Source organism: Pseudomonas sp. PS01297 (genome assembly GCF_029959305.1).
Taxonomy (GTDB): domain Bacteria; phylum Pseudomonadota; class Gammaproteobacteria; order Pseudomonadales; family Pseudomonadaceae; genus Aquipseudomonas; species Aquipseudomonas helleri.
Map to the genome: position 1 here is coordinate 1 of NZ_JASCPQ010000044.1, position 41,465 is coordinate 41,465.

The following is a 41,465-nucleotide window of genomic DNA, read 5'->3' on the forward strand; positions in this document are numbered from 1 at the left end:
CGCGCTGCCCGCGGTATTTTTTTTTTTTTTCAAACAGCGCGTGCAAAGCTCGCTCCTACAACGATCAGCCCCTGCGCTCGCGGGCCTGCTCGCAAATGACCCGGCGGCGTGCATCACTTGCCGAGCGCCATTCGCGAATGTCTTCGACGTGGCGAAAACACCCCAGGCAGACCTTGTGTTCATCCAGCCGGCACGTGCTGATGCATGGGGACGGCACGGCCGGGCTGACGTTGCTGTAGAGCGGTTTTGCGGGTTTAGCAGGCGCAGTCACAATCAGATCTCGTCAAAATCCAGGTCAGCACCCGTGTGCTCCAGGGTCAGGCGCTGAACCATTTCGCTGAGCAGTTCCTCAGACGTATCGCAGACCCAGCGCGAGGATTCTTCATCGTAGTCAAAGTGGAAACCTCCGCTTTTAGCGGCCAGCCAAAGCTGACGCAACGGTTCCTGGCGGCTGAAGATCAATTGGGCTCCACCTTCAAACTTAACCGTCAGAACACCGGCTGAGTTCTCCAGATCTACGTCCAGGTCACTCTCGTCAAAAACGTCTTCCAGCTGTTGCTGGGTTGCATCGACCAGATCGTGAAAACGGGCTTCATTCAAACTCATGGTGGAACCTCGTAGTGTCTAGTCATGCTCGGAGTTCGCAAGATACGGGCGCTCCAGACCGATTGCAAACCCTAAGACAACCCGCCGCAATAGCACACCTGATTATCCGGACAGGTGCCCCCCGCGCGAGCCGTCTGCTGCATAGGCAAGCTGGTGGGTGGTCGGTATACTCGGTCGCAATTAATGCTTTTCAAAGGATTTCGCCATGAAGCGCCTGATCTCTTCGTTTGCTGCGCTTGTCGCGGTTGCTTGCCTTGTTTCTGCCTGTGGTCAAAAAGGACCGCTGTATCTGCCCGATGACAGCAAAAACCCGGATGACCAAGCCAAATCGTCGCAATCTCAAGCGCACAAGCATCAATAAGGGAACACCATGGACGCTTTTAATTACCGGGACGGCGAGCTGTTCGCCGAAGGTGTTGCGCTGACGGCCATCGCCGAACGCTTCGGCACCCCGACCTACGTCTATTCCCGGGCGCACATCGAGGCGCAATACAACGCCTATGCCCATGCCCTGGCCGGCATGCCGCATCTGGTGTGCTTTGCAGTCAAGGCCAACTCCAACCTGGGTGTACTCAATGTCCTGGCGCGTTTGGGCGCTGGTTTTGACATTGTGTCGCGCGGTGAACTGGAGCGTGTGCTGGCTGCTGGCGGCTCGGCAGACAAAATCGTGTTTTCGGGCGTCGGCAAGACCCGCGACGACATGCGCCGTGCGCTGGAAGTCGGCGTGCACTGCTTTAACGTCGAGTCCACTGACGAGCTGGAGCGCCTGCAAGTGGTGGCTGCCGAGCTGGGCGTTCGTGCGCCGATCTCGCTGCGGGTCAACCCGGACGTAGACGCAGGCACGCACCCGTACATCTCCACCGGCCTTAAAGAAAACAAGTTTGGCATCGCCATCGCAGACGCCGAAGACGTGTACATCCGCGCCGCGCAACTGCCTAACCTCGAAGTGGTGGGCGTCGATTGCCATATCGGCTCGCAACTGACCACCCTCGAACCGTTTATCGATGCGCTTGATCGCCTGCTGGGGCTGATCGACCGTCTGGGCGATTGCGGCATTTACCTGCGCCACATCGACCTCGGTGGCGGCTTGGGCGTGCGCTATCGCGATGAAGAGCCGCCCTTGGCTGCTGACTACATCAAAGCTGTGCGTTCGCGCATTGAGGGCCGTGATCTGGCGCTGGTGTTCGAGCCGGGCCGTTTCATCGTGGCCAATGCGGGCGTGCTGCTGACTCAGGTCGAGTACCTCAAGCACACCGAGCACAAAGACTTCGCCATTGTCGACGCGGCCATGAACGACCTGATTCGTCCGGCGTTGTACCAGGCCTGGATGGACGTGACCGCGGTACGCCCGCGTGACACAGAAGCCCGCCCTTACGACATCGTCGGCCCGATCTGCGAAACTGGTGACTTCCTGGCCAAAGACCGCCAGTTGGCGCTGGCCGAAGGTGATTTGCTGGCCGTGCATTCGGCAGGTGCCTACGGGTTTGTCATGAGCTCGAACTACAACACCCGAGGCCGCGCCGCCGAAATTCTGGTGGATGGCGATCAAGCGTTTGAAGTGCGCCGTCGCGAGACCGTTGCTGAGCTGTATGCCGGCGAAAGCCTTCTGCCGGAGTGAGCCCATGTTGCTGCGTTTTACCAAAATGCACGGCCTGGGCAATGACTTCATGGTCCTTGACCTGGTCAGCCAGCACGCGCACATTTTGCCCAAGCACGCCAAACAATGGGGTGATCGGCACACGGGTGTCGGCTTTGATCAATTATTGATCGTTGAGGCACCGAGCAACCCGGAGGTGGATTTCCGTTACCGGATCTTCAACTCCGACGGTTCTGAAGTTGAACAGTGCGGCAACGGTGCCCGCTGTTTCGCCCGGTTTGTGCTCGACAAGCGGTTGACCACCAAGCGTCAGATCAAGGTCGAAACCAAAAGCGGCATCATCGAACTGAACGTGCGCAGCGATGGGCAGATCAGCGTCGACATGGGCCCGCCGCGCCTGGTTCCGCACGAGATCCCGTTTGTGGCCGATGCCCAGGCGTTGAGCTATGAGGTGGATGTCGACGGGCAGCCGGTGCAGTTGGCTGCCGTGTCGATGGGCAACCCCCATGCGGTGTTGCGCGTTGACGACATCAACGCCGCGCCGGTGCATGAGCTGGGGCCAAAAATTGAACACCATCCGCGCTTTCCGGCGCGGGTTAACGTGGGCTTTTTGCACGTGATAGATCGTCAACGCGGGCAACTGCGGGTGTGGGAGCGTGGTGCCGGGGAAACCCAGGCCTGCGGTACCGGCGCCTGTGCGGCTGCGGTGGCGGCAATCAGCCAGGGCTGGATGGACTCACCGGTGACCCTCGATTTGCCCGGAGGTCGCTTGTCCATTGAATGGGGTGGCCCAGGCCAGTCCGTGATCATGACCGGCCCGGCGATGCGTGTGTACGAAGGACAAGTCCGTTTATGAGCGAGCGCATCTGATGACCGACCAGCCACAGCCTTCCGACCTTGAACTGCCTGCTGACGCTCTGGAGGCTGCGACGGTTGCGGCCTACCTGGAGGCTCATCCGGACTTCTTCAATCAGCGCGACGAGTTGCTGCTGGCGTTGCGGATCCCGCACCAGCGCGGCGACACCATTTCGCTGGTTGAGCGCCAGTTGGAGCTGTTGCGCGGTCGCAACATCGAGATGCGCCATCGTTTATCGCAACTGATGGACGTGGCCCGCGACAACGATCGTTTGTTCGAAAAAACCCGTCGCCTCAACCTCGCTCTGATGGACGCCACCAGCCTTGAAGAACTGGTAATGGCCGTCGAAGACAGCTTGCGCCAGGATTTCCAGGTGCCGTTTGTCAGCCTGGTGCTGTTTGGCGACAACCCGATGCCGGTTGGGCGCTGGGTCAACAGCGCCGATGCACAACGGGCCTTGGGCGGTTTGCTGGCCGAGGGTAAAGCGGTCAGCGGTAGCCTGCGTGAGCATGAGCTGGACTTCTTGTTCGGCGAAGAACAGCGCAAGCAAATCGGTTCGACGGCGGTGGTTGCGCTCAATCATCTGGGCTTACATGGCGTATTGGCCGTGGGCAGCCGCGACCCGCAGCACTATAAAAGCTCGGTGGGCATGCTGTTTCTGGGGCATATCGCCGAAGTGCTGGGGCGAGTCTTGCCGCGCTTCACCAGCGCCCTGCGCTCGGTCCGCTAGCGGTGGAACGGCAACTGGACGCTTACTGCACCCACCTGCGCAGTGAGCGCCAAGTGTCTCCCCACACGCTGGAAGCCTATCGCCGCGACCTGAACAAGGTGCTGGCCTTTTGCGTTAAAGAATCCATCCCCGATTGGCCTGCCCTGGATATCCAGCGCTTGCGCCAACTGGTGGCGCGCCTGCATCAGCAAGGCCAGTCTTCGCGCAGCATCTCGCGGCTGCTGTCGGCGGTGCGCGGGCTGTATCACTACCTCAACCGCGAAGGGCTGTGTGATCACGACCCGGCCAGCGGCCTGTCGCCGCCCAAGGGCGAGCGCCGCCTGCCGAAAACCCTCGACACTGACCGGGCCCTGCAACTGCTCGAAGGCGCTGTCGAGGACGACTTTTTGGCGGTGCGTGACCAAGCCATTCTTGAGCTGTTCTATTCGTCCGGGTTGCGCTTGTCGGAGCTGACCGGGCTTAACCTGGACCAACTCGACCTGGCAGACGGCCTGGTAGAAGTGCTCGGTAAAGGCAGCAAGACACGCGTGCTGCCGGTCGGCAAAAAGGCCCGGGAAGCGCTGCTGGCGTGGCTGCCTTTGCGCAGCCTGGCCAACCCGCAAGACGACGCTGTGTTCGTCAGCCAGCGCGGCACCCGGCTTGGCCCGCGGGCCATCCAGCTACGGGTTAAAGCCGCAGGCGAGCGCGAGCTGGGGCAGAACCTGCACCCGCACATGCTGCGCCATTCATTTGCCAGCCATTTGCTGGAATCGTCTCAGGATTTACGTGCGGTGCAGGAATTGCTCGGGCATGCGGACATTAAAACCACGCAGATCTACACCCATCTGGATTTCCAGCACCTGGCATCGGTTTACGACAGCGCCCACCCACGGGCCAAACGCAGTAAGGGCAGTGAATGACCATTGAGCTGATTACCTTCGACCTCGACGACACCCTGTGGGACACCGCGCCGGTGATTGCCAGTGCCGAGACCGTACTGCAGACCTGGCTGGCCGAAAACGCACCAAAATTGGGCGCGCTGGATGTTGCGGGGTATCAGGCGTTGCGCCAGCGTGTTTTGGTCGACGAGCCGCAGCTCAAGCATCGCATCAGCGCGTTGCGGCGGCGGGTGTTGTTCCACGCCTTGCAGGGTGCGGGTTATGCGGATGCTGTGGCGATGGCAGAGCAAGCGTTTGAGGTGTTCATTGACGCGCGCCATGCGCTAGAGGTTTTTCCTGAGGCTGAGCCTACGCTGATAGCGCTGGCCTCTGACTATGCCTTGGGTGTCGTGACCAATGGCAATGCCGACGTGCGCCGCATTGGGCTGGGGCATCACTTCAAGTTTGTGTTGTGCGCCGAAGACATTGGCATTGCCAAGCCGGATGCGCGGTTGTTTCACGAGGCGCTGCGTCGCGGCGGGGATATTTCGCCTGCGGCGACCGTGCACGTGGGGGATCACCCCGGTGATGACATTGCCGGTGCCCAGCAGGCGGGCTTGCGCGCCATCTGGTTCAACCCTGGCGGCAAACACTGGGAAGGCGACAAAGCCCCGGATGCCGAAGTGGGCTGCTTGAGCGAACTGCCAGCGGTGCTTAAAACGATGCGTACCCAAGCTCTGTAGCCGCTGGCGAAGCATGAGGCTGCGATGGGTTGCGCAGCGACCCTAGACGGCGGTCCTGCGGCCCGCATCGCAGCCTTCGTTCCTCGTCAGCGGCTACGGATCAAACAATCGCAGCCTGTGGCGCTCAGCCGTCACCCACAAAAAAACCCGCAGCGACGGCGGGTTTTTTCTTCAAGCAATGGAGCTGCCCTTAGATAGGGCGGCTGCCGTACTTGTTGTCAGGCTTCTTGGGTGGGTCTGCCACCACGTTCGCCTCGACTTCCTGCACTTTGCCGCCCCGGGAGAGAAACTCTTCCATGGCGCGAGCCAGAGCGTCACGCTCTTTGTTTTTGGCTTCAATGCTGGGCAGGTCGTCAACCGACACCGCAGCCTTGGATTTGCCTTTGGCCGCAGGGGCCGGCGCATCATCGCCAGCGTCGTCGTCAGCAACGTCTTCGGCTGCCGCGTCGAGGCCTTCCTCGGTCTCGTCTTCGTCACCTACTTCGAGGTCATCATTTTCCAGATCATCGTCGCTCATGTTCTACCCCATGACTTGCGTAAAGCAGATTAGTTATAGACCAGCTGCACCCGGTGTCGACTGCCGCTGGTGAAAAAGTAGCCTTGGGCAAACCGAGGCTCAAGCCTCTTCATCCGTAAAGGTGACGAGAACTTATCGAGTTTCGCAATATCGCGCTGCTCGTTCAGGTAAACACGTTGCCCGTAGCCCGAGCTGCGGGCCTTGAAAGCGTCGGGTGCTTATCCTCGCCTTCGTCCTGCCAGGGGCTGTTTATCGCCCCTTGGCGCGCATTCTAGCGTGCTGAATAAAAAAGCAAAGCGGCTAATAGTCGAGTTGTCGCGTAAGCCTTCTTCCTACAAACAAGCGTAGAACTGATCTGAGCCTAAAGTGATCAGAAAAATCATTTCATCGCAGCGAATAGCGCCAGATTTCAGGTAAAAAAATACCCGGCAAGCCGGGTATTTTTTTAAAGGGCGGATTACAGGTTGTAACCACGCTCGTTGTGCTGTGCCAGGTCGAGGCCAACAGCCTCTTCTTCTTCGTTAACCCGCAGGCCCATCACGGCATCCAGCACTTTGAGGATGACGTACGTCACCACCGCGGTGTAGATCACAGTGAAGGCAACACCTTTGAACTGGATCCACACTTGTGTGCCGATGTCCGTCACGGTGCCGAAGCCACCCAGTGCTGGCGCTGCAAACACGCCGGTGAGGATGGCGCCGACGATACCGCCGATACCGTGTACGCCGAATGCGTCCAGCGAGTCGTCATAGCCCAGCTTGCGCTTGAGGCTGGTGGCGCAGAAGAAGCAGATCACGCCTGCCGCCAGACCGATCACGATCGAGCCCATTGGGCCGACGGTGCCTGCAGCCGGGGTGATTGCAACCAGACCGGCCACCACGCCCGAGGCGATGCCCAGTGCGCTTGGCTTGCCGTGGGTAATCCACTCGGCAAACATCCAGCCCAGTGCGGCAGTGGCGGTGGCGATTTGCGTGACCAGCATCGCCATACCAGCGGTGCCGTTGGCGGCAGCTGCCGAGCCTGCGTTGAAGCCGAACCAGCCGATCCACAGCATGGCCGCGCCGATCAGGGTGTAACCCAGGTTGTGCGGGGCCATTGGCGTGGTTGGGTAGCCTTTACGCTTGCCGAGCACGATGCACGCAACCAGGCCAGCAATACCGGCGTTGATGTGCACCACGGTGCCGCCCGCGAAATCGAGCACGCCCCAGTCACCCAGCAAGCTGCCCGGGCCGCCCCAGACCATGTGCGCGATTGGCGCGTACACCAGGGTGAACCACACGCCCATGAAGATCAGCATGGCCGAGAACTTCATGCGCTCTGCGAACGCACCGACGATCAGGGCCGGGGTGATGATGGCGAAGGTCATCTGGAAGGTGACGAACACCGCTTCCGGGAACAACGCCGCCGGGCCTGTGATGCTGGCCGGGGTGATGCCGGCCAGGAACACTTTGCCGAAGCCGCCGATGAACGAGTTGAAGTTGGTGACGCCTGCTTCCATGCCCGTGGTGTCAAACGCGATGCTGTAGCCATAAATGACCCACAGGATGCTGATAAGACCGGTAATGGCGAAGCACTGCATCATCACAGAAAGAAGGTTTTTGGAGCGCACCATGCCGCCGTAAAACAGCGCCAGGCCGGGAATGGTCATAAACAGCACCAAAGCCGTTGCAGTCAGCATCCAGGCGGTATCGCCGGAGTTGAGGACTGGAGCAGCCACTTCATCCGCCGCCATGGCCAGGCCAGGCAATACAGCGGACAACAGGGCTCCGAGCCCTGCGATTTTACGCAGAGTCATAGTGTTTTCTCCTGGGGCGTTGGGGTTTGGCGGCTTAGATTGCGTCGGTATCGGTTTCGCCGGTACGGATGCGAATAGCCTGTTCCAGATTGACTACAAAAATCTTGCCATCACCAATCTTGCCGGTGTTGGCAGCCTTGGTTATCGCCTCGATAACCCGGTCAAGATCTTTGTCGTCGATAGCGACATCAATCTTCACCTTTGGCAGAAAGTCGACCACGTACTCCGCACCGCGATACAGCTCGGTGTGGCCTTTCTGCCGGCCGAAGCCTTTGACCTCAGTAACGGTAATGCCCTGCACGCCGATTTCAGACAGCGACTCGCGCACGTCGTCTAATTTGAACGGCTTGATAATGGCGGTGACTAGCTTCATGAAACTTCTCCCGAATTGGTGGACTTGCCCCAGGAAAACAAACCCGGCTCAAGTCTATGCGCAGTGTCTGGCTTTGTAACGCTTCGTTGACCTTCTTCAGGCCGCGCAACGTGCATCAGTCGCTGGTGACGCAAGCACTCCCTGAACCACCTGCCGCACTACCATCGTCACAGCAACTGCATCAGTACATGAGTCATGAGCAACTAAGCAGAAACCTTGCCATGTCTGGAAAAGCCAATAATTTCAGGTGCTTATTGCCAGTTGGTGGCGTTGTGCCTGATTTCGCAGAGGTTTTGTGCACGCAAACGGTGCGCAGGTAGGCGGGGGGATGCCCAATAAATGTGCGAGGCCGGGCAGGCAATGCCCTTCTGATACTGCGTGATACACTCACCGCCATCTGTTTTAAGGACCTACCCCATGCTCGCGCCCAAAGATTTTCTCGACGCCCTGAGTGGCCAAGCCTCGCGTCTGTTCAGTGGCGACACCGCGCTGCCGCGCAACGAAATCGAAAGCCAGTTCAAAGCCTTGCTGCAAAGTGGCTTTAGCAAACTGGACCTGGTCAGCCGCGAAGAATTCGACAGCCAGATGGTCGTCCTCGCCCGCACTCGCGCGCGCCTTGAGAGCCTTGAGGCCAAAGTGGCCGAGCTGGAAGCCAGGTTGCTGCCGCCGACCGAGTAATGCCCGCATGCGGTGCAACCGTAGGAGCGAGCTTGCCTCGCGATCTTTTGACGGTTTAAAAGATCGCGAGACAAGCTCGCTCCCACAGATCTATCAGTGCTGCAAGATCTTGGACAGAAAACTGCGAGCGCGGTCTGAACGTGGCGCGCTGAAAAACGCTTCAGCCTTCACGTCTTCAATAATCTCGCCACCGTCCATGAACACCACGCGATCCGCCACTTTGCGGGCGAAGCCCATTTCGTGGGTGACGCACATCATGGTCATGCCCTCGCCCGCCAGTTCCACCATGACGTCCAGAACTTCATTGACCATCTCCGGGTCCAGCGCTGACGTTGGTTCATCGAAGAGCATGGCAATGGGGTCCATGGCCAGCGCCCGGGCAATGGCGACGCGCTGCTGCTGCCCGCCCGACAATTGAATGGGGTACTTGTGGGCGTGGCTCTTGAGCCCTACCCGTTCGAGCAGCGCCATGCCTTTTTTGGTCGCCGCGTGGCGGTCACGGCCCAACACCTTGATTTGCGCCAGGTTGAGGTTGTCGATAATGCTCAGGTGCGGGAACAGTTCGAAATGCTGGAAGACCATCCCGACCTTGGCGCGCAATGTGGGCAAATCGACGCCCTTGCCGGTCACCGGCTGGTTCTCGATGAAGATATCGCCCTCTTGCACGGGCTCCAGGCCGTTGACGCATTTGATCAGGGTGCTCTTGCCTGAGCCGGAGGGGCCGCACACCACCACCACTTCACCGCGGGCAAGCTCAGTGGTGCAGTTCTTCAAGACCTGGAAGTTGCCGTACCATTTGCTCAGGTTGTTCATCTGGATCATGCGGTTTTCCCTACGTTTGTTTTCAGGCGTTTGCTCAGGCTGGACAGCAGGTAACAGATCACCAGATAGACCAAGGCAACGAACAGATACAGCTCGACCAGACGCCCGTCACGCTGCGCGAACTTGCTCGCGGCGCCGGTGAAGTCTGCGATGGACAGCACGTACACCAGTGAGGTGTCTTGAAACAGAATGATGGTCTGGGTCAGCAACAGCGGCGCCATGCGCCGCAAGGCTTGCGGCAGGATCACGTAGAACATCGCTTGCGCCGGACGCAGGCCAAGGGCCGCCGCCGCTTGCTTCTGGCCGGGGCTGATGCTCTGGATGCCGCCGCGAATGATTTCGCTGTAATACGCCGCCTCGAACATGCAGAACGTCACAAAGGCCGTGACCACCGGGCCGATCTGCACGGGGCGTTCAGTGCCGAAGGTCATTTGCAGCAACAGCGGCATCAAAAAGTAGAACCAGAAAATCACCAGCACCAGCGGGATGCTGCGCATGACCGTGACGTAACCCAGGGCAAAGCCACGCAGCACGCGGTTGTGCGACAGGCGCATGATGGCCAGCAAGGTGCCCGTGATGATGCCCACCGACATGGCGACAAAGGTCAGCAGCAAGGTGAATTTAAGGCCGTTCCACAGGGCGGGCATGGCCCGGACAATAACGCTCGGATCTAAATCAAACATGACTACCTCGTCGCGCCGCGAATGGTCAGGGAACGTTCGATATGGCCCATGACGAAGGTCACCAGCAGCGAAATGACCACGTACATGAGGGTCGCCGCGCTGAATGCCTCGAAGGTGTTGAACGAGTATTCGCTGATGTTGCGCGCTTGCGCGGTCAGCTCCATCAGGCCGATGGTCAGCGCCACCGATGAGTTCTTGAGGGTGTTCAGCGCCTCGGAAGTCAGTGGCGGGAAGACCACGCGGATCGCTTGTGGCAACAGCACTTGAAGGTACATCTGGTAGGGCCGCAGGCCTAAAGCCAGCGCCGCACCGCGCTGCCCGTGCGCCACCGATTCAATGCCGGCCTTGAACAGCTCCGAGAGCTTGGCCGAGGTAAACAGGGTCAATGCCACTACCGCACTGAAAAACGACGGGTAGGGCAAATCCTGTTTGAGGTAATCACCGGCCGAAACGGGTAATAACTCGGGCAGGACGAAGAAGCAGATGAACATCTGCACCAACAGGGGAATGTTGCGAAACACTTCGGTGTACAGGTTGCACAGCCACACCACGGGGCGCAGCGTGGTGGTGCGCAGGGTGCCGACCAAACCACCGATCAAAAACGCCAGGATGAACGCGGCCAGTGTGGTGGCCAACGTCCAGCTGGTGCCGGTGATCAGCCAATGCAGATACGACGAAGACTCTCCGGGAGCGTGCTCCCAAAAAATACTCCAGTTCCAGTTGTAATCCATGAAGCACCAACCTTTGAAAGGAGATAGAGGTCGTTGCACACTCTGCCCCCGGCCAACCAAGCGCCTCCTTGTCTTTGGCTGGCTGGAATCAGAACGCTTGAGACGGGAGTATCAGACGCCGATGTCGTTCGGGTTGGCGATGGCTTTTATCAAGGCGTCACTCATCGGCAGGTTGATTACGATGTCTTTGGGCGGGATGGGTTTGAGGAACCATTTCGGATAAATCGTATCGATCTCGCCAGAGCTGTACAGCTGGCTCAAGACGCCGTCGGCGAAGGTTTTGAACTGCGGGTCGTTCTTGCGAATGCCGATGGCATACGGCTCGGCAGACATAGGTTCGGGCAGTAGTGTGTAGGCATTCGGGTTGCGGCTTTGCGCGATGGTGGCCATCAATTGCACATCGTCGTTGATGTAAGCGACGGCGCGGCCGGTCTCCAGCATCAAGAAGGCTTCGCCGCTGTCCTTGGCGTTGAGGATCTTCAGGCCCAGGTCTTTTTCGCGGTTGAGGTTTTTGGTGATCCACTCGCCGCTGCCGCCGGTAATCACCACCACGGCCTTGCCTTTGAGGTCAGCAACACTGGTGAGCCCGGAGGCCTTCTTCACCGCATATTTGGCGCTGGCGACATAGCTGGTGAACAGAAAGCCGATTTGTTTTTGGCGCTCAACAGTGTTGGTGGTGACGCCGCATTCCAGGTCAATGGTGCCGTTGATCAGCAAAGGCGTGCGGGTGGCTGCAACCACTGAGACGTACTGGGTCTTGAGGTTGGGTTCGCCGACTTTGACCTTGATCTGGTCCACGATTTTCTGGCACAGCTCGATGCTGTAGCCGATCGGTTGCTGGTCATCGTTCAGATAAGAAAAAGGCAAAGAGGCGTCACGGTACCCGAGGGTAACGGTGCCCGATTCCTTGATTTTTTTTAAGGTTCCGGTGAGGTCTTCAGCCTGAACAGCGGTGCACAGACAAGCACCGACAATAAGGGCAAGCAGCTTTTTCTTGTGATCGAACATGGGGATCTCCGACTATTTTTATGGCAGCTTTTGCACAGCAAAGGACGAAGGTTTTAGCGCAAGGCTGAAAGGGCTTCGTTGATACGGATAACAGCTTTTTTTATGTGGTCGCGTGAGGTCGCAAACGACAGCCGAAAGTACCCTGGCAGGCCAAAGGCCAAACCCGGTACCACAGCGACCCCAGCGTGATCGAGCAGATACGCAGACAGTTCAACATCATCGCCAATGACTTGCCCTTGAGGGCTGATGCGGCCCAGCAACTGGCTGCATTCGGGGAAGGCATAAAACGCACCGGCGGGCGCGTCGATACGCAACCCGGCGCATTCACGCAGACCTTCGACCAACAAGCGGCCACGCTCGGCGTACTCGCGGGCGCTGCTGGCGACGAAGTCTTGCGGGCCGTCCAGCGCAGCGCGGGATGCTTCCTGGGAAATGGCGCTCGCGCCTGAGGTGCTTTGCGACTGGATCTTGCTGACCGCCGCGATCAGCGCTTTGGGGCCAGCGGCGTAACCGATGCGCCAGCCTGTCATGGCATACGCCTTGGCCACGCCGTTGATCAGCAGCGTGCGTTCGCGCAGTTGCGGGCACGCGGTGGCGAATGAGACGAAGGGTTGGTCAGCCAGCAACACGTGTTCGTAAATCTCGTCGGACATCACCAATACATTGGGGAAGTCCTCCAGCACTTTGCCCAGGGCTTGCAGCTCGGCTTCGGTGTAAATGGCGCCGCTCGGATTGGACGGTGTGTTGAGGATCAGCCAGCGCGATTTGTCATTGAGTTGGGCGCGCAATGCCTGCGGGCTGAGCTTGAAGCCGACGTCGATGCCGCAGTGCACCACGCGTGGGGTGCCAGCGTTGAGCGTGACAATATCGGAATAGGACACCCAATACGGCGCCGGGATGATGACTTCGTCACCGGCTTCGAGGGTGGCCATGAACGTATTGAAAATCACCTGTTTGGCGCCGTTGCCAACACTGATCTCATCGACGCTGTAGGTCAGGCCGTTTTCGCGCAGCAATTTGCGCGAGATCGCCTGGCGCAGGGCGAGCGTGCCTTGGGGGGCGGTGTAGCGGGTATGGCCGTCACGCATGGCCTGGCAGGCCGCGTCGATGATATGCGCAGGGGTGTCGAAGTCAGGTTCGCCCAAGCTCATGTCGACAATGTCGCGGCCTTGGCTGGCTAATTCTTTAGCGCGCATGGAAATAACCATGCTGGGGGACGAAGAGATCTGTTTGACGCGCTGGCTTTCGAAACTCATGAAAATACCCGCCTGTTGTGGAGGTTCGCAGAGAGTCACTCTACGCCTACTATTGTTGTACGACATGGTATGACAACGAGATTGGTTTTCGCAATCGGCAATCTGCACTGAAATCAGGAAAAATACGAGCGCCTTCTGATTTAGTTGAGGCGCAGTCTGAATGCCTTAAAAACGAAGGGGGTCCTCAAAGACGGGCGGTTAGCAGGACCTGTATAGGTGAGTGCCAAAGATTGAACGGGTGATAAAAGCGAGGCGGTATTCGTGTTCTTGAGCGTTTCAATTTCATGTTGTACGATGACATACGACATCAGCACTGGCTGACGTCTTTCTGAAGCGTATTACTCAGGGTGTTCGAATAATGAATCCACAAGAACTGAAGTCCATCCTCTCGTCTGGCCTGCTGTCTTTTCCGCTCACCGATTTCAATGCTCAGGGTGATTTTCACCGTGAGGGCTACATCAAGCGTCTGGAATGGCTGGCCCCGTATGGCGCGTCGGCCTTGTTCGCGGCAGGCGGCACCGGTGAGTTTTTCTCCCTGGCGGCCAGCGAATACTCGCAAGTGATCAAAACCGCGGTAGACACCTGCGCCACCAGCGTACCGATTCTGGCCGGTGTCGGCGGCTCTACCCGTCAAGCCATCGAATACGCGCAAGAAGCTGAACGCCTGGGCGCCAAAGGGCTGTTGCTGCTGCCGCACTACTTGACCGAAGCCAGCCAGGACGGTGTTGCCGCCCACGTTGAGGCGGTGTGCAAGTCGGTAAACATCGGGGTGGTGGTGTACAACCGTAACGTCTGCCGTTTGACCGCGCCGCTGCTGGAGCGCCTGGCAGAACGTTGCCCGAATCTGATCGGCTACAAGGACGGCCTGGGCGACATTGAACTGATGGTCTCGATCCGCCGTCGCCTCGGCGACCGTTTCAGCTACCTCGGCGGTTTGCCGACGGCAGAAGTCTATGCTGCAGCGTACAGAGCGCTGGGCGTGCCGGTGTATTCCTCGGCGGTGTTTAACTTCATCCCGAAAACCGCGATGGAGTTCTACCACGCCATTGCCCGCGAAGATCACGACACCGTGGGCAAACTCATCGACGACTTCTTCCTGCCGTATCTGGACATCCGCAACCGCAAAGCGGGCTACGCCGTGAGCATCGTCAAGGCCGGGGCGACCATTTCTGGGCATAGCGCAGGCCCGGTGCGCGCCCCTCTGACCGATTTGTTGCCAGAAGAATACGAAGCGCTGGCGGCTTTGATTCACAAACAAGGCCCGCAGTAAGCGTTCAGTGCGCCTGTCGGAGCGAGCTTGTCTCGCGATCTTTTAAATAATCAAAAGATCGCGAGGCGAGCTCGCTCCTACAGGGGTAACCGTCACATCCGGTATCCATTCCCCGGCACCCTTGGCCGCTGATTCGCGCAGGATGCGTGCTTTGCGAACTCAAGGAATGAGTCATGTCTCTGGCGATTGTGTATAGCCGCGCCCAAGTGGGCGTCGAGGCCCCCGTGGTGACGGTCGAAGCGCATCTGGCCAATGGGTTGCCCGCCCTGACCTTGGTCGGGCTGCCGGAAACCGCAGTCAAAGAAAGCAAAGACCGGGTCCGCAGTGCGATTATCAATTCCAGCCTGGAGTTTCCCGCGCGCCGTATCACCCTCAATCTGGCGCCCGCCGACCTGCCCAAGGACGGCGGGCGTTTTGATTTGGCCATCGCGCTGGGCATTCTGGCCGCCAGCGGGCAATTGCCCATCAAGGCGCTGGAGCAAGTGGAGTGTTTGGGTGAGTTGGCGCTGTCGGGGGCCATTCGGCCCGTGCAGGGCGTATTGCCTGCCGCATTGGCGGCGCGGGCGGCGGGCCGGGTTTTGGTGGTGCCGCTGGCGAACGCCGAAGAGGCATGTCTGGCCTCGGGGCTGACAGTGATCGCCGTCGAGCATTTGCTGCAAGCCGTGGCGCATTTTGCCGGCCGCGTGGTGATTGAACCCTATGTGGCCAGCGGCCTGCTGCACGTGAGCAAGCCGTATCCCGATTTGAGTGATGTACAGGGCCAACTGTCGGCCAAGCGGGCGCTGTTGATCGCCGCCGCAGGCAGCCACAATCTGCTTTTTACCGGGCCGCCGGGCACCGGCAAAACCTTGCTGGCCAGCCGCCTGCCCGGCTTGCTGCCACCGCTCAACGAGCAAGAGGCGCTGGAAGTGGCGGCCATCCAGTCGGTGGCCAGCCATGTGCCGTTGAGTTGCTGGCCGCAGCGCCCGTTTCGACAGCCGCATCATTCAGCTTCCGGTCCGGCGCTGGTGGGCGGCGGCTCGAAACCGCAGCCGGGCGAAATCACCCTGGCGCACCACGGGGTGTTGTTTTTGGATGAGCTGCCCGAGTTCGACCGTAAAGTCCTCGAAGTGCTCAGAGAGCCCATGGAGAGCGGATAGACGTATCATACACTTTTGAACATCAGGACTAGGACACATGGAAACCCTGAAAATCGACCGATCTAAGCCTCTGGCAATCGCTTATGTGCGTTGGTCTAGCACCGTGCAGGGTGGTGACGACAAAGACAGCTATGACCGGCAGACAAGCCCGTTAGAGTTCTTCACATCGTCGACAGGTGTCCCGGTCGTTGAAACCATCATCGATCCCGGTCAGTCAGCGTTCACCGGGGAAAACTCAAAAAAAGGGAAACTCAAAGGCATTCTTGACCGTATCGAGTCCGGGGAAATCAGGAAGGGTGATTTTTTGGTCGTTGAAAGCATCGACCGAATTACCCGAATGCGTGTGCTTGATGGCGTCGCACTGATACAAGACGGAATCTTGAAAAAGGGGGTGAAGCTCTACACCACCACCGACAACAAAATTTATTCGTATGAAGACCCTGATAAAGATTTTGAAAATCTTTTGATGATCAGTCTGATTGCTAAACGTGCAAACGAAGAAAGCGAAATCAAGTCGAAGCGTCGGCGTTCTGCTTGGAATAAAGCAAAAACCAAAGCAACAGACGGCGTGCCTTTCAATGCTCATAATGTTCCTTATGGCCTACGGCATAACACCGAAACAAATAGCTTTGAAATCGTAGAAGACGAAGCCCAAGAAATTAAAAAAATCTTTGAAGGCTTGAAATATGAAGGCGTGTCTAACACGCTTAAAAAAGTAAATCTAACATCGAAACGGAAATGGTCACGTAAAACCGTTCATTTAATGCTTACTAGCCGCTATCCCATTGGTTCTCTTATGTCACAAAAAAGAGACGGGAAAAAGAAGGTTTTTGAGCGTTATATTGAAAACTATTACCCAGCAATCCTCACGCATAAAGAATTTCAAGATGCGTTGCAAGCAATGAAGCTACGCGGAAAAGTAAAGGACTATGGACGTAACACCGAAGGATATTTGAACATTTTCAAGCATTGCGTGAAATGTGCTGCGTGTGGTCAGAGCCTCATGTTTGAAAAATCAATAAATCAAAAAGGCGTTAAATATGGTTACTTTCATTGTTACACAAGAAAAGAAACGTTAAGCCATTGCGATGTACCAAGGTTCCGCTTTGATTTTGCATTCGGTACTTTGTTGCAAATGGTCAAACAACTAACCGGAGATGAATTAGAATTTGATGATATTCATTCGTGGGCAAGAGAAATGCCTGCAGGCATAGAACAAAATCTAAAAAATGACGAACTTGAAATGGAAGATTTCGAGAACCAGTTCTTGTCTTTGTTTAGCAAATCGACTGCAACAGAAGCAATAAAAACAGAATTTTATGAAGCTGAAAATGAGCTTGCGAAAGCAAAATCACTTTATGAAAACATGACTGCTTCTTTCTCACAGTATAAAGATGGCCGTATTCCTTCATTTTTCATTCAACAAATGGCAGATGCAGAGCTAGCATATGAGAATGCAAAGGCTGATATAGATGCTTTAAGTGCTCAGATAGACAACGCTGAAAGCAGCCTTGAAATCTATTCTTATAAGGACATTATCGAGCTTTATAGTTCAGATGAAGGCCGTTTGAAGCTCAATCACTTCTTTAAATCGAACGGCCTCAAATTCGTTTTTAACTATGAAGCCAAAACCCGCACAGTATTCATGGTCGTTCGGGATAAAAAAGACGATGAAATTTATCGGGTTGGCAAAAAATTCACTCTACACAATCCATTAAAAGAATTCGGCATTGATAATTTGAACGCACACATGAACGCAGTTATATAAGTCTACCATCAAACGTTTAATAAAATGGCTGTCCAAATTTGGATGGCCTTTTTTTTGGCAGTCCTAAAATTGGCAGTCCATTTTTTTATAAAGTTGGCAGTCCACTAATTTGACAGCACATTATAATATGGTAATTGTATTAGTAAGCTTTCAAGACTTTGCAAGCAAGGCCCTTGGACTGCCACTGACTTCGTCGTGTCTGTCCACCCTTCGGGACGGGCCGCTTGAAATTGTCGCACTTCGTTTGAAATTTAAGATCAAGAGCAAAGTCAAAAGCCCCACCTGTAATACCTTCGGATATTACAGAAAGTCAAAAGTTGGTTGCTGTAATGCCTTCGGACATTACAGAAAAAACAAACTTAACCATGAGGATTAAATGAGTGATAAAGACAAATTAAGAACCTGCATCAAATGTTGCCAACTCAAAGCAGTAAAAAATAGCCGTTGGTATATAGAAGCTTGGCTTTGCATGGACTGCTATGCAGCCTTGGCAAAGAAAAAGAACAACGGACATTCGTCCGGCGTTAAAAATAAACCGTAAACATGAGGAAAATTATGACAGACAAGAAAAATATTAAAGGTGCCAAGAATATAGGTGAAACCGTTATCAAGAAGCAAAACACCATCAATGAAAAGGAAGTTGAAAGGCGTGTGATGGCAGCAGCGGAAGCTGTTAAAAAAAACACCATCACCGAAAAAGAAATAAAAGACCATAAAGAAGATGATTGGAATGATTTTAATTTCGGCAACACTTATGAAGAAAAGACAGAAGCGGACGACGATAAAGAGTTCGTATTGAATGCAATGACATACGGTGTTGCAACATACGGAGAAGCCATAGGCGGCAATTCTGGAATATTTACACGCTTCATGGCGTTGACAAGAGAAAGAGACCACTGCGGAAAAAAGAAGATAGACGCAATGATTTATTTCCTTTGCGACATAATTAAAGAGCTAACCAATGAAGACTTTATTTTTAACGAAACTTTCCCAACGGAAGAAAAAAGGCTTGAACTATTGGAGATGTTCACAGCGGCAATTTTCATTCTTTCGCAGCATAGGGATTGGAAGTAAAACCCACGAACAACAGGCGAAAGCCTTTGTTCACCAAATAAAAAAATATCGATCAGGAGAACCATGAGCAATGACAAGAAACCAAGAATAAGAAACCGCGATAAACGTTTTACCCTTCGCGTATCGCAAGAAGAAAAAGACACCATCTTGGCCGCAATGGCTGCGACGAACTCAAAATCTGTTGTCGAACTCGTATTAAATTCAATCAATAATTCTGGCGTCATTCTAGTTAATGAGGTTGAGAAATACAGCACCGTATTAGCTAAGGCTAAGGATCTCGGGAGCAATATACAGAAAGGTATTGAGCTTGTTCAATCCCAGCCACATAGAGCCAAAGATTTTATTAACTACCTAGAAAAAGATGATGGAAAAAATTTAAAAGCCATAGTTTCTTTTTCTGTGAATCTCGATCATGCAATTAAGGGATATTGCATCTACGAAGAAAATATAAAATGTTCAGCAGATTTCACCCTCAAAGAATTCATAAAATCTAAGAAATCCAGAGGGATTAAAAAATGATCAATACAATGAAAATGAGAACAGGGGGAGGAAATAGAACTAGATCATCAGCTAACTACCTTTTAAAAACCAACCCCGAAGGTGACGCAATAGATTGCACCATTCCACGTTTGAATGGTGAATCGAATATGGAATATGCAACACGTATAAAAAATGTCTTTGAAGGCGACCGTGTTCACAACCAGAAAAAACTATATCAATTTAATGCCCTTGCACTTCATCCGAGTGAAGGCGATAAATTTACAGATGCACAAATGATTGAAATGGCAAAAGAAGTCTATTTAAAAAATGGCGTTAAAAACAGCCTGAATGACAATCGCCATTATCTATTTGTTGTAGAAAGGGACAAAGACCATCATCACGTTCATGCAATGATTCACCTGACCGACCTTACTACAAAAAAGGTCAATAACAAGATGATCGATTACAACCCAATCATAAAAAAGCTTGAATTGAAATACGGCCTGTACAATGAACACCGTAAGCCAAAAGACGAAGATGAGTACAAGAAGACCTTTAAAAAAGAATTAAAATCTATTCAGGATAATGCGTTGAATGCTTCTGAATTCTTGATGCTTGCCAATGTGGCGGGCTTCGAAATCAACCACAACGGAAACGAAGCCTATTCACTCACAAAAGACGGTCAGACCTTCAAGGCTTCCGACTTGGGCATGTCCTACAAGCTCTTAAAGAAGGCGTTAGGCGACGATCCCGAGTTTGCCGCTACCCTTGCTTCACTTCACAACAAAAAGGCCGGTAATGGCGGTTTTGGAAGCATTGGCGGCGATTTTCATGATGAGCAATCAGCTATCACAGAAAAAAGGATCAAAAAATCTAATCGCGTTGTAGATACTCGATTCGATACCACTGATGGTCACGATTTCTTTTTCAAGAATTCGACTAAGAAAGCCTTTGAGTACAGTGCTCTCACGGGCAAAGCCACGTTCAACACTAACAGCCCAATGGCGATCAAGGCTGGCTTGCAGAAGCTCACAGAGAACGGCAAACCCCACACCTTACATCTCAACGGATCAGACACTTTCAAGCGTCAAGCATGGCTTCAATTTCACATGATGAACCTTGATAAAAAAGGTTATTCGTTAAAAGGTTATAAAGCTACTGAGAAAGACAAAGCAGAACTTGAAAAAATGGAGCTCGAAAATCAAGCCTTTAAGAAGCCAATTGAAGATAACAATATAAAAGCTTTACCAACCGATAAACCGGCTGATAAATCACAAGAAAATTCACAATTTAAAGATGGTGCTGGAAAAGCAATCGACAAGACTAAACAAGTAGCGGCTAGCGTTGTGCAAGTGGGTACTGGTCTAGCAATAAATTCTGGCCTAATGGCTGGGATTGATATTTTAACTTCATCTGAACAGCTTTATAAGATTGATCAAATGGCTGCTAAAATAAAAGCAGATTACGAAGCGGAAGAAAACGCAAGACAATCAGCCAGAACCTCAGCAAAACGAAGTCGAGGTATAAAATTCACGCCTAAATAAAAAAACGCCTTCTTGGCGTTTTCTTTTTATCTTTGGCTCCACAGGAAATCTGCGTATACGGTTCCATTCCAAATTAGTGCTTGTCCTGTTCCACCGTTGAAACCATAGACAACACTCGACATTGTATAATTCTCAGCTTTCAACGATTGAACGTAATTTCCGACACTTGAAAGCTGGCCAACATTTGCAAATGAATTAATATTGTAAATATCTACGTTACACACATTATCAGAATAGCCCGCCCCTACTTGAATATCTACATTCAAGCTTTTTGCATAATCCTTGATATATCTTGATGATGCTTGACACATGCTTTCATCAGTTTGTGGTTTTACAAAGACTATATTTGCAGCTATCGGTATTCTTATCATGTAAGTCGCATTAACCGACATTGAAGCAAGTAATGCGATCGTTAAAATTGTAAGTCTTTTCATTTTGTTTTCTCCTTTGTTTTATTGGTTTTATGCGATTATTCGCCTTTAAAAAATTTGTTATCAATATCCATCACGCAAAGATCTCTTTTTGCATCATATGTTTCAAACACTCTGAATGACTGACGTGCTTCACTCATAAATCCAGCGTTGTTACATAACTCTGGTTTACCTACATTCAAGTAACACTGGGTGCCAACGAACATAATACTAAAATCGCGACCATATTTAATGGGCACGCTTATAACGCTATCTCCATACTCCGAAATCATCTCGATTTCATGCCCATCTAGTAAGGAGTTAACCGCAATTTTTGCCTCATCACCAGACGAACAAATACATGTTTTGAAGTTATCTTCGGTTCTCTCTTTTGCTTTCGCACGGCTGTAACCGTCAGCAATCATCAAAAGATAATTTCTATTCATTGTTTGTCTGCATGTGCTGTCTTTCCACCATGCCGGTGCTTTTTCTGCACTTAGAGCATTTACTGAGAATAAAAGCGTTAAAATAATTATTGCTGTTTTCATCTGTCTCCTGATCGATGTTAAACACTTGGTTTATTGTTGATTTTAGGTGCTATTTTGTCGGCAATGCTGGTCGTCATATCGAACAAAGATTGTGTGGCGTATGTGTAATCTAATTCGCTAATCAATTCACCCGTAAAAATACTGAAAACAAGACCTGCCTTACCGATCTTATTTTCAATTAGTTCGCTGTTTTCAATTGATGCTTGTGCTAACGACAACAAATGATAAAGAGCTTTAATGTTCGTTGTTTCTCCTAGCTTTGCTGATATAGACGCTCTGATCACGTCACTTTTTATCAAGTGAACAAGTGCTTGAATTCTCATTGTCAAAGCTTCTGCTATAAAGCTCGTAGCTTCTGGTATTTGTTTTTCGTTTTTTATTTCCATTCTGCGTCTCCATCATCTGTTAATTCTTTGGTTGATTCTGGTCGTTCAATTTCTTCTTTTACTTTTAGTTTTTTCAAACTTTTAAAAGGTTTCAACTCCATCGCTGCAATAATCTTTTTCTTAGCTAAATCTGTGTATAACGTCTTATATGTGTAATCAACTTTAAACGTTAATGTTTTGCCTGCTATCTTGCCCGGCTCTTTTACTTCTTCGTATTTTGTTATCAATCCTAATTCAAGCAAAGCATCGTTTGCTTTACGAATATGCATCACGAATGTTTTATCTAGCGTTTTCGTAGAAACATTAAAACGCTGTCTTAAATCAACAACATCAAAATGGTTGGTTGCGTTCTTTCTATTGCAAATATACATAATGTATAAAATTCTTTGATATTCGCTTTTGAGTAATTTTAGTATGTCCTTTGGAATGTCATACAGATATTCAAGCTCATTAAAAAACTCAATGAATTCCTTGCTTAATCTAATGGTTGTTGTCTTCTTATTGACTTTACGAAACTCGATGAATTTGAACCCATATCTATTGTTCAATCCATCTTCTTTCTTGCTATACGAAACATCAATTGAACTTAATTTTTCTTCAATGAGATTCGTGTAAACATCTTTTACAAAACTATCACGATGGTTTGGTTTGATACTCAAAAGCTTGAATATTTCCGCGTTATCGAATTCGAATGTATTCGATTTTTTCAAATACGCTTTTTTCATGAGAAAGAGAAAAACTTCAAAATCCCTTATCACTGACAAGTTTACTGATTTCAATTTTATCTTTCTTAGCTCTCCGAACTCTTTAACTTCAATATGACTTTCTGTTGAAGCTGAGTTTTTTGGCGTGAAAAATGGAAGTGCTAAAAATAGTTTAGGCACTGAAATGTAAGTTTCTAGGGTGGCTATCTTCCTTTTTTTCTCTGTTATGATGTATTCCATGGTTAATAAAATCCTTAATTCATATACATATCAAACCATAATTTTTTCCTTTTTCAAGAGATAACGGGAAAATATTTACACAAATGTCACACCGCATTTTAATGCTATTTGTTTTATCCTTTGTTTAATGAAAAAACCGGCACAATTGATTTTCGATCTTACAGTTAACTATAACCACAACCACCATTTTTGATGGGTTGATTACAGTTAACTATAACCAGCCATTTGTGATTTCTCTGATTTTTGCGGGCTTTTTTGATAGTTTCAGGAGGGTAAAAGATATTTACTTCGTAAATGTATATATAAAATATGGGGCAGAACGTCAAAACCATTCTGGTGGATCAAAAATCTTAAAACCTTTCTGGTTAGAGCCTAGGCCCCCTTTTTTGACTTTTTGATTAGGATGCTTTGCGTAAGAAACACGGCTATAACGAGGCTGATTTTGTTGGTGTGGTGCTTTCCTACTATAAAGTAGAAACCCCCGCTAAAACCGGCAAGAGCGTGAGCGACAACGCACAAAGGCTCCCAAGGAGCCTAGCGATAAATGGAAAGTGCAGATCGACGGCGTTGAATTTATCTTGAAGAAAGCCAAACAAGGTATCGCTAGTCAGGCGATGAAAGACAAAGGCTTCAAAACCTATGCTTTGTTCTTGGCTGACCTGATGGAGAAAAACAAGGTTGATGCGTTTGAAGCTTTGATTGATAAACTCAAAGCCGTGAAAATCTGAATCATCTTGAAGCCCCTTCACCGGGGATTTTTTGTGTCTGAAATTCCTAGGCCCCCTTTTTTGACAAACTATTTTTCATTAAATAATCGCAAAATTTATTCACGGAAATGTTGCATATTTTTGGGTTTTACACATTCTTCGACGGTCGTTTTATGGCTTGAATAAGCCATTAGTTACGTGTCAATAGCAGAATGAAAATATATTTAAGGTTAGATGTTGTTTTGAAACAGGGTTGGACAATAAGACATATTCGCCAAAATATTTAGGCCCCCTTGTTTGACTTATTCTTTTTTTGTGTTTTCATTTAAGTAACAACACAGAAAAAGGATATTTATGAAAAACATAAAAAACAAATTTAAAATATCAGAACTCGCAAACGAAGCTTTTTATTCATGCGTTGATCTTGGTTCTGATAAGTATTTCAAAAACAAGCCGTTAGACGCAACAAAGTTTTTACTTGTCACTAATAAAGAATCAGCTTTCAACGTGGGCCAATTCAAACTAAAAGACTATTTCAATTCTGATGAGTATGCAGACGCAACACAGAAAAGAATCCACTTAATTGATCTTGATGAATATGATCATGATTACGTCGCTATAAAACTTTGCTTGACCAAGAAATACAAAACGATTTCATCACATTCTTTGAACCACGAATTGATCAAATATGTTTCATCAGATGATGCTGAAATGGTCAAAGGTGTTGCAATGGACGCTTTTGTTAGAAAAGGTTTTGAGGATCATTATTTTAATGACGATTACTTTAAGTTCCAAGAAATCAAAATGGAATACAGGATCAGGATTTCTGTTGTGAAGAATAGAAAGGTCATTAAGAATATTAGGGTTAATATGGGTTATTTAACGATGATTCATACTAGTAAGCCGTTTGACTATCAAGAGACTGAAAGTGAAGAAAAACTAGCCACAAGAGCATCTGTGTGTAATCCAATATATAGATACAAAGGTAATGATTATATGGCCGTATTTAACGAATCAAATAAACATTACAAAGATTACGTTAAGAAAATCAGTGATCCGAATTATTGATTTTAAGGGAAGAACTACACAAAAGGCTCAATCATGGGCTTTTTTGTTTTTCACAGGCTGATTTCTTATTATCACGATCTTGATTAAATCAGCTTTTTTAATCTCAAATGTCAATAAACCGTTTTTAAAAAACAACCGGAGAGAATATTCAATTTTCCTAGTTTCTAAGGCTTTCTGTTTTTGTATTGGCCTGACTTTTAGGCCCCCTTTTTTGACTTCAAAGCTTGTTATTTTAAAGCGAAGCGACCACCAGATTATGATGCGGTAGCATCATCGCTGTTAGGTTTTGAGAAGCAGAAATCATGACACTGATCTATAGCCATCTGGTTAGCTTGATTGATATCATCGACAGTCATGATCCACGGTTTTTTATTTTTCGTTCGTTTCCCACATAGCAATATGCTCGGAGACAAAGGCAATATCAAAGAATTTTTGTAATTATCCGCTGAAATCAAACCACCATTCTCCGCAATACCAACGGACCAATAAACGCCCTCATATTCCTTACGGTATCGATCAAGGCTTTCTCGAATTTTGAGAGTTGCGGCAAACATCCCATCAATTGTGCCATCACCATTGACGTAGATTTTCCCGTTCCTATTACACCAATCTTTCAGTTCTTCCAGTGTGCCGAAGTCAAAACCCTCGTAAATTTTTGTCACTGGCATCGGGTCAATTGCATACATATGCCGAAGACGCCAAAAAATATGGTACTCAGAAATATCATGATGAGCACACACGCGGTGTGTATTGAAAATATGAGTCGCCTGACCTAAAAACCGTCTTTCGATTAACTCACCATATTTCGTTTCGGTTTCATCTGACCAAGCAACATGGCCATAAAATGCTTTATCTTCGTAACTTAGTTCGTCGGTCGTTCCGTCTTTACGGGATATGTGCAGCATCTCACCAACAGCGAAATTTTTGAGAATGGCTCGCATGTGGTAGTGCTGACGCTTCGTGAGGTCTTTTTGCGTGTTAGCGGGCATAGCGAATCCTTTCTCTATAAATATTTGGTTTCAGCGAAATCTAGGATATAACTATTTTTGCTGTATCGCCCCATCGGCGTCTTGCTGGATCTGGGAATTCTCCATGTGTTGGATATTGATAGTGTTGTAATTAATCGTCTGTGCTCGGATTTGTTCATCTCGGCTAAATACAATCCCGTTCCCTAAGATACCTTTTTCTTCCAAATCTAATGCGAACTCCATGATTTTTGTTTTAGTTGTGTCGATGATTCTAATTAAATGGTGCGTTGGAACGTACAGTGCTGGTTCAAATTGTTCACCGATAAGCTGCATTATTATGCTAGCTTGCGTTGCTTGGAATTTGATAACGAAATTTCCGCCCTCCGATTTGTCCGCTAAGCTTTCAATTTGACTCACAGATAGGAAAATATTCTGTTGTCGGATCATCTTGTCCCATTGTTTGTCTACCATTACAGGCATCCATCCTCTGTAAGGATTAAACGCCTTCAATTCTCCGTATACGATGCGATAGTCTGGAATAGAGTTTTCCGTATAGCCATTTAGCTCGTTGTTAATCCAAGCTTCTATATCTTTAATTTTTAGCTTCCGGGAAACTAGCAACGCCTTCCTCAAAAGATCTGTAATGTGTATGCCTCTGTCGAGAGCATCTCTCTGCAAATCGAGAACCAGACTGTCCATTCTGTTTCTCCTACAAGCACGCTAGTAATGGAACAATGACGGGAATATAGCTCGCAAGCACGCTGCCAGTAGCTCCCTCTAAAATATTTTTAATCGAAATCAAGCACTCTTTGATAATGCCTTTTTTTGGGGTAGGTGCATTATTCTGTGTCCTTATTGTTTCCGTATCAGCGATTAAAGCTTGAGCCGTCGCTTTGTCTTGAATTTTGGAAATATCTCGAATGAATGATTCGAGAAAATTACTCAAATCCGCCTCGAAGGAATTCTGTTCAATTTTTTGGGTCGAGTATTGGGTATCCTGCTGGACCTGTGAATTGTCCATCGACCCGATAGTAATGTTGTTAGTGGTATTTCCCATAGTCATCCCCTGATCTTTTTAATGGCGTTGTGCCTTACGCATCCTCCCCTGACTGCTTTCCATAATCAACCTGTCCATGACCCCGCTCCGCTGCTTTTCTGCACGGGTACAAGTCCCCGCACATCAAACCACCTCAATCAAAAAAGCATGAGCCTTTGGCCCGGACAATTCCGTTTTTCAAAGTGTGAGAAAAGACTACCCTTTTGAATCTGGGTTTATAGTGATCGCCCGTGCGCGTGACCGCATGCGTTTTCCGGCGCGTTTTCAGCTGGTCGCTGCCATGAATCCCTGCCCGTGCGGTTATCTGGGGGAGCCGACGGGGCGTTGCCGCTGCACCCCGGAACAGGTCCAGCGCTACCGCAACAAACTCTCCGGGCCGCTGCTCGACCGCATCGATTTGCACCTGACCGTGGCCCGTGAAACCACCGCGCTCAACCCCCCGCTCGCCTCGGCAGACACCACCGCCAACGCCGCAGCACTCGTCGCGGCGGCGCGCGAGCGCCAGTTGCAACGCCAGGGCTGTACCAATGCGTTTCTCGACCTGCCCGGCGTGAGAGCCCAATGCACCCTGAGTGACGTGGACAACACCTGGCTGGAAACCGCGTGCGAACGCATGACCTTGTCACTCAGGGCCGCGCACCGCTTATTGAAAGTGGCGCGCACATTGGCGGATCTGGAGCAGGTTGAATCCATTGAGCGCAAGCACCTGGCGGAGGCGTTGCAGTACCGCCCGGCCAGCGGTTGAGTGTTACGGTTTTACTGCCGTTGCTCCACCGCCGGTAACTCCATCACCGCCACTTCATGCAGTAAAAAGTCACTCAGGCGGCGCAAGCGCTCGCCGCCGGGCCGGGTTTTGGGCCAGACCAAATAGTAGTTTTCACCGCTGGCCACGGCCGTGGGGAATGGCAGGCTCAAGCGGTTTTGGGCGACGTCTTCGGCCACCATCAGCAAGTCGCCCATGGAAATTCCGTAGCCGCGTGCAGCGGCGATCATGCCCAGTTCCAGCGTGTCGAACACCTGACCGCCCTTGAGCGAGACCTGGCCGCTGAGGCCCATGCAGTCGAGCCAGCGCCGCCAGTCCCGACGGTCTGGCGTGGGGTGCAACAGTTCGGTGCCAGCAAGCCGCTTTGCGTCCCAGGGATGTTCGTCCAGCAGGTTGGGCGCGCCTACCGGGATCAGCATTTCGGCAAACAGCAACGTGGCCTCCCAGTCCGGCGGGAAGTGGCCGTTGCCCAGTAATACCGCGCAGTCGAAAGGCTCCTGATTGAAGTCCACATGGTCAATGTCCATCCAGGCGCTGGTCAGTTGCACTTCGTTGCCCGCCTGCAAATGGCGAAAGCGGCTCAGGCGGGCCAGCAGCCAGCGCATGGTCAGGGTCGAAGGCGCCTTCATGCGCAAGGTGTCATCTTCGGCGCGCAAGGTCGTACAGGCTCGCTCCAGCGCCGCGAAACCTTCCCGCACCCCCGGCAGTAACAGGCGCGCAGCTTCGGTGAGTTGCAAGGTGCGGCCATTACGTTGAAACAGTCGGCAGGCAAAATGCGCCTCAAGGGTTTTGATATGTCGGCTGACGGCGCTTTGGGTGATCGACAGCTCTTCGCCCGCACGGGTAAACGAACTGTGTCGAGCCGCTGCCTCGAAAGCGCGCAAGGCATAAAGCGGAGGAAGGCTACGAGACATGAGGATTATTCCTATTGCGCGACAAACAAAGACTGAAAATACGCTAAGTAGCATGAGTATTAGTCATGCCACTTATCTTTTTTATCCTTTTGCTTAAAACACTCAACACGCCGAGAATCAAGCCTTTCAACGCACACAAAGAAATCTGACCGATGACCAAACAGCATCCAGTACGTATCGAACTCTGGGCCATTTTGCGGCTGGCCGGGCCGCTGATTGCCTCGCAGTTGGCGCACATGCTGATGGTGCTGACCGACACCCTGATGATGGCGCGCCTGAGCCCGGAGGCCTTGGCCGGTGGCAGCCTGGGGGCGGCGACCTATTCGTTTGTGTCGATTTTCTGCATTGGTGTGATTGCGGCGGTCGGCACGCTGGTGTCGATTCGCCAGGGTGCGGGTGACATCGAAGGCGCGACCCGCTTGACCCAAGCCGGCTTGTGGCTGGCCTGGGCGCTGGCGCTGGTCGGTGCGCTGATGTTGTGGAACATCAAGCCGCTGTTGCTGCTGTTCGGCCAGACCCCGACCAACGTTGAGGCCGCCGGGCAATTTTTGCTCCTGCTGCCGCTGGCGTTGCCCGGCTACATGACCTTCATGGCCTTGCGCGGCTTTACCAGCGCCATGGGGCGGGCGACGCCGGTGATGGTCATCAGCCTGATCGGTACCGTGGCCAACTTCTTGCTCAATTACGCGCTGATTACCGGGATGTTCGGCCTGCCCAAGCTGGGCTTGATGGGCATTGGTCTGGTTACGGCGATTGTTGCGACCTGCATGGCATTGGGCCTGGGCTGGCATATCAGCCGCCACCCGGCCTACGACGCGTATCCGATTCGCCAAGGCCTGTCGCGGATCAATCTGACTTACCTGCGCGAATTGTGGCGCCTCGGTCTGCCGATTGGCGGCACGTACGCGGTTGAGGTCGGGCTGTTTGCCTTCGCGGCGCTGTGCATGGGCACCATGGGCAGTACGCAATTGGCGGCTCACCAGATCGCTTTGCAGATCGTCTCGGTGGCGTTCATGGTGCCGGCCGGGATGTCTTACGCGATCACCATGCGCATCGGCCAGCATTACGGCGCCGCGGATTTGCTGCGTGCGCGTCTGGCGGGCCGGGTTGGCATTGGCTTTGGTGCTGCGGTGATGCTGGGGTTTTCGGTGGTGTTCTGGTTCTGGCCGAGCGAGTTGATCGGCCTGTTTCTGGACCACAGCGACCCGGCCTTCCGGCCCGTCTTTGAACTGGCGGTCAGCCTGCTGGCAGTGGCGGCCTGGTTTGAGTTGTTTGATGGCACGCAAACCATCGCCATGGGCGCGATCCGTGGGCTCAAGGATGCCAAGACCACCTTCTTGGTTGGCCTGTTCTGCTACTGGGTGATCGGCGCCCCGACCGCTTGGCTCATGGCCTTTACCTTCGGCTGGGGCCCGACAGGCGTGTGGTGGGGCTTGGCTATGGGCCTGGCGTTTGCCTCGGTGGGCCTGACATTGGCCTTCGAATGGAAGATGCGGCGCATGCTCAAGCGCAGCGCGGCCTGACCGTAGGAGCGAGCTTGCCTCGCGATCTTTTGATCGTTTAAAAGATCGCGAGGTAAGCTCCTACAGGACTGCCTTCGACGTCGAGGCGGTGTGGGCCGCCGTCAAAAACGGGATCAGTTCAGGCATGGGCAGCGGTTTGCTGATCAGAAAGCCTTGCACTTGATCGCAGCCAAAGTCGCGCAAGAGTGCCAGTTGCGCGCGGGTTTCTACGCCTTCGGCGACCACTTGCAGGTTGAGGTTCTGCGCCAGGTTGAGCATGGCGTGGACCAGTTTGCGGTTTTCTTCGCGGTCTTCCATGCCGCCGACAAAGCTTTTGTCGATCTTTAGCAGGGCAATCGGCAGGCTGTTGAGGTGCACAAACGATGAGAAGCCGGTGCCGAAGTCGTCCAGTGAGAAGCGCACGCCCAGACGCCCCAAGGCGTCCATGGTCTGCTTGACCATGTCACTGCGGCGCATGACGGCAGTTTCGGTCAGTTCAAACTCCAACCAGCGGGCGTCGATTCCGTGCTCGGCGATCAAGCGGCTGAGCGTGATCAGCAGCTTGCTGTCCTGGAATTGGCGAAACGACAAGTTGATGGCCATGTGCAAGGCCGACCAGCCGTTTTCACGCAGCACTTGCATGTCGCGCAGCGCGCGCGAAATAACCCAGTAGCCCAGCGGTACAATCAGCCCGCTCTGCTCGGCTAATGGCACGAATTCGCTGGGCGCCAGCAGGCCGCGATCGCCATGGCGCCAGCGCACCAAGGCTTCGAGCCCGACAATATGGCCGGTGTCCAGGTCCAGGCGTGGCTGGTAGTGCAATTCCAGTTCGTCACGGCGCAAGGCGCGGCGCAACTCGCCTTCGAGGTCGGCGAGGCTGCGGGCGTTGCGGTTAATGCGTTCATCGAACACGTGATACGTGCAGCCCTGGGTGCTTTTGGCCTGCTGCATGGCAATGTGCGCGTGCCACATCAACGGGTCGGCACCCGCGTTGGCGCGCGCATGGGCGATGCCCAGGCTGCAGCCGATCAACAGGCTTTCGCCGTCGATCCAGTACGACTCGGCCATCACTTCGGTAATGCGTTCAGCCATCCAGGCCGCGCGCTCAGGGGCGCGGCGGGTATCGATCAGTAAGGCGAATTCGTCGCTGCCCAAACGGGCCAACTGATCGCACGCTTCGAGCCGGCTTTTAAGGCGCGCCACCACTTGCAGGATCAGGCGGTCGCCGGCCTGATGCCCCAAGGCATCGTTGGCATGGCGAAAGTTATCGAGGTCCAGATGCCCCAGCGCGAGGCCGTGGCCATCATTTTCAGCCAGCCGCACGGCGAGCAAGGTTTGAAAGCCCTGGCGGTTGGCGATGCCGGTCAAGGGGTCTTCTTTGGCCAGGCGGTGCAGCGTCTGTTCGAGCACGCCACGCTCATGCACATGGCGCAGGCTGCGGCGCAGCACATCGGTGGTCAGGGTGGGGCGGACCCACCAGTCGCTGACACCCTGCGGCGGGGTGTCGGGCTCGGCTTCCAGCAACAAAACTGTGGATAAACGACATCGACCTGCCGCAGGTTGCAGGGCTGGGGTGGTGAGCAGCAGCGCGTTGTGTGTGTTTTCGAACAGGAAGCTGACCGATTCCCAGTTCGGGGCACATATCAACAGGACCGCGTTTCCCATGGGCGCCAGACACTCGCGCAATAACGCTGCCCAAGTCGGCTCTTTGGCCAGTAGCAGCAAACGCAAGGGTTCGACAGGCGTAGACAAGCTAGCTCCCTAGACTCTGCATAAATTCAGGCGATGGGCATTATGACGTGCCATTACGTAATGGCAAATGACACCCGTTATCAAATACACCCAGCAAACGCTTATCGAACGACTGACTTAAACGGTCAGGTATCCTGCGGCAAAGTAGCAAAAGCGGCAAATTTAGATAGAGGGCTACGTCACACTGTCGCAGAGTGGCAGCAATATCTGCTCAGCCTGTTAAAATGCCCGCCCTTTTTGCAAGCGATCTTTAATTTCGTCATGTCCCGACTCAATCCCCGGCAGCAAGAAGCCGTGAGCTACGTCGGCGGCCCTCTTTTGGTGCTCGCCGGTGCAGGCTCCGGCAAAACCAGCGTGATTACCCGAAAAATCGCGCACCTTATTCAGAACTGCGGCATCCGTGCCCAGTACATCGTCGCCATGACCTTTACTAACAAGGCGGCGCGCGAGATGAAAGAGCGCGTGGGCACGCTGCTCAAAAAAGGTGAGGGCCGAGGCCTGACGGTCAGCACGTTCCACAACCTGGGGCTGAACATCATCCGCAAGGAGCACGTGCGGCTGGGCTACAAGCCAGGCTTTTCGATCTTTGACGAGGCCGACGTCAAGGCGCTGATGACCGACATCATGCAAAAGGAATACTCGGGTGATGACGGGGTCGACGAAATCAAGAACATGATCGGCTCGTGGAAAAACGACCTGATCCTGCCGCCCCAAGCCCTGGAAAATGCGCGCAACCCCAAGGAACAGACGGCGGCCATCGTCTACACCCACTACCAGCGCACGCTCAAAGCCTACAACGCTGTGGACTTTGACGACCTGATCCTGCTGCCGGTAAAGCTCTTTGAAGAGCATGCCGACATCCTCGAAAAGTGGCAGAACAAAGTGCGCTACCTGCTGGTAGACGAATACCAGGACACCAACGCCAGCCAGTATTTGCTGGTCAAGTACCTGATCGGCAGCCGCAACCAGTTCACTGTGGTAGGCGATGATGACCAGTCGATCTACGCCTGGCGCGGCGCCCGCCCGGAAAACCTGATGCTGCTCAAGGACGATTACCCGTCCCTGAAAGTGGTGATGCTGGAGCAAAACTATCGCTCCACCAGCCGTATTCTGCGCTGCGCCAACGTGCTGATTTCGAACAACCCGCACGCCTTCGAGAAGCAGCTGTGGAGTGAGATGGGCCACGGCGATGAAATTCGCGTGATTCGTTGCCGCAACGAAGACGCCGAAGCCGAGCGCGTGGCGGTCGAGATTTTGACCCTGCACCTGCGCACAGACCGGCCTTACAGCGATTTCGCGATTCTGTATCGCGGCAACTATCAGGCAAAACTGATTGAGCTGAAGTTGCAGCACCACCAGATCCCTTACCGCCTGTCAGGCGGTAACAGCTTCTTCGGGCGTCAGGAGGTGAAAGACCTGATGGCCTACTTCCGGCTGATTGTAAACCCGGACGACGACAACGCCTTCTTGCGGGTGATCAACGTCCCACGGCGTGAGATCGGCTCGACTACGCTGGAAAAACTCGGTAACTACGCCACCGAGCGCAAAATCTCGATGTACGCGGCCACCGATGAAATCGGTCTGGGCGAGCATCTGGACAGCCGGTTCACCGACCGCCTGGCCCGTTTTAAACGGTTCATGGACCGCGTGCGTGAACAATGCGCGGGCGAAGACCCGATTGCCGCGCTGCGCAGCATGATCATGGACATCGACTACGAGAACTGGCTGCGCACCAACAGCTCCAGCGAAAAGGCTGCGGATTACCGCATGTCCAACGTCTGGTTTTTGGTCGAGGCGTTGAAAAACACCCTTGAGAAAGACGAAGACGGCGCCATGACCGTCGAAGAAGCCATCGGCAAGCTGGTGTTGCGCGACATGCTCGAGCGCCAGCAAGAAGAGGAAGACGGCGCCGAAGGCGTGCAGATGATGACGCTGCACGCTTCCAAAGGTCTGGAATTCCCCTACGTGTTCATCATGGGCATGGAAGAAGAGATCCTGCCGCACCGTTCCAGCATCGAAGCCGACACCATCGAGGAAGAACGCCGACTGGCCTACGTGGGCATTACCCGCGCCCGTCAGACGCTGGCGTTTACCTTTGCAGCCAAGCGCAAGCAGTACGGCGAAATCATTGATTGCGCGCCGAGCCGCTTCCTCGATGAGTTGCCGCCGGACGATCTGGCCTGGGAAGGCAATGACGACACCCCCACCGAAGTGAAAGCGGTTCGCGGAAATACGGCATTGGCCGATATACGCGCGATGTTAAAACGCTAAAATCGACTACTTTTTACTCTACCTTCAGCGCATAGGCGCTATTTGAGGACGTTACGTTGGAAGCACTGCACAAGAAAATTCGCGAAGAAGGCATCGTGCTTTCCGATCAGGTTTTGAAGGTTGATGCCTTTTTGAACCACCAGATCGATCCACAGCTGATGAAAGAAATCGGCGATGAGTTCGCGCGTTTGTTCGCTGATGCGGGCATCACCAAGATCGTGACCATCGAAGCCTCGGGCATTGCCCCGGCGGTGATGACCGGCCTGAACCTGGGCGTTCCGGTGATCTTTGCACGCAAGCACCAGTCCCTGACCCTGACTGAAAACCTGCTGACCGCGACGGTGTACTCGTTCACCAAGCAAACTGAAAGCACCGTGGCCATCTCGCCGCGTCACCTGAAAAGCACCGACCGCGTGCTGGTCATCGATGACTTCCTGGCGAACGGCAAAGCGTCCCAGGCGCTGATTTCGATCATCAAGCAAGCCGGCGCCACCGTGGCTGGCCTGGGCATCGTGATCGAGAAGTCGTTCCAGGGCGGCCGTGCCGAGCTGGACTCGCAGGGCTACCGCGTTGAGTCCCTGGCACGGGTTAAATCCCTGGCCGACGGCCAAGTGACGTTTATCGAGTAACTCCCCCGATCTGTGTAGCCGCTGCCGCAGGCTGCGATAAGGGCCGCAGGACCTTCGCTTTTAAAGCCGGGGCCGCTGCGCTGCCCATCGCAGCCTGCGGCAGCGGCTACAACGTTCAGGGGTTGGCTTTTGCAGTAGCCTGCAACCCCGCCAGCAGCACGCGCTGATACACCTCTTCGCGCAGCCCGTCCGGATCTGTGAGTTGCATGCGCGCCAGATGGTCGGGGAACGCCTGCGGCGACGGCGCTTCAAGCGTGGCCTTGCCGAGTTGGTAGAGCTGCGTGAGCTTGAATTTGCTCTTGAGCCAGTTCAAGGCGCGCAGCAAGTCTTGCTCCTGGGCGCTGAAATCGCTGCCCAGCGGGTACTCCGGGAATAAGTGCGGATGGCGGGCAGCAATCGCCTGCAAGCGTTCCGGGCTGTTGTCGGCAAAGCGCGGTTGCAGTTGAAAGTCTTTGGGCAGTTTGCCCACCTGCTGTGCCTGGGCGATCAGTTCGGTCTGGAAACGTGAGTCGGTGATGTTGAGCAGCGCCTCGATCACATGCCGGTCGGTTTTGCCGCGCAAGTCGGCAATGCCGTATTCAGTAACCACGATGTCGCGCAAATGGCGCGGGATCGTACAGTGGCCGTACTCCCAGACGATGTTGGAGCTGACATCGCCGCCCGACTCGCGCCAACTTCGCAAGATGATCACCGAGCGTGCATCGTGCAGCGCATGGGCCTGCGCGACAAAGTTGTATTGCCCCCCTACTCCGCTGAGCACACGCCCGTCTTGCAACTGATCCGCCACCCCGGCGCCCAGCAAGGTCGCAGTGAACGCGCTGTTCACAAAGCGGGCATCGCGGCGTTGCAGGCGCTTCAGCGTTTCTTGGCCATACAGCTCGTTGATATAGCTGATGGCGGTCATGTTGAATTCGGCGCGCTTGCTGTGGGGCAGTTCGTTCAAGCGCTGATAAAACTCCTGCGGCCCCAGCAGAAAACCGCCGTGCACGCTGATGCCATCGGTGTGCAGGCTTTCGTCGAGGGTGCCTGCGTTGGCTTGGGTCTGGCGTTCGACATCGGGGTACACCTTGCGCCGCACAATGCCGGCGTCGACCAGCACCATCAGCCCGTGCACAAACATTTCGCTGCAGCCATACAGGCCCTGGGCGAAGGGCTCGACCCCGCCTTCGCGCTCAATCAGGCTGCGCCACGGGCTGATGTCCAGGTCGTCGAGCAAAGCACGGTAGCCTTCGCTGTCCGCCTGGCGTGCGAGCAGCGAGGCGGTCAGCGCATCACCCATGGAGCCGATGCCGATTTGCAGGGTGCCGCCGTCACGGATCAAGGTGCTGGCATGGTGGCCAATAAAGTGGTCTTGCAGGTTGACCGGCATGCTGGGCGTAGAAAACAGCGTAGTGCGCTCTTCGTCGTCGATCAGCAGGTCGAAAGCGTCTGCATCGAGTTCTGAGTCGCCGGGCATGTAGGGCAAGTCGCTGTGGACCTGGCCGAGCAGCAGGATGGTTTCGCCCGCCTCACGGCGCTTGGCGATCATCGGCAGCAGATCGAGGGTGATGTCCGGGTTGCAGCTCAGGCTCAGGCGATCCGGGGCCTGCGGATTGCGGGCCACCAGTTGCGCCACTAGGTTCAAGCCGTTGGCGTTGATGTCGCGGGCGGCGTGGCTGTAGTTGCTGCTGACGTAGTCCTGTTGCGCCGGTGGGCTGTTGAGCAGGCTGCCCGGCTGCATGAAAAACTGCTCGACGTTGATGTTGGGTGGCAGGCTGTCGCGGTGCAGGTCGGCGAGGTAATCCAGCTCGATATAGTCGCCAAACACGCGCTCTACAAACGGTTGCAGAAAGCGCTTTTGCAAGCCGTCGCCCAGCGCCGGGCGGCCCAGGCTCAAGGCGGTGTAGATCGTTAGTTGGCGTTCGGGCAGTTGCTTGATTCGCTGATACAGCGCGTTCACAAAGCGATTGGCTTTGCCCAGGCCCAGGGGCAAGCCCAGGTGGATGTGGGTGGGCAGCCGAGCCAGTGCTTCATCGACTGCGCGCTCGATCGAACAGGATTGCACCATCGGATCCTCCAGGAACTTGCGTGTCTAGCGAATAGACCGAGAGTGACCGGAGTTGGTTGCAAAGAGCAAGGCGCAAACGGTTTCAAACTGTAGGAGCGAGCTTGCCTCGCGATCTTTTAAACCATCAAAACATCGCGAGGTAAGAGACGGCGGGGAGTTACAGGCCGGACATTTTCTGGATCGCGGCTTTAAGCTCAGCGTCGCTGCATTCGCCGCAGGTGCCTTTTGGCGGCATGGCGTTGAGCCCGGTAATCGCCTTGGCCAAGAGGCCATCCAGGCCGCCTTCTTTGTCGGCGCGGGCTTTCCAGGCGGCGGTGTCGCCGATTTTTGGCGCTTCCAGCAGGCCGATGCTGTGGCAGGCGGTGCAGTGTTTGGCAATCACGTCATCGGGGCTCATGCCGCCCCCGCTCGCGGCTGCGGTCGCGCCACCTCCACCCGCGGCACACTCCTGGCCCTGAATGCAGACTTTACCCACAGGCTCCAGGCGTTTTGCGATCTCATCAGCCGACGTTGTGGCCTGGGCGTTGGCAGCCCAAAGGGCCAATACTGTTGCTGGTACGGCCAGCATTTTCATAATTAGGTTCACGCGTACACCCTCAATGGTGGCTATTCACGCCCACAACCACGGTTTTGCAGGCGGCGAAAGTATACCGATTAGCCAGACGCACTGAAACAACCCTAATTTTAGAAGGGGAATAGGCATGGCCGATGAACGTTGCGGGCGCCGCCAGAGCTGTGCAGGGCGCCGCTTTGCTTAGAAGTTCGCGGGGGTGGCTGCGCTGATTAGTCGCGCCGCTACGTCGAACGGGTTGCGGAAACGGTGCGGTTTCGAGCTCTCGAAGTAGTAGCTGTCACCGGCTTCCAGCACGAACGTCTCCAGACCGACAGTCAACTCCAGGCGGCCCTCGACGAGGATCCCGGTTTCTTCGCCTTCGTGGGTCAGCATTTCATCCCCGGTGTCAGCGCCCGGTGGATAGATTTCGTTGAGGAAGGCAATGGCCCGGCTCGGATGCGCCCGGCCGACCAGTTTCATGGTCACCGCACCATCTGAGATGTCGATCAGCTCATTGGCTTTGTAGACAATCTGGGTCGGTTTTTCCTGAAGGATCTCTTCGGAAAAAAACTCCACCATAGACATGGGAATGCCACTCAGCACTTTTCTCAGGGAGCTTATGGACGGGCTCACGCTGTTCTTTTCGATCATCGAAATGGTGCTGTTGGTCACGCCGGCGCGCTTGGCAAGCTCGCGCTGTGACAAACCTTTGATTTTGCGGATGGATTGCAGTCGTTCACCGACGTCCAATGCAGGAGCCTCCAGGGATCAGATTCAGGTCAAGATGGCGCCATCATGGCGATAGTGTTCAGTATTTACAACACTTTGACTTGAAACCTGAGAGCCCGGTCGGCCCTGCATTTTGCATACAACCCATCAGCTCCCGGAATAGAGCCGTGGCACTCGTTTCAGGTTGCAAAAAATTTGGTAGGGAATGGTTTCAGCTTTTTCCGCGAGTTCGCTGGCAAGAATGTTTTTGCCCCACAACTCAACGGTCGAACCCAGACCGGCGTCGGGCACATCCGTGAGGTCGATGCACAGCATGTCCATCGACACCCGGCCGAGCAATTGGCTGCGCTGGCCGGCCACCAGTACCGGCGTGCCGGTCGGTGCATGACGCGGGTAGCCGTCGGCATAACCCATGGCGACGACGCCGATGCGCATCGGTTTCGGGGTGATGAATTTTGCGCCATAGCCCACCGGTTCACCGGCGGGCAGTTCGCGTACGCAAATGACTTTGGACTCCACGGTCATCACCGGTTGCAGGCGTGCGGCCAGTGGGTGGTCTTGTTCAAAGGGGGTAGCACCGTAGAGCATCAGGCCGGGGCGCACCCAGTCGCTCGGCACGCTTGGCCAGCCCAGAATGGCAGGTGAGTTGCGCAGGCTGACTTCGGCAGATAAGTCGTCACGGGCCGCCAGGAACACAGCCACCTGCTCGACGCTGCGCAGACTGTCCAGTTCATCGGCGCGGGCGAAGTGGCTCATCAGCACGATCTTCGCGACTTTGTCGCTGGCTTGCAGGCGTTGGTAAGCGCTTTTGTACTCGCTTGGGTGCAGGCCGACGCGGTGCATGCCGGTGTCGAGCTTGAGCCACACCTGAATCGGCTTGGCCAGTGTGGCCTGCTCGATAGCATCGAGTTGCCACAGCGAATGCACGACGCACCAAAAGTCATGTTCGACGATCAGCGGCAGTTCATCGGCTTCAAAAAAACCTTCGAGCAGCAGAATCGGCGCGCGAATACCGGCGGCGCGCAGTTCCAGTGCTTCTTCGATACAGGCCACCGCGAAACCATCGGCCTCGGCTTCCAGGGCTTGGGCGCAACGCACGGCGCCGTGGCCGTAGGCATCGGCCTTGATCACCGCGAGGGCTTTGGCCCCCGTCACTTCACGGGCCAGTTGGTAGTTGTGTCGCAGGGCTTGAAGGTCGATCAGGGCACGGGCTGGGCGCATGGCGGCAGGCTTCTAACGGCAGTTGAATAAAAAAGCGGTGCGTACCGCAGCGTTAACCGCGTACCGCACCGCAAGAGGGACTTTGCTTGGCGACGGTGACGTTATGGCAGTGCGGCCACCACCGACAACTCCACCAGAATCTCGGGTTCGCACAGTTTGGCTTCTACGGTGGCGCGGGCCGGTTGCACGCCTTTTGGCAGCCACTTGTCCCACACACTGTTCATGCCCGCGAAGTCTGCATTAATGTCTTTGAGGTAGATGGTCACCGACAGAATGTGGCTTTTGTCGGTGCCTGCCAGGTCCAGCAAACGCTCGATGTTTGCCAGGGTTTCGCGGGTCTGCTGCTCAACCCCTGCGTTCATGTCGTCGCCGACTTGCCCGGACAGATAAACGGTGCCGTTATGAGCCACGATCTGGCTCATGCGGTCATTGGTGAGCTGGCGCTGGATTGCCATGTTTTGCAGTCTCCTGGTGGTTGCCGTAACGAGAAATATCGAGGCCTTCGGCGCTGATTTGTGGGGTCTTTTTGGCCATCACGTCAGCGAGGAAGCGACCAGAGCCGCAGGCCATGGTCCAGCCGAGTGTGCCATGACCGGTGTTCAGGAACAGGTTTTTGAACGGGGTCGCGCCCACAATCGGTGTGCCGTCCGGGGTGGCCGGGCGCAGGCCGGTCCAGAAACTGGCCTGGCTCAAGTCGCCGCCCTGAGGGTAAAGGTCGTTGACGCACAGTTCCAGGGTTTCGCGCCGTTGTGGCTTCAGCGACAGGTCAAAGCCGGCGATTTCAGCCATGCCGCCGACGCGAATGCGGTTGTCGAAACGGGTGATCGCGATCTTGAAGGTTTCGTCCAGAATGGTCGAGGTCGGGGCCATGGCCGGGTTGGTGATCGGGATGGTCAGCGAGTAACCCTTGAGCGGGTAAACCGGCGCCTTGATGCCCAGCGGCTTGAGCATTTGTGGCGAGTAGCTGCCCAGGGCCAGCACGTAGCGGTCAGCGGTTTCGAGCTTGCCGTCGATCATCACGCCATTGATGCGATCGCCTGCGTAGTCCAGGCGCTGAATGTCCTGGCCGAAGCGGAATTCGACACCCAGTTGAATGGCCATTTCAGCCAGGCGGGTGGTAAACATCTGGCAGTCGCCGGTTTGGTCATTCGGCAGGCGCAAGGCGCCGGACAGAATGTTGGTGACGCTGGCCAGCGCCGGTTCAACGCGGGCGATGCCTTCACGGTCGAGCAGCTCAAACGGCACGCCCGACTCTTTGAGGACGGCGATGTCTTTGGCCGCGCCGTCCAGTTGCGCCTGGGTGCGGAACAGTTGCGTGGTACCGAGGTTGCGGGCCTCGTAGGCAATGCCGGTTTCTGCGCGCAGTTCATCGAGGCAGTCACGGCTGTACTCGGACAGACGCACCATGCGCTCTTTGTTCACGGCATAACGACTGGCGGTGCAGTTGCGCAGCATCTGCGCCATCCACAGGTATTGGTCGATGTCGCCAGTGGCCTTGATCGCCAACGGTGCGTGGCGCTCCATCAGCCACTTGATGGCTTTGAGCGGCACGCCCGGCGCGGCCCACGGTGAGGCATAGCCAGGCGAAACCTGGCCGGCGTTGGCAAAGCTGGTTTCCATTGCCACGGCAGGCTGACGGTCTACCACGACCACGTCGAACCCGGCTCGGGCCAGATAATAGGCGCTGGCTGTGCCAATCACGCCGCCACCCAATACCATAACGCGCATATTTTTATCCCTCATCGCGGCCCGCCGCAGACGTTTATTATTCAAAGCGAAGATGCGCGCAGTATAAGAAGCTTTAGCCAGTGAGTTTCACTGTATAACCAGCTATATTTGGCGACAATTCTCGGCCAAAACGCTTTTGACAAAGGAGAATCTCCTATGCGCACAAATCACCAAACAAAGCGTGAATTAGACAAGATCGACCGCAATATTTTGCGCATTCTGCAGGCCGACGGGCGCATCTCGTTTACCGAGCTGGGCGAGAAAGTCGGGCTGTCGACCACGCCCTGCACCGAGCGCGTACGCAGGCTGGAACGCGAAGGGATCATCATGGGCTACAACGCCAGGCTCAACCCGCAGCACTTGCAGGGCAGTTTGCTGGTGTTTGTCGAAATCAGCCTCGACTACAAATCTGGCGACACGTTTGAAGAATTCCGACGCGCCGTTCTGAAACTGCCCCATGTGCTGGAGTGTCATCTGGTGTCCGGTGACTTCGACTATTTGGTCAAGGCGCGGATCAGCGAAATGGCCTCGTACCGCAAACTGCTGGGCGACATATTGCTCAAGCTGCCTCACGTGCGGGAGTCCAAGAGCTACATCGTGATGGAAGAAGTGAAAGAAAGCCTGAACCTGCCGATCCCGGATTGAGACGGTAGGAGCGAGCTTGCCTCGCGATCATTTAACGGTCAAAAGATCGCGAGGCAAGCTCGCTCCTACAGGGGTTTTGGGTCAGAAGCGCTGATC

The 41,465-nt window shown here is 53.9% G+C and carries 44 protein-coding genes and 2 pseudogenes; 21 read left to right on the forward strand and 25 right to left on the reverse strand.

The genetic code is table 11. The features are described from left to right. Positions 1-64 precede the first annotated feature (64 nt). Together QMX84_RS14500 and cyaY are read right to left on the reverse strand one after the other, a co-directional pair. Positions 65-277, reverse strand: coding sequence for a DUF1289 domain-containing protein (locus QMX84_RS14500; protein ID WP_153327901.1), 213 nt, complete (start codon positions 275-277; stop codon positions 65-67). After that, positions 274-606 (reverse strand): iron donor protein CyaY, encoded by a 333-nt coding sequence (cyaY, locus tag QMX84_RS14505; protein WP_262126047.1) that lies wholly within the window; start codon positions 604-606, stop codon positions 274-276. Before cyaY ends, QMX84_RS14500 begins: the two co-directional genes overlap by 4 nt. A 205-nt stretch (positions 607-811) precedes the next feature. On the opposite strand from cyaY, the gene QMX84_RS14510 reads away from it, so the two are divergent. The 6 genes from QMX84_RS14510 to QMX84_RS14535 are packed head-to-tail and all read left to right on the forward strand — an operon-like array spanning position 812 to position 5,389. After that, positions 812-967 (forward strand): lipoprotein, encoded by a 156-nt coding sequence (locus QMX84_RS14510; RefSeq protein ID WP_048372563.1) that lies wholly within the window; start codon positions 812-814, stop codon positions 965-967. Positions 968-976: 9 nt separating this feature from the next. Further along, a complete protein-coding gene (gene lysA, locus QMX84_RS14515) occupies positions 977-2,224 on the forward strand; it encodes a diaminopimelate decarboxylase (RefSeq protein ID WP_262126048.1) in 1,248 nt (415 codons plus the stop codon). Positions 2,225-2,228: 4 nt separating this feature from the next. Further along, entirely contained in the window at positions 2,229-3,059 is an 831-nt protein-coding gene (gene dapF, locus QMX84_RS14520) for a diaminopimelate epimerase (RefSeq protein WP_048372559.1), read from the forward strand. 13 nt (positions 3,060-3,072) lie between these two features. Further along, the gene (locus QMX84_RS14525; RefSeq protein ID WP_153333503.1) at positions 3,073-3,789 is read left to right on the forward strand and encodes a DUF484 family protein; all 717 of its coding nucleotides are present in this window, start codon (positions 3,073-3,075) and stop codon (positions 3,787-3,789) included. 2 nt (positions 3,790-3,791) lie between these two features. Further along, positions 3,792-4,688: a tyrosine recombinase XerC gene (gene xerC / locus QMX84_RS14530; RefSeq protein ID WP_282364117.1), complete on the forward strand. Its 897-nt coding sequence runs from the start codon at positions 3,792-3,794 to the stop codon at positions 4,686-4,688. Beyond that, the gene (locus QMX84_RS14535) at positions 4,685-5,389 is read left to right on the forward strand and encodes an HAD family hydrolase (protein ID WP_282364118.1); all 705 of its coding nucleotides are present in this window, start codon (positions 4,685-4,687) and stop codon (positions 5,387-5,389) included. Before xerC ends, QMX84_RS14535 begins: the two co-directional genes overlap by 4 nt. Before the next feature lie 190 nt (positions 5,390-5,579). Here QMX84_RS14535 and sutA read toward each other — a convergent pair whose 3' ends face one another. From sutA to glnK, 3 genes are all read right to left on the reverse strand, one after another. Then, positions 5,580-5,906, reverse strand: a complete 327-nt coding sequence (gene sutA, locus QMX84_RS14540) for a transcriptional regulator SutA (protein WP_262126051.1) — start codon at positions 5,904-5,906, stop codon at positions 5,580-5,582. Positions 5,907-6,363: 457 nt separating this feature from the next. Then, positions 6,364-7,701 carry an ammonium transporter gene (locus QMX84_RS14545; RefSeq protein ID WP_262126052.1) on the reverse strand — a complete coding sequence of 446 codons (1,338 nt, stop codon included), beginning with the start codon at positions 7,699-7,701 and terminating at the stop codon, positions 6,364-6,366. Positions 7,702-7,735: 34 nt separating this feature from the next. Next, entirely contained in the window at positions 7,736-8,074 is a 339-nt protein-coding gene (glnK, locus tag QMX84_RS14550) for a P-II family nitrogen regulator (protein ID WP_002555808.1), read from the reverse strand. Positions 8,075-8,491: 417 nt separating this feature from the next. Between glnK and QMX84_RS14555 the strand changes: the two genes are divergently transcribed. Next, positions 8,492-8,752: an accessory factor UbiK family protein gene (locus tag QMX84_RS14555; RefSeq protein WP_153327895.1), complete on the forward strand. Its 261-nt coding sequence runs from the start codon at positions 8,492-8,494 to the stop codon at positions 8,750-8,752. Between the two features lie 93 nt (positions 8,753-8,845). Here QMX84_RS14555 and QMX84_RS14560 read toward each other — a convergent pair whose 3' ends face one another. The 5 genes from QMX84_RS14560 to QMX84_RS14580 all read right to left on the reverse strand — a co-directional run bounded on the left by QMX84_RS14560 (position 8,846) and on the right by QMX84_RS14580 (position 13,252). Next, on the reverse strand, positions 8,846-9,574 hold the full coding sequence (locus QMX84_RS14560) for an amino acid ABC transporter ATP-binding protein (RefSeq protein ID WP_153335019.1): 729 nt from the start codon (positions 9,572-9,574) through the stop codon (positions 8,846-8,848). Beyond that, a complete protein-coding gene (locus tag QMX84_RS14565) occupies positions 9,571-10,257 on the reverse strand; it encodes an amino acid ABC transporter permease (protein WP_048372548.1) in 687 nt (228 codons plus the stop codon). The genes QMX84_RS14560 and QMX84_RS14565 overlap by 4 nt, the downstream gene beginning before the upstream one ends. A 2-nt stretch (positions 10,258-10,259) precedes the next feature. Further along, complete coding sequence (locus QMX84_RS14570) at positions 10,260-10,988, reverse strand: amino acid ABC transporter permease (RefSeq protein WP_282364121.1); 729 nt, start codon at positions 10,986-10,988, stop codon at positions 10,260-10,262. Positions 10,989-11,099: 111 nt separating this feature from the next. Beyond that, on the reverse strand, positions 11,100-11,996 hold the full coding sequence (locus tag QMX84_RS14575) for an amino acid ABC transporter substrate-binding protein (RefSeq protein WP_153335018.1): 897 nt from the start codon (positions 11,994-11,996) through the stop codon (positions 11,100-11,102). Between the two features lie 53 nt (positions 11,997-12,049). Then, positions 12,050-13,252: a pyridoxal phosphate-dependent aminotransferase gene (locus QMX84_RS14580; RefSeq protein WP_282364122.1), complete on the reverse strand. Its 1,203-nt coding sequence runs from the start codon at positions 13,250-13,252 to the stop codon at positions 12,050-12,052. 358 nt (positions 13,253-13,610) lie between these two features. On the opposite strand from QMX84_RS14580, the gene kdgD reads away from it, so the two are divergent. From kdgD to QMX84_RS14615, 7 genes and pseudogenes are all read left to right on the forward strand, one after another. Then, entirely contained in the window at positions 13,611-14,522 is a 912-nt protein-coding gene (kdgD, locus tag QMX84_RS14585; RefSeq protein WP_048372539.1) for a 5-dehydro-4-deoxyglucarate dehydratase, read from the forward strand. A 173-nt stretch (positions 14,523-14,695) separates the two neighbouring features. Next, positions 14,696-15,658: pseudogene (locus QMX84_RS14590) on the forward strand (YifB family Mg chelatase-like AAA ATPase); the annotation flags it as partial. 40 nt (positions 15,659-15,698) lie between these two features. Continuing rightward, the gene (locus QMX84_RS14595) at positions 15,699-17,429 is read left to right on the forward strand and encodes a recombinase family protein (protein WP_282364123.1); all 1,731 of its coding nucleotides are present in this window, start codon (positions 15,699-15,701) and stop codon (positions 17,427-17,429) included. 376 nt (positions 17,430-17,805) lie between these two features. After that, complete coding sequence (locus QMX84_RS14600; RefSeq protein WP_157811476.1) at positions 17,806-17,970, forward strand: hypothetical protein; 165 nt, start codon at positions 17,806-17,808, stop codon at positions 17,968-17,970. 14 nt (positions 17,971-17,984) lie between these two features. Next, positions 17,985-18,503, forward strand: a complete 519-nt coding sequence (locus tag QMX84_RS14605) for a hypothetical protein (RefSeq protein ID WP_282364125.1) — start codon at positions 17,985-17,987, stop codon at positions 18,501-18,503. A 63-nt stretch (positions 18,504-18,566) separates the two neighbouring features. Continuing rightward, the gene (locus QMX84_RS14610) at positions 18,567-19,022 is read left to right on the forward strand and encodes a hypothetical protein (protein WP_282364126.1); all 456 of its coding nucleotides are present in this window, start codon (positions 18,567-18,569) and stop codon (positions 19,020-19,022) included. Then, the gene (locus QMX84_RS14615) at positions 19,019-20,527 is read left to right on the forward strand and encodes a relaxase/mobilization nuclease domain-containing protein (RefSeq protein ID WP_282364127.1); all 1,509 of its coding nucleotides are present in this window, start codon (positions 19,019-19,021) and stop codon (positions 20,525-20,527) included. Before QMX84_RS14610 ends, QMX84_RS14615 begins: the two co-directional genes overlap by 4 nt. Before the next feature lie 26 nt (positions 20,528-20,553). Here the strand turns inward: QMX84_RS14615 and QMX84_RS14620 are convergent, their stop codons facing one another. From QMX84_RS14620 to QMX84_RS14635, 4 genes are read right to left on the reverse strand one after another with little or no spacing between them, the layout of a single operon-like run. Then, positions 20,554-20,961, reverse strand: coding sequence for a hypothetical protein (locus tag QMX84_RS14620; RefSeq protein ID WP_282364128.1), 408 nt, complete (start codon positions 20,959-20,961; stop codon positions 20,554-20,556). Between the two features lie 35 nt (positions 20,962-20,996). Beyond that, positions 20,997-21,485: a hypothetical protein gene (locus QMX84_RS14625; protein WP_282364129.1), complete on the reverse strand. Its 489-nt coding sequence runs from the start codon at positions 21,483-21,485 to the stop codon at positions 20,997-20,999. A 17-nt stretch (positions 21,486-21,502) separates the two neighbouring features. Continuing rightward, on the reverse strand, positions 21,503-21,871 hold the full coding sequence (locus tag QMX84_RS14630) for a hypothetical protein (protein WP_282364130.1): 369 nt from the start codon (positions 21,869-21,871) through the stop codon (positions 21,503-21,505). After that, the gene (locus tag QMX84_RS14635; protein ID WP_282364131.1) at positions 21,862-22,815 is read right to left on the reverse strand and encodes a hypothetical protein; all 954 of its coding nucleotides are present in this window, start codon (positions 22,813-22,815) and stop codon (positions 21,862-21,864) included. Before QMX84_RS14635 ends, QMX84_RS14630 begins: the two co-directional genes overlap by 10 nt. 578 nt (positions 22,816-23,393) lie before the next feature. Here QMX84_RS14635 and QMX84_RS14640 point away from each other — a divergent pair. Together QMX84_RS14640 and QMX84_RS14645 are read left to right on the forward strand one after the other, a co-directional pair. Then, the gene (locus QMX84_RS14640) at positions 23,394-23,543 is read left to right on the forward strand and encodes a hypothetical protein (RefSeq protein ID WP_282364132.1); all 150 of its coding nucleotides are present in this window, start codon (positions 23,394-23,396) and stop codon (positions 23,541-23,543) included. Between the two features lie 333 nt (positions 23,544-23,876). Next, the gene (locus tag QMX84_RS14645; protein ID WP_282364133.1) at positions 23,877-24,590 is read left to right on the forward strand and encodes a hypothetical protein; all 714 of its coding nucleotides are present in this window, start codon (positions 23,877-23,879) and stop codon (positions 24,588-24,590) included. A gap of 254 nt (positions 24,591-24,844) precedes the next feature. On the opposite strand, the gene QMX84_RS14650 is transcribed toward QMX84_RS14645, so the two are convergent. From QMX84_RS14650 to QMX84_RS14660, 3 genes are read right to left on the reverse strand one after another with little or no spacing between them, the layout of a single operon-like run. Beyond that, a complete protein-coding gene (locus QMX84_RS14650) occupies positions 24,845-25,579 on the reverse strand; it encodes a hypothetical protein (protein ID WP_282364134.1) in 735 nt (244 codons plus the stop codon). Between the two features lie 51 nt (positions 25,580-25,630). Further along, the gene (locus QMX84_RS14655; protein ID WP_282364135.1) at positions 25,631-26,257 is read right to left on the reverse strand and encodes a hypothetical protein; all 627 of its coding nucleotides are present in this window, start codon (positions 26,255-26,257) and stop codon (positions 25,631-25,633) included. 10 nt (positions 26,258-26,267) lie between these two features. Next, positions 26,268-26,615, reverse strand: coding sequence for a hypothetical protein (locus QMX84_RS14660; protein ID WP_282364136.1), 348 nt, complete (start codon positions 26,613-26,615; stop codon positions 26,268-26,270). Positions 26,616-26,787: 172 nt separating this feature from the next. On the opposite strand from QMX84_RS14660, the pseudogene QMX84_RS14665 reads away from it, so the two are divergent. After that, positions 26,788-27,360: pseudogene (locus QMX84_RS14665) on the forward strand (ATP-binding protein); the annotation flags it as partial. An 11-nt stretch (positions 27,361-27,371) separates the two neighbouring features. Here the strand turns inward: QMX84_RS14665 and QMX84_RS14670 are convergent. Then, positions 27,372-28,292 (reverse strand): LysR substrate-binding domain-containing protein, encoded by a 921-nt coding sequence (locus tag QMX84_RS14670; protein ID WP_282364137.1) that lies wholly within the window; start codon positions 28,290-28,292, stop codon positions 27,372-27,374. Positions 28,293-28,444: 152 nt separating this feature from the next. Between QMX84_RS14670 and QMX84_RS14675 the strand changes: the two genes are divergently transcribed. Then, positions 28,445-29,815, forward strand: coding sequence for a NorM family multidrug efflux MATE transporter (locus tag QMX84_RS14675; RefSeq protein ID WP_282364138.1), 1,371 nt, complete (start codon positions 28,445-28,447; stop codon positions 29,813-29,815). 60 nt (positions 29,816-29,875) lie between these two features. Here the strand turns inward: QMX84_RS14675 and QMX84_RS14680 are convergent, their stop codons facing one another. Beyond that, positions 29,876-31,546, reverse strand: coding sequence for a bifunctional diguanylate cyclase/phosphodiesterase (locus QMX84_RS14680; protein ID WP_262126057.1), 1,671 nt, complete (start codon positions 31,544-31,546; stop codon positions 29,876-29,878). A 261-nt stretch (positions 31,547-31,807) separates the two neighbouring features. On the opposite strand from QMX84_RS14680, the gene rep reads away from it, so the two are divergent. Both rep and QMX84_RS14690 read left to right on the forward strand, forming a co-directional pair. Continuing rightward, entirely contained in the window at positions 31,808-33,817 is a 2,010-nt protein-coding gene (gene rep, locus QMX84_RS14685; RefSeq protein WP_262126058.1) for a DNA helicase Rep, read from the forward strand. Positions 33,818-33,873: 56 nt separating this feature from the next. Then, positions 33,874-34,446: a xanthine phosphoribosyltransferase gene (locus QMX84_RS14690; protein WP_048372530.1), complete on the forward strand. Its 573-nt coding sequence runs from the start codon at positions 33,874-33,876 to the stop codon at positions 34,444-34,446. 115 nt (positions 34,447-34,561) lie between these two features. Here QMX84_RS14690 and QMX84_RS14695 read toward each other — a convergent pair whose 3' ends face one another. The 6 genes from QMX84_RS14695 to dadA all read right to left on the reverse strand — a co-directional run bounded on the left by QMX84_RS14695 (position 34,562) and on the right by dadA (position 40,724). Further along, positions 34,562-36,493 carry an acetyl-CoA hydrolase/transferase C-terminal domain-containing protein gene (locus QMX84_RS14695; RefSeq protein WP_282364139.1) on the reverse strand — a complete coding sequence of 644 codons (1,932 nt, stop codon included), beginning with the start codon at positions 36,491-36,493 and terminating at the stop codon, positions 34,562-34,564. Between the two features lie 157 nt (positions 36,494-36,650). Continuing rightward, a complete protein-coding gene (locus QMX84_RS14700; protein WP_048387143.1) occupies positions 36,651-37,067 on the reverse strand; it encodes a c-type cytochrome in 417 nt (138 codons plus the stop codon). Positions 37,068-37,247: 180 nt separating this feature from the next. Continuing rightward, positions 37,248-37,796 (reverse strand): cupin domain-containing protein, encoded by a 549-nt coding sequence (locus QMX84_RS14705; protein WP_048372525.1) that lies wholly within the window; start codon positions 37,794-37,796, stop codon positions 37,248-37,250. 126 nt (positions 37,797-37,922) lie between these two features. Continuing rightward, positions 37,923-38,996 carry an alanine racemase gene (gene alr, locus QMX84_RS14710; RefSeq protein ID WP_282364140.1) on the reverse strand — a complete coding sequence of 358 codons (1,074 nt, stop codon included), beginning with the start codon at positions 38,994-38,996 and terminating at the stop codon, positions 37,923-37,925. A gap of 101 nt (positions 38,997-39,097) precedes the next feature. Beyond that, complete coding sequence (locus tag QMX84_RS14715) at positions 39,098-39,451, reverse strand: RidA family protein (protein WP_262126061.1); 354 nt, start codon at positions 39,449-39,451, stop codon at positions 39,098-39,100. Then, positions 39,423-40,724 (reverse strand): D-amino acid dehydrogenase, encoded by a 1,302-nt coding sequence (gene dadA / locus QMX84_RS14720; protein WP_262126062.1) that lies wholly within the window; start codon positions 40,722-40,724, stop codon positions 39,423-39,425. Before dadA ends, QMX84_RS14715 begins: the two co-directional genes overlap by 29 nt. A 156-nt stretch (positions 40,725-40,880) precedes the next feature. On the opposite strand from dadA, the gene QMX84_RS14725 reads away from it, so the two are divergent. Next, on the forward strand, positions 40,881-41,369 hold the full coding sequence (locus tag QMX84_RS14725) for an Lrp/AsnC ligand binding domain-containing protein (protein ID WP_003437842.1): 489 nt from the start codon (positions 40,881-40,883) through the stop codon (positions 41,367-41,369). Positions 41,370-41,465: the final 96 nt, after the last annotated feature.

Excerpts from the sequence above, each read along its gene's own strand:
- dapF (WP_048372559.1), top strand. The coding sequence starts at position 2,229 with ATGTTGCTGCGTTTTACCAAAATGCACGGCCTGGGCAATGACTTCATG.
- QMX84_RS14580 (WP_282364122.1), bottom strand. The coding sequence starts at position 13,252 with ATGAGTTTCGAAAGCCAGCGCGTCAAACAGATCTCTTCGTCCCCCAGC.
- QMX84_RS14565 (WP_048372548.1), bottom strand. The coding sequence starts at position 10,257 with ATGTTTGATTTAGATCCGAGCGTTATTGTCCGGGCCATGCCCGCCCTG.
- QMX84_RS14675 (WP_282364138.1), top strand. The coding sequence starts at position 28,445 with ATGACCAAACAGCATCCAGTACGTATCGAACTCTGGGCCATTTTGCGG.
- QMX84_RS14615 (WP_282364127.1), top strand. The coding sequence starts at position 19,019 with ATGATCAATACAATGAAAATGAGAACAGGGGGAGGAAATAGAACTAGA.
- QMX84_RS14555 (WP_153327895.1), top strand. The coding sequence starts at position 8,492 with ATGCTCGCGCCCAAAGATTTTCTCGACGCCCTGAGTGGCCAAGCCTCG.
- lysA (WP_262126048.1), top strand. The coding sequence starts at position 977 with ATGGACGCTTTTAATTACCGGGACGGCGAGCTGTTCGCCGAAGGTGTT.
- QMX84_RS14635 (WP_282364131.1), bottom strand. The coding sequence starts at position 22,815 with ATGGAATACATCATAACAGAGAAAAAAAGGAAGATAGCCACCCTAGAA.
- QMX84_RS14545 (WP_262126052.1), bottom strand. The coding sequence starts at position 7,701 with ATGACTCTGCGTAAAATCGCAGGGCTCGGAGCCCTGTTGTCCGCTGTA.
- QMX84_RS14650 (WP_282364134.1), bottom strand. The coding sequence starts at position 25,579 with ATGCCCGCTAACACGCAAAAAGACCTCACGAAGCGTCAGCACTACCAC.
- QMX84_RS14560 (WP_153335019.1), bottom strand. The coding sequence starts at position 9,574 with ATGATCCAGATGAACAACCTGAGCAAATGGTACGGCAACTTCCAGGTC.
- sutA (WP_262126051.1), bottom strand. The coding sequence starts at position 5,906 with ATGAGCGACGATGATCTGGAAAATGATGACCTCGAAGTAGGTGACGAA.
- QMX84_RS14620 (WP_282364128.1), bottom strand. The coding sequence starts at position 20,961 with ATGAAAAGACTTACAATTTTAACGATCGCATTACTTGCTTCAATGTCG.
- QMX84_RS14715 (WP_262126061.1), bottom strand. The coding sequence starts at position 39,451 with ATGGCAATCCAGCGCCAGCTCACCAATGACCGCATGAGCCAGATCGTG.
- QMX84_RS14625 (WP_282364129.1), bottom strand. The coding sequence starts at position 21,485 with ATGAAAACAGCAATAATTATTTTAACGCTTTTATTCTCAGTAAATGCT.
- QMX84_RS14670 (WP_282364137.1), bottom strand. The coding sequence starts at position 28,292 with ATGTCTCGTAGCCTTCCTCCGCTTTATGCCTTGCGCGCTTTCGAGGCA.
- kdgD (WP_048372539.1), top strand. The coding sequence starts at position 13,611 with ATGAATCCACAAGAACTGAAGTCCATCCTCTCGTCTGGCCTGCTGTCT.
- QMX84_RS14600 (WP_157811476.1), top strand. The coding sequence starts at position 17,806 with ATGAGTGATAAAGACAAATTAAGAACCTGCATCAAATGTTGCCAACTC.
- QMX84_RS14595 (WP_282364123.1), top strand. The coding sequence starts at position 15,699 with ATGGAAACCCTGAAAATCGACCGATCTAAGCCTCTGGCAATCGCTTAT.
- rep (WP_262126058.1), top strand. The coding sequence starts at position 31,808 with ATGTCCCGACTCAATCCCCGGCAGCAAGAAGCCGTGAGCTACGTCGGC.
- QMX84_RS14570 (WP_282364121.1), bottom strand. The coding sequence starts at position 10,988 with ATGGATTACAACTGGAACTGGAGTATTTTTTGGGAGCACGCTCCCGGA.
- alr (WP_282364140.1), bottom strand. The coding sequence starts at position 38,996 with ATGCGCCCAGCCCGTGCCCTGATCGACCTTCAAGCCCTGCGACACAAC.
- QMX84_RS14630 (WP_282364130.1), bottom strand. The coding sequence starts at position 21,871 with ATGGAAATAAAAAACGAAAAACAAATACCAGAAGCTACGAGCTTTATA.
- QMX84_RS14510 (WP_048372563.1), top strand. The coding sequence starts at position 812 with ATGAAGCGCCTGATCTCTTCGTTTGCTGCGCTTGTCGCGGTTGCTTGC.
- dadA (WP_262126062.1), bottom strand. The coding sequence starts at position 40,724 with ATGCGCGTTATGGTATTGGGTGGCGGCGTGATTGGCACAGCCAGCGCC.
- QMX84_RS14525 (WP_153333503.1), top strand. The coding sequence starts at position 3,073 with ATGACCGACCAGCCACAGCCTTCCGACCTTGAACTGCCTGCTGACGCT.
- QMX84_RS14535 (WP_282364118.1), top strand. The coding sequence starts at position 4,685 with ATGACCATTGAGCTGATTACCTTCGACCTCGACGACACCCTGTGGGAC.
- QMX84_RS14655 (WP_282364135.1), bottom strand. The coding sequence starts at position 26,257 with ATGGACAGTCTGGTTCTCGATTTGCAGAGAGATGCTCTCGACAGAGGC.
- QMX84_RS14660 (WP_282364136.1), bottom strand. The coding sequence starts at position 26,615 with ATGGGAAATACCACTAACAACATTACTATCGGGTCGATGGACAATTCA.
- cyaY (WP_262126047.1), bottom strand. The coding sequence starts at position 606 with ATGAGTTTGAATGAAGCCCGTTTTCACGATCTGGTCGATGCAACCCAG.
- QMX84_RS14695 (WP_282364139.1), bottom strand. The coding sequence starts at position 36,493 with ATGGTGCAATCCTGTTCGATCGAGCGCGCAGTCGATGAAGCACTGGCT.
- QMX84_RS14610 (WP_282364126.1), top strand. The coding sequence starts at position 18,567 with ATGAGCAATGACAAGAAACCAAGAATAAGAAACCGCGATAAACGTTTT.
- QMX84_RS14575 (WP_153335018.1), bottom strand. The coding sequence starts at position 11,996 with ATGTTCGATCACAAGAAAAAGCTGCTTGCCCTTATTGTCGGTGCTTGT.
- glnK (WP_002555808.1), bottom strand. The coding sequence starts at position 8,074 with ATGAAGCTAGTCACCGCCATTATCAAGCCGTTCAAATTAGACGACGTG.
- QMX84_RS14725 (WP_003437842.1), top strand. The coding sequence starts at position 40,881 with ATGCGCACAAATCACCAAACAAAGCGTGAATTAGACAAGATCGACCGC.
- QMX84_RS14645 (WP_282364133.1), top strand. The coding sequence starts at position 23,877 with ATGAAAAACATAAAAAACAAATTTAAAATATCAGAACTCGCAAACGAA.
- QMX84_RS14700 (WP_048387143.1), bottom strand. The coding sequence starts at position 37,067 with ATGAAAATGCTGGCCGTACCAGCAACAGTATTGGCCCTTTGGGCTGCC.
- QMX84_RS14605 (WP_282364125.1), top strand. The coding sequence starts at position 17,985 with ATGACAGACAAGAAAAATATTAAAGGTGCCAAGAATATAGGTGAAACC.